Source organism: Stenotrophomonas maltophilia, from assembly GCF_002799245.1.
In the GTDB taxonomy this organism is placed as follows: Bacteria; Pseudomonadota; Gammaproteobacteria; order Xanthomonadales; family Xanthomonadaceae; genus Stenotrophomonas; species Stenotrophomonas maltophilia_S.
In genome coordinates this window covers 56739-104655 of sequence record NZ_NEQV01000010.1, presented here as the reverse complement: position 1 = coordinate 104655, position 47917 = coordinate 56739, and the positions used below count along the sequence as shown (strand labels likewise).

The 47917-nt window shown below is 66.5% G+C and carries 36 protein-coding genes and 2 pseudogenes (1 of these 38 running past the window's edge); 14 read left to right on the top strand and 24 right to left on the bottom strand.

The features are described from left to right. The 3 genes and pseudogenes from B9Y64_RS22655 to B9Y64_RS21680 all read left to right on the top strand — a co-directional run. Positions 1–105: pseudogene (locus B9Y64_RS22655) on the top strand (IS110 family transposase); the annotation flags it as partial. A gap of 145 nt (positions 106–250) precedes the next feature. Next, positions 251–463 (top strand): hypothetical protein, encoded by a 213-nt coding sequence (locus tag B9Y64_RS21685; RefSeq protein WP_014647705.1) that lies wholly within the window; start codon positions 251–253, stop codon positions 461–463. Beyond that, complete coding sequence (locus B9Y64_RS21680; protein ID WP_100442407.1) at positions 460–759, top strand: hypothetical protein; 300 nt, start codon at positions 460–462, stop codon at positions 757–759. The genes B9Y64_RS21685 and B9Y64_RS21680 overlap by 4 nt, the downstream gene beginning before the upstream one ends. Before the next feature lie 487 nt (positions 760–1246). Here B9Y64_RS21680 and lpdA read toward each other — a convergent pair whose 3' ends face one another. The 6 genes from lpdA to purB form a co-directional block, all read right to left on the bottom strand. Then, positions 1247–2683 carry a dihydrolipoyl dehydrogenase gene (gene lpdA, locus B9Y64_RS21675; protein WP_008264626.1) on the bottom strand — a complete coding sequence of 479 codons (1437 nt, stop codon included), beginning with the start codon at positions 2681–2683 and terminating at the stop codon, positions 1247–1249. 63 nt (positions 2684–2746) lie between these two features. Continuing rightward, complete coding sequence (sucB, locus tag B9Y64_RS21670; RefSeq protein ID WP_100442406.1) at positions 2747–3949, bottom strand: dihydrolipoyllysine-residue succinyltransferase; 1203 nt, start codon at positions 3947–3949, stop codon at positions 2747–2749. Between the two features lie 40 nt (positions 3950–3989). After that, positions 3990–6821 carry a 2-oxoglutarate dehydrogenase E1 component gene (locus tag B9Y64_RS21665; protein WP_100442405.1) on the bottom strand — a complete coding sequence of 944 codons (2832 nt, stop codon included), beginning with the start codon at positions 6819–6821 and terminating at the stop codon, positions 3990–3992. 186 nt (positions 6822–7007) lie between these two features. Then, a complete protein-coding gene (locus tag B9Y64_RS21660) occupies positions 7008–7904 on the bottom strand; it encodes a GNAT family N-acetyltransferase (RefSeq protein ID WP_100442404.1) in 897 nt (298 codons plus the stop codon). Positions 7905–7913: 9 nt separating this feature from the next. After that, complete coding sequence (locus B9Y64_RS21655) at positions 7914–9326, bottom strand: cupin domain-containing protein (RefSeq protein ID WP_100442403.1); 1413 nt, start codon at positions 9324–9326, stop codon at positions 7914–7916. An 819-nt stretch (positions 9327–10145) separates the two neighbouring features. Beyond that, positions 10146–11513: an adenylosuccinate lyase gene (gene purB, locus B9Y64_RS21650; protein WP_100442402.1), complete on the bottom strand. Its 1368-nt coding sequence runs from the start codon at positions 11511–11513 to the stop codon at positions 10146–10148. A 245-nt stretch (positions 11514–11758) separates the two neighbouring features. Between purB and B9Y64_RS21645 the strand changes: the two genes are divergently transcribed. Further along, positions 11759–13198: a class II fumarate hydratase gene (locus B9Y64_RS21645; protein WP_100442401.1), complete on the top strand. Its 1440-nt coding sequence runs from the start codon at positions 11759–11761 to the stop codon at positions 13196–13198. Between the two features lie 82 nt (positions 13199–13280). Here the strand turns inward: B9Y64_RS21645 and B9Y64_RS21640 are convergent, their stop codons facing one another. From B9Y64_RS21640 to B9Y64_RS21610, 7 genes are all read right to left on the bottom strand, one after another. After that, complete coding sequence (locus tag B9Y64_RS21640; protein WP_100442413.1) at positions 13281–13706, bottom strand: hypothetical protein; 426 nt, start codon at positions 13704–13706, stop codon at positions 13281–13283. A 106-nt stretch (positions 13707–13812) separates the two neighbouring features. Next, complete coding sequence (locus B9Y64_RS21635; protein ID WP_100442400.1) at positions 13813–14418, bottom strand: hypothetical protein; 606 nt, start codon at positions 14416–14418, stop codon at positions 13813–13815. 30 nt (positions 14419–14448) lie between these two features. Next, positions 14449–15336, bottom strand: a complete 888-nt coding sequence (locus tag B9Y64_RS21630; protein ID WP_100442399.1) for a GIN domain-containing protein — start codon at positions 15334–15336, stop codon at positions 14449–14451. Positions 15337–15361: 25 nt separating this feature from the next. Beyond that, the gene (locus tag B9Y64_RS21625; RefSeq protein WP_100442398.1) at positions 15362–16390 is read right to left on the bottom strand and encodes an ABC-2 transporter permease; all 1029 of its coding nucleotides are present in this window, start codon (positions 16388–16390) and stop codon (positions 15362–15364) included. Beyond that, positions 16387–17262, bottom strand: coding sequence for an ABC transporter ATP-binding protein (locus B9Y64_RS21620; RefSeq protein ID WP_100442397.1), 876 nt, complete (start codon positions 17260–17262; stop codon positions 16387–16389). The genes B9Y64_RS21625 and B9Y64_RS21620 overlap by 4 nt, the downstream gene beginning before the upstream one ends. Continuing rightward, entirely contained in the window at positions 17262–17621 is a 360-nt protein-coding gene (locus B9Y64_RS21615; RefSeq protein WP_006453095.1) for a GntR family transcriptional regulator, read from the bottom strand. Before B9Y64_RS21615 ends, B9Y64_RS21620 begins: the two co-directional genes overlap by 1 nt. Before the next feature lie 2 nt (positions 17622–17623). Then, positions 17624–17860, bottom strand: coding sequence for a hypothetical protein (locus B9Y64_RS21610; RefSeq protein WP_100442396.1), 237 nt, complete (start codon positions 17858–17860; stop codon positions 17624–17626). A 366-nt stretch (positions 17861–18226) separates the two neighbouring features. On the opposite strand from B9Y64_RS21610, the gene B9Y64_RS21605 reads away from it, so the two are divergent. The 6 genes from B9Y64_RS21605 (at position 18227) to B9Y64_RS21580 (ending at position 24308) form a co-directional block, all read left to right on the top strand. Continuing rightward, the gene (locus tag B9Y64_RS21605) at positions 18227–18814 is read left to right on the top strand and encodes a glutathione peroxidase (protein ID WP_100442395.1); all 588 of its coding nucleotides are present in this window, start codon (positions 18227–18229) and stop codon (positions 18812–18814) included. A gap of 96 nt (positions 18815–18910) precedes the next feature. After that, positions 18911–19888, top strand: coding sequence for an FKBP-type peptidyl-prolyl cis-trans isomerase N-terminal domain-containing protein (locus B9Y64_RS21600; RefSeq protein WP_014037761.1), 978 nt, complete (start codon positions 18911–18913; stop codon positions 19886–19888). Positions 19889–19911: 23 nt separating this feature from the next. After that, on the top strand, positions 19912–21261 hold the full coding sequence (locus B9Y64_RS21595; RefSeq protein WP_049443188.1) for a UDP-glucose dehydrogenase family protein: 1350 nt from the start codon (positions 19912–19914) through the stop codon (positions 21259–21261). Beyond that, on the top strand, positions 21254–21496 hold the full coding sequence (locus B9Y64_RS21590) for a SlyX family protein (RefSeq protein WP_005410256.1): 243 nt from the start codon (positions 21254–21256) through the stop codon (positions 21494–21496). The genes B9Y64_RS21595 and B9Y64_RS21590 overlap by 8 nt, the downstream gene beginning before the upstream one ends. Positions 21497–21506: 10 nt before the next feature. Then, positions 21507–22187: a DUF2058 domain-containing protein gene (locus B9Y64_RS21585; protein WP_100442394.1), complete on the top strand. Its 681-nt coding sequence runs from the start codon at positions 21507–21509 to the stop codon at positions 22185–22187. 48 nt (positions 22188–22235) lie between these two features. Next, positions 22236–24308 carry an acyltransferase family protein gene (locus B9Y64_RS21580; RefSeq protein ID WP_100442393.1) on the top strand — a complete coding sequence of 691 codons (2073 nt, stop codon included), beginning with the start codon at positions 22236–22238 and terminating at the stop codon, positions 24306–24308. Positions 24309–24320: 12 nt separating this feature from the next. On the opposite strand, the gene B9Y64_RS21575 is transcribed toward B9Y64_RS21580, so the two are convergent. From B9Y64_RS21575 to B9Y64_RS21560, 4 genes and pseudogenes are all read right to left on the bottom strand, one after another. Continuing rightward, complete coding sequence (locus B9Y64_RS21575; protein ID WP_100442392.1) at positions 24321–25505, bottom strand: MFS transporter; 1185 nt, start codon at positions 25503–25505, stop codon at positions 24321–24323. 85 nt (positions 25506–25590) lie between these two features. After that, positions 25591–28275 carry a methionine synthase gene (metH, locus tag B9Y64_RS21570; protein ID WP_100442391.1) on the bottom strand — a complete coding sequence of 895 codons (2685 nt, stop codon included), beginning with the start codon at positions 28273–28275 and terminating at the stop codon, positions 25591–25593. Positions 28276–28332: 57 nt separating this feature from the next. Continuing rightward, positions 28333–29424: a homocysteine S-methyltransferase family protein gene (locus B9Y64_RS21565; RefSeq protein WP_100442390.1), complete on the bottom strand. Its 1092-nt coding sequence runs from the start codon at positions 29422–29424 to the stop codon at positions 28333–28335. 145 nt (positions 29425–29569) lie between these two features. Then, positions 29570–30367, bottom strand: a pseudogene (locus B9Y64_RS21560) (ArsR/SmtB family transcription factor); the annotation flags it as partial. 153 nt (positions 30368–30520) lie between these two features. Between B9Y64_RS21560 and B9Y64_RS21555 the strand changes: the two are divergent. After that, positions 30521–31669, top strand: coding sequence for an acyl-CoA dehydrogenase family protein (locus B9Y64_RS21555; RefSeq protein ID WP_100442389.1), 1149 nt, complete (start codon positions 30521–30523; stop codon positions 31667–31669). A gap of 165 nt (positions 31670–31834) precedes the next feature. Here the strand turns inward: B9Y64_RS21555 and B9Y64_RS21550 are convergent, their stop codons facing one another. From B9Y64_RS21550 to B9Y64_RS21540, 3 genes are read right to left on the bottom strand one after another with little or no spacing between them, the layout of a single operon-like run. After that, on the bottom strand, positions 31835–35008 hold the full coding sequence (locus B9Y64_RS21550) for a multidrug efflux RND transporter permease subunit (protein WP_100442388.1): 3174 nt from the start codon (positions 35006–35008) through the stop codon (positions 31835–31837). A gap of 15 nt (positions 35009–35023) precedes the next feature. Then, positions 35024–36292: an efflux RND transporter periplasmic adaptor subunit gene (locus tag B9Y64_RS21545; RefSeq protein WP_100442387.1), complete on the bottom strand. Its 1269-nt coding sequence runs from the start codon at positions 36290–36292 to the stop codon at positions 35024–35026. Then, positions 36292–36948, bottom strand: coding sequence for a TetR/AcrR family transcriptional regulator (locus B9Y64_RS21540; protein ID WP_100442412.1), 657 nt, complete (start codon positions 36946–36948; stop codon positions 36292–36294). Before B9Y64_RS21540 ends, B9Y64_RS21545 begins: the two co-directional genes overlap by 1 nt. Positions 36949–37198: 250 nt before the next feature. On the opposite strand from B9Y64_RS21540, the gene B9Y64_RS21535 reads away from it, so the two are divergent. The 3 genes from B9Y64_RS21535 (at position 37199) to B9Y64_RS21525 (ending at position 44458) form a co-directional block, all read left to right on the top strand. Continuing rightward, the gene (locus B9Y64_RS21535; RefSeq protein WP_100442386.1) at positions 37199–42175 is read left to right on the top strand and encodes an NAD-glutamate dehydrogenase; all 4977 of its coding nucleotides are present in this window, start codon (positions 37199–37201) and stop codon (positions 42173–42175) included. 517 nt (positions 42176–42692) lie between these two features. Next, complete coding sequence (locus B9Y64_RS21530; protein ID WP_006376667.1) at positions 42693–43466, top strand: NAD kinase; 774 nt, start codon at positions 42693–42695, stop codon at positions 43464–43466. 47 nt (positions 43467–43513) lie between these two features. After that, positions 43514–44458 (top strand): 5'-nucleotidase, encoded by a 945-nt coding sequence (locus B9Y64_RS21525; protein ID WP_100442385.1) that lies wholly within the window; start codon positions 43514–43516, stop codon positions 44456–44458. A gap of 76 nt (positions 44459–44534) precedes the next feature. On the opposite strand, the gene B9Y64_RS21520 is transcribed toward B9Y64_RS21525, so the two are convergent. The 4 genes in view from B9Y64_RS21520 to sbcB are tightly spaced (at most 42 nt apart) and all read right to left on the bottom strand, a layout consistent with a single transcriptional unit that may run on beyond the window. Then, positions 44535–45086 (bottom strand): DUF2939 domain-containing protein, encoded by a 552-nt coding sequence (locus B9Y64_RS21520; RefSeq protein ID WP_100442384.1) that lies wholly within the window; start codon positions 45084–45086, stop codon positions 44535–44537. A 42-nt stretch (positions 45087–45128) separates the two neighbouring features. Next, positions 45129–46121 carry an aldo/keto reductase gene (locus tag B9Y64_RS21515; protein WP_100442383.1) on the bottom strand — a complete coding sequence of 331 codons (993 nt, stop codon included), beginning with the start codon at positions 46119–46121 and terminating at the stop codon, positions 45129–45131. Then, positions 46121–46807, bottom strand: a complete 687-nt coding sequence (locus B9Y64_RS21510) for a DUF2461 domain-containing protein (RefSeq protein WP_049463160.1) — start codon at positions 46805–46807, stop codon at positions 46121–46123. Before B9Y64_RS21510 ends, B9Y64_RS21515 begins: the two co-directional genes overlap by 1 nt. Further along, a protein-coding gene (gene sbcB / locus B9Y64_RS21505) for an exodeoxyribonuclease I (protein WP_100442382.1) crosses the window boundary here: on the bottom strand, positions 46804–47917 show its 3' portion. The gene runs 326 nt beyond the window's last position; the window shows 1114 of its 1440 coding nt (coding positions 327–1440); its start codon lies beyond the right edge, outside the window — the gene reads right to left on this strand; it ends in the stop codon at positions 46804–46806. The genes B9Y64_RS21510 and sbcB overlap by 4 nt, the downstream gene beginning before the upstream one ends.

The following is a 47917-nucleotide window of genomic DNA, read 5'->3' as shown; positions in this document are numbered from 1 at the left end:
CTGGCCAGAAAGCTGGCCAGGATTGCCTGGGGCGTCTTCAAGAGCGGCCGGGAGTTCGATCCGACCATGCTGAAAGTGGGTCAAGCCTGCTTCCAGCAGGCTTGATCTCGAACATAGGATCTCGGCTCTACACCGGCGCCGGATCGGTTTCATCGCCCCCAGCCCGGTTTCGTCGCAAACCGTTTGCCCGCGGCGGGGCGGGGCACCAAGGTGTGTGCAGGCGGCAAGGTGCCGCCACAAGGAGACCGTGATGAAGACCCTGTTCGCGCTCGGTGTGTGGTGCCTGCTGTTCGTGCTGTGCTGGCCGCTGGCGATCCTCGCTTTGATTGCCTGGCCGTTCGTCTGGCTGCTGAGCCTGCCGTTCCGCCTGGTCGGCATCACCTTCTCGGCGCTGTTCGCGTTCCTGCGCGCGCTGTTCATGCTGCCGGCGCGGTTGCTCGGTGGCCGCGCGGTGCCCGCATGAGGACCGTGTTGCTGATGGGCCTGGCTCTGTTGTCAGGCCCGGTACTGGCCGCACCGCCCGCGCCACCGTCGGCGTGGCTGGAGCGCCAGCAGACGGCGGCGGCTGACGAGGCGAATGCTGCCGCCTCGGTGCCCAAAGCCAAGGAGCGCTGCAGGGTGGTGAAGGAATGGAAGGTCGGCGAGGCCGTGGTGCAGCACCGCATCTGTGACGATCAACCTCCTGCAGGGCCGAGCCCACGCTCGGCTGCTCTTCATGGCGGAGCCGAGCGCGGGCTCGGCTCTACAGAAAGTAGATAGCGCGTCGTGCACCCACAGAAAACCCCGCCGAGGCGGGGTTTTTCGTATCCAGCCATCTGTAGAGCCGAGCCCATGCTCGGCTGCTCTTCATGGCGGAGCCGAGCACGGGCTCGGCTCTACAGAAAGTAGATAGCGCGTCGTGCACCCACAGAAAACCCCGCCGAGGCGGGGTTTTTCGTATCCAGCCATCTGTAGAGCCGAGCCCATGCTCGGCTGCTCTTCATGGCGGAGCCGAGCGCGGGCTCGGCTCTACAGAAAGTAGATAGCGCGTCGTGCACCCACAGAAAACCCCGCCGAGGCGGGGTTTTTCGTATCCAGCCATCTGTAGAGCCGAGCCCATGCTCGGCTGCTCTTCATGGCGGAGCCGAGCGCGGGCTCGGCTCTACAGAAAGTAGATAGCGCGTCGTGCACCCACAGAAAACCCCGCCGAGGCGGGGTTCTTTGTATCCAGCCATGCCGGCCAGCGGCCGGCACTGCCAGCGAAGGATCAGTTCGCCTTGTGGATGGCGCGCTTGCTGACCGCCATCGCCGCGTCGTGGATCACTTCCGACAGCGACGGGTGGGCGTGGCAGATGCGGGCCAGGTCATCGGCCGAGCCGCTGAACTCCATGGTCAGCACACCTTCGTGCACCAGCTCGGAGACGTTGGCGCCGACCAGGTGCATGCCGAGGATGCGATCGGTTTCGGCATGGGCCAGGATCTTCACGAAGCCTGCCGGCTCGATCATCGCCACGGCACGGCCGTTGGCGGCGAACGGGAAGCTGCCGGCCTTGTACGGAATGCCTTCGGCCTTCAGCTGGGCTTCGGTCTTGCCAACCCAGGCCAGTTCCGGCTCGGTGTAGATGACCCACGGGATGGTGTCGAAGTTGACGTGGCCCGGCAGGCCGGCGATCAGTTCAGCCACCGCGATGCCTTCTTCGAAGCCCTTGTGCGCCAGCATCGGGCCGCGCACGCAGTCGCCGACCGCCCACACGCCGTTGACGCCGGTGTGGCAGTGCGCATCGACTTCGATCTGGCCACGCTCGTTGATCTTGACGCCGGTGCCTTCAGCCAGCAGGCCCTTGGTGGCCGCACGACGGCCAACGGCCACCAGCAGCTTGTCCACGGTCAGGGTCTTTTCGCCTTCGCTGTCGGTGTAGGTGACAACGACTTCCTTCTTCTTGCCCTTGCCGGTGATCTCGGTCTTGGAGACCTTGGCGCCGAGGCGGATGTCCAGGCCCTGCTTCTTGAATTCCTTGGCAGCGGTCTTGGCCACTTCGGCGTCGGCCACGGCCAGGAACTCCGGCAGTGCTTCCAGGATGGTGACTTCAGCGCCCAGGCGCTTCCACACGCTGCCCAGCTCCAGGCCGATCACGCCGGCGCCGATCACCGCCAGGCGGTTCGGCACTTCGGTGAAGTCCAGGCCGCCGACGTTGTCGACGATGGTCTCGCCGTCGAACTTGGCGAACGGCAGCTCGATCGAATCCGAACCGGCCGCGATGATGACGTTGGTGCCCTTCAGCTCGACGATGGAACCATCATGCTGGGTGACCTTGACCACGTTGCCCGGCTGCAGTTCGCCAAAACCATAATAGGCGGCGACCTTGTTGGCCTTGAACAGCATGCCGATGCCGCCGGTGAACTGCTTGACGATCTTGTCCTTGCGGCCAACCATCGCCTCGACGTCGATCTTGGCATCCTTGAAGCTGATGCCGTGGTCGCCAAAGATGTGGCCCATGTTCCAGAACTGGCGCGAGGAATCCAGCAGCGCCTTGGACGGGATGCAGCCCACGCGCAGGCAGGTGCCGCCCAGCGCCGGCTTGCCGTCCTTGCCCAGCGCTGCGTCGATGCAGGCGGTCTTCAGGCCCAGCTGGGCCGCGCGGATGGCAGCGTGGTAACCGGCCGGGCCGGCACCGATGACGACGACGTCGAATTGTTCAGCCATTGAATTATTCCTTGATGCATTACCAGAACCCCTCCGCGCAGGCGCGGAGGGGCGGGAGGTTTCTTACAGGCCGAACAGCATGCGGCCCGGGTTTTCCAGCTGGTTCTTGATGTCCACCAGGAACTGCACCGAGTCCTTGCCGTCGATGATGCGGTGGTCGTAGGACAGCGCCAGGTACATCATCGGCGCGATCACGACCTGGCCGTTCTGGGCGATCGGACGCTCCTTGATGGCATGCATGCCCAGGATGGCGCTCTGCGGCGGGTTGATGATCGGGGTCGACAGCAGCGAACCGAAGGTGCCGCCGTTGGTCACGGTGAAGGTGCCGCCCTGCAGTTCTTCCAGGCTCAGCTTGCCGTCACGGGCCTTCTTGGCGTAGTCGGCGATGGTCTTCTCGATGTCGGCGAACGACATGCGCTCGACGTTGCGCAGCACCGGCGTGACCAGGCCCTTCTCGGTCGACACGGCGATCGAGATGTCCGAGTAGCCGTGGTAGATGATGTCGTCGCCGTCGATCGAGGCGTTGACCAGCGGGAAGCGCTGCAGCGCGTTGGCAGCGGCCTTCACGAAGAAGCTCATGAAGCCCAGCTTGATGCCGTGGGCCTTGACGAACTCGTCCTGCAGCTCCTTGCGCGCAGCCGAGACCTTGGACAGGTCGACTTCGTTGAAGGTGGTCAGCATGGCGGTGGAGTTCTTCGACTCCATCAGGCGCTCGGCGATGCGCTTGCGGATGCGGGTCATCGGCACGCGTTCTTCCGGACGTGCACCACCGGCCTTGCCGGCGCCGCCGTTGCGGGCGAAGTTGACGATGTCTTCCTTGGTCACCGCGCCGCGACGGCCGGTGCCATCGACGTCGGCCGGGTTCACGCCTTCAGTGATGGCAGTGAAGCGGGCGCCCGGCGGCAGCGCGTCGGCGGCCGACTTGGCAGCCGGGGCCGGAGCAGCGGCTGCTGCCGGAGCAGCAGCAGCCGGGGCCGCAGCGGCCGCCGGAGCGGCTTCAGCGGCCGGGGCCGGGGCCGCAGCGACGGCGCCTTCCTCGATGATCGCCACGACCTGGCTGGAGGTCACGGTCGAACCTTCGGCGAACTTGATTTCCTTGATCACGCCGTCGACCGGCGACGGCACTTCCAGGACGACCTTGTCGGTTTCCAGGTCAAGCAGGTTTTCGTCGCGCTTGACGGCGTCGCCCACCTTCTTGTGCCAGGTGGCGATGGTGCCGTCGGCGACGGATTCGGGCAGTACCGGGGCTTTGACTTCGGTGGCCATTGCGGGAGCTTCCTGGTTTGTCTTCTAAATAGGGGGAGGATTATTCAGCGAACGTGTCGTTGAACGGGTTGACCAGTGCATCGGCGACCAGCTGCTGCTGTTCGCGGACGTGGTCAGCCATGTGACCGGCAGCCGGCGAAGCCGAACGTGCGCGACCGGCGTAGTGCAGGTTCTGGCCATCGGCCAGGCAGAACTGCAGGTGGTGGCGGATCTGGTACCACGCACCCTGGTTCTGCGGTTCTTCCTGCGTCCACACCACGTCGGTGGCCTTGCCGTACTTCTTCAGTTCGGCAGCCAGCAGCGCACGCGGGAACGGGTACAGCTGCTCCACGCGGATGATCGCCACGTCGTCCTGGCCACGCTTGGTCTGGTCTTCCAGCAGGTCGTAGTAGACCTTGCCCGAGCACAGCACCACGCGCTTGACCTTCTTGGCGTCCGCATTGGCGTCGCCGATCAGGTGCTGGAACTCGCCGTTGGCCAGCTCGTCCAGGGTCGATACGGCCAGCTTGTGGCGCAGCAGCGACTTCGGCGACATCACCACCAGCGGCTTGCGGGTGGTCAGGTGCTGCTGGCGGCGCAGCATGTGGAAAGCCTGCGCCGGGGTCGACGGCACCACCACCAGCATGTTCTCCAGCGCGCACAGCTGCAGGAAGCGCTCCAGGCGCGCCGAGCTGTGTTCCGGGCCTTGCCCTTCGTAGCCATGCGGCAGCAGCAGGGTCAGGCCGGAAATGCGGCCCCACTTCGCTTCGCCGGCGGCGATGAACTGGTCGATCACCACCTGGGCACCGTTGGCGAAGTCGCCGAACTGGCCTTCCCAGATGCACAGCGTGTTCGGATCGGTGGTGGAGAAGCCGTACTCATAGGCCATCACCGCTTCTTCGCTCAGCAGCGAATCGATGACGGTGGCCTTCTCCGGCGAATCCACCAGCTGCCGCAGCGGCATGTAGTAGTTGTCGGTCTTCTGGTCGTGCAGGATCGCGTGGCGGTGCGTGAACGTGCCGCGGCCCACGTCCTGGCCGACCAGGCGCAGGGCACTGCCTTCGTCCAGCAGGGTGGCGTAGGCCAGGTTCTCGGCAAAGCCCCAGTCGCCCGGGATCTCACCGGCCGCCATCTTGCGGCGGTCGTCGTAGACCTTGGCCACGCGCGAGTGCAGCTGCACTTCGTCCGGCACGGTGTTGATCAGCTTGGCCAGCTCGACCAGCTTGTTCATCTCGACCTTGGTCGAGACCGGATCGGACAGCTTGCCTTCCAGCAGCTTCGGCCAATCGACGAACAGCGGGCTGCTCGGCGGAGTCTTCTCGACCTTGGCCAGCTCGGTGGTCACTTCACCGGCGTCCAGCTTCTCGCGGTAGGCATCGACCATCGCCTTGCCGGCGCCGGCGGCGATCACGCCCGCCTTTTCCAGCTGCTCGGCGTACATCTCGCGGGTGGTGGCGTGCTTGCGGATCACCTGGTACATCAGCGGCTGGGTGATCGCCGGCTCGTCGGCCTCGTTGTGGCCCCAACGGCGGTAGCACATCAGGTCGATGACCACGTCCTTGGCGAACGTCTGGCGGAACTCGAAGGCCAGCTGTGCAGCGAACACCACGGCTTCCGGATCATCGCCGTTCACGTGCAGCACCGGGGCGGCGATCATCTTCGCCACGTCGGTGGCATAGCGCGTGGAGCGCGTATCCAGCGGGTTGGAGGTGGTGAAACCGACCTGGTTGTTGACCACGATGTGCACGGTGCCGCCGACGGCGAAGCCGCGGGCCTGCGACATCTGGAACAGTTCCATGACCACGCCCTGGCCGGAGAAGGCCGCGTCGCCGTGGATCAGGATCGGCATGACCTGCTTGCGCGCGGTGTCCTTGCGGCGCTCCTGGCGCGAACGCACGGAACCGGCCACGACCGGGTCGGCGATTTCCAGGTGCGACGGGTTGAACGCCAGCGCCAGGTGCACCGGGCCGCCGTCGGTGGCGACGTCGGCGGAGAAGCCCATGTGGTACTTCACGTCACCGGCCGAAGCGTGCTCGTCGTGCTCGAACTTGCCTTCGAACTCGTCGAACAGCTTGCGCGGGTTCTTGCCCAGGGTGTTGACCAGCACGTTCAGGCGGCCGCGGTGGGCCATGCCGATCACCACGTCCTTGACGCCATCCTTGCCGGCGCTGCGGATGATGGTGTCCATCATCGGGATCAGCGAATCGCCGCCTTCCAGCGAGAAGCGCTTCTGGCCGACGTACTTGGTGTGCAGGTAGCGCTCCAGGCCTTCGGCCGCGGTCAGGCGCTCCAGGGTGCGGCGCTGGGTGTCAGCGTCCAGCTGGTAGTTGCCACCGGCCGCTTCCAGCTTCTTGTAGATCCACTGGCGCTGCTCGACCTCGGAGATGTGCATGAACTCCGCACCGATCGAGCCGGTGTAGGTCGCCTTCAGGCGTGCCAGCAGGTCGCGCAGCTTCATGCGCGGCTGGCCACCGATGCCGCCGGTGCTGAACTCGCTGTTGAGGTCGCCATCGGACAGGCTGTGGAACGGCAGGCCCAGGTCCGGGGTGTTGACCGGCGCGGCCAGGCCCAGCGGATCGAGGCGGGCGTCCAGGTGGCCCCGCGAGCGGTAGGCAGTGATCAGACGACCGACATTGCGCTCACGCTCGTCGCCCGCACCGCTACCGGTGCCGGCCTTCAGCGCATCCTTGGCCGCGTCCGCGATGTGGGAGATGACGGCCGAGTGCGGAATGTCACCTGCTTCGCGGCCCTTGAAGCCGTCGAAGTAGGTTTTCCATTTGGGATCGACACTATCCGGGGAGACCAGGTACTGCTCGTACAGGTCCTCGACATAGGAGGCGTTGCCGCCGGCGAGTTGCGAAGATTGCGCAAACTGCTTCAGTTGATTGTCCACGATGGAGGGTGTTGATTCGCTTTGTGGGGTATGGCTTCAGAAGGACCCGGCAGGAAGATGAATAGCCCTGCGCAGGCGCGTTCAAACAGCCAAATTGTACCCCCAACCGGACACGAAGGGGCACCACCACAGGCAGCCGGCGTCCGCCGGTGCCGGTTCCAGACAGGTTGGGTCAGCTGTGCCGGCTCAGATGCCGAGTGCACGCAGTTCGCTGCAATCGCGCGAACGGTCCCAGACACGCTGCAATTGCTGCTCGAACGGCTGCGAACGTGCTGGCAGCGCGATGCCGGCCTCGCCGTCGAGGCGATGGCCGATCAGACGAAAGTAGAAGTCGCCCGCGTCATTGAGCAGGCAGGCCGAGGCCAGTGCGCGGTCGACCGGATCGCTGACCTCGCGGAACTGGATCACGCTTGGCAGGCGCTGGGCCAGCGCCAGCAGCGGCGCGCCGGCAGCGGCGATCGCGGCGGCGTCGTGCACGATCACCCGCAGGTGCTTGTCGTGACGGGCAGTGACGAAGCGGCGCAGGGCTGCCTGCACCGGTGGTGCATCAAGCAGCCCGGGGTCCAGCTGGCGGCTGTGCAGCCACAGCTGGCGGCGGGCGCGGTGGACGATGGCGGTGGTGATGGCCACCGCTTCGGCGCGGCTGTCGATCGCGCTGGCCGCGCCCAGCCGGCGGTGCATCTGCTGGTGGCCGATGCCGGCCTCCTCGAACACCTCGCCCTCGGGCAGGAAGCCCTGGCGTGCATAGAAATCGCGGGCGGGCAGCTGGGCGTGCAGGTGCAGTTCGGCGAGGCCGAGCCGGCGCCCGGCCTCGACCAGCGCCTCCAGCAGGGCCTCGCCGACCCCGCCGCTGCGATGACTGGCCAGCACCGCCATGCGGCCGATGCGGCCGTCCGGGGCGAGGCGGCCGGTGCCGACCGGCTGGCCGCTGTCATCCAGCGCCAGCACATGGGCGCTGACCGGGTCCAGCGCATCGCGTTCCAGCTCGGCGGCGATGCCCTGTTCCTGCACGAACACGCGTTGGCGCACTTCGTGGATGGCAACGTGGGCGTCGGCGTGGCTGACCTGCTGGACCCGGATCATGGCGATGGCTCAGGCCCGGCCGGCGCTGTCGTCTTCTTCGTCGTCCTCGAAGTTGACGATGACCTCGATACCGTCGTCGTGCACGGTCACGGAGTGGACATCGTCGGAGACGGCGTCGGCATCGATCGCATCCACGCGGTCACGGCCTTCGACGACCTCGCCGAGCACCACGGCATCCTCGCCGTCTGCCTCGTCTTCGGCCCCGTACACCTCATTCGGGTCGATCAGCTGGAACACACCACCGACCAGCAGCTGCTGGACCACGGCACGGCCCTTGTCGGACAGGCCGCGATAGGCGGCGGCATCGAGCTGTTCGGCGCCGGCCAGGCGCTGGGCGTCCTTCACCGGCAGCGCGAAGTCCTGGCCACTGACGTACAGGCTGGCGCCGCGCTTGGCCCGGCGCCAGGCCAGGCGCGCCCACGGGTGGCGCTGCAGCAGCAGGCCGCAGGCCAGCGCCTGGACCACCTCCTCCTGGGCCGGCGCGGCCTGGTGGGCCATCACTTCGCCGGCAGCGCGGTAGGTGGTGATGAAGCGGCCGAACCAGTCGCCCAGCTTGTCCGGGTCGTTCATGCGGATGGCGTTGAGCGCGGTGATCACCCGCGCCATCGCCACCGTGTCGATCTCGTTCGGATCGGCCGGCACTTTCAGGTCGGCATCCTGATAGCGGATGTTCTCGTCGGCATCGGCGATCAGGGTGTCCAGGTAGTCGCTGATCAGCTCGGCCGAAGACGGCGCGCGCATGCCGAACGAGAAGGTCAGGCACGGATCTTCGGCGACGCCGTGGTGCGGCACGTTCGGCGGCAGGTACAGCATGTCGCCCGGCGCCAGCACCCAGTCGTGGGTGGGCTTGAACACCTTCAGCAGCTTCAGCTCCACGTCCGGGCGGAAGCCCAGCGGCGGCTGCCTGCCCTTGATCGATTCGCTGGCATCGATCTGCCAGCGGCGATGGCCATGGGCCTGCAGCAGGAATACGTCGTACTGGTCGACATGGGCGCCGACCGAACCGCCGGTGGCGGCGAAGCTGATCATCACGTCATCCATGCGCCAGCGCGGCAGGAAGCTGAAGTGCTCGATCAGGGCGCGTACGTCCGGGTCCCACTTGTCCACGTCCTGCACCAGCAGGGTCCAGTCGTGGTCGGGCAGGGCGGGGAACACGTCTTCCTGGAACGGGCCGGTGCGTACGCGCCAGCCATCCTGGCTCTTGTCATGCTCGATCAGTCGCGCCAGCACGCCTTCCTCGCAGGCCAGCCCGGCCAGGTCTTCCGGCTGCACCGGGGTCTGGAAGTCCGGGAAGGCGTTGCGGATCAGCAGCGGGCGCTTCTGCCAGAAGTCGCGCAGGAAGGTGGCCGGCGCCATGCCCAGCGGCTGGCCGGGGCGGGCGGTGACTTCGATCAGGGGGGCGGAGGACTTGCGGGCGGCCATGGGGGAATCCTTGCAGCGGAAAGCGGGAGGGGCGGCGCGGCGGGCCGCCAAGGTCTCCATTGTCCGTCGTTCGTGGGGATTGCGCACGTGCGGTGGTTTGTCGCGGGGTTCCGGCCAACGGCGGAGCCCCTCGTGGCGGGGTCTGGGTGGGTCGCTGAAAGCAAAAGCCGGGTTTGGCCGGGCGGGTGGGCTGCGCGGGGGACGCTGCAAGTACGTCCCTGTAAGCTTGGCCGCCGCATCCATGCGGCGGACACCCCCGCGCAGCCCACCCGCCCGGCCACTGACAGTTTCCTGCGGGGGCCGCCACGGAATGGAAGAAGAAAAGCAAGGCAACAGCGGGTCGCGCGCTGCGCTTGCTCATGTAGAGCCGAGCCCATGCTCGGCTGCTTCCCACAGCAAGCCGAGCACGGGCTCGGCTCTACAAAAGACCCACAAACAAAGAGGGACGCGGCGAAGCCGCGTCCCTCTTTCAAATTCCGTCCCGACAACCCAACGCTCTTCGATCCGTCACCGGACAACTGTCAGAGGTGGGTCGGGATGGGCCAGCGGGACGGTTGGCGCCATGGATGGCGCCATCGAGCCCCCATGGGTGAGGGCGCTTTGCTTGCGAAGCACGGCTTCGCAAGCGCCCGAACGCACAGCCGCCAGCGGCTGGGCCGGACCGCGGAGCGGGGTTTACGGCGTGTCCCGCTGGCCCATCCCGACCCGCCCAGCCCGCAGCAACCCAGAGCCTGGATCGCTGTTGCTGTTGCTGTTGCAGTTGCAGTTGCAGTTGCCTGCCGCAGGCAGCGCCCGCGGCCGCCGCCGCAAGGAAACCCCTTAAATCTTCTTCGCCAGTGACTCGGCCAGGCCGGTGTAGCTGCCCGGGGTCATCTCCAGCAGGCGCTGCTTCGCATCCGCCGGCAGCTCCAGCCCCTGCACGAACGCACGCATCGACTCGGCGGTGATGCCCTGGCCACGGGTCAGTGCCTTCAGCTGCTCGTACGGGTTCGGCAGGCCGTGGCGACGCATCACCGTCTGCACGGCTTCGGCCAGCACTTCCCAGGCCGCGTCCAGATCGGCGTCCAGGCGCTGCGGGTTCACTTCCAGCTTGCCCAGGCCCTTGGCCAGCGAGTCCAGCGCCACCTGGCTGTGGCCGAACGCGGTGCCCAGCGCACGCAGCACGGTGGAATCGGTCAGGTCACGCTGCCAGCGGCTGATCGGCAGCTTCGCGCTGAAGTGCTCGAACAGGGCGTTGGCGATGCCGAAGTTGCCTTCCGCATTCTCGAAATCGATCGGGTTGACCTTGTGCGGCATCGTCGACGAGCCGACTTCGCCTTCCTTCAGGCGCTGCTTGAAGTAGCCCAGCGAAACGTAGCCCCAGATGTCACGGGCCAGGTCGATCAGGATGATGTTGGCGCGGCGTGCTGCATCGCCGATCTCGGCGATGTTGTCGTGCGGCTCGATCTGCGTGGTGTACGGGTTGAACACCAGGCCCAGGCCGGTCACGAAGCGCTCGGCGAAGGCCGGCCAGTCCACGTCCGGGTAGCTGGCGATGTGGGCGTTGTAGTTGCCGACCGCGCCGTTGATCTTGCCGGTCAGTTCGACTGCGGCGATCTGCCTGCGCTGGCGCTCCAGGCGGGCGACCACGTTGGCCAGTTCCTTGCCCAGGGTGGTCGGCGAGGCGGTCTGGCCGTGGGTGCGCGACAGCATCGGCTGGCCGGCCTGGGCGTGGGCCAGGGTGCGCAGGGCGGTGGCGATGCCGTCCAGGGTCGGCAGCAGCACCTCGCGGCGCGCCTGCTCCAGCATCAGGCCGTAGCTGAGGTTGTTGATGTCTTCGCTGGTGCAGGCGAAATGCACGAACTCCAGCGCCGGGGCCAGCTCGGCGTCGTCCTTCAGCTGTTCCTTGATGAAGTACTCCACCGCCTTGACGTCATGGTTGGTGGTGCGCTCGATGTCCTTCACGCGCGCGGCCTGGGCCGGGCTGAAGCTGGCGGCCAGCGCGCGCAGGCGGGCGATGGCCGCGTCGGAGAACGGGGCCAGCTCGACGATGCCCGGCTCGGCCGCCAGGGCCAGCAGCCATTCCACCTCGACCGTGATGCGGGCCTTGATCAGGCCGTACTCGGAGAAGATCGGGCGCAGGGCGTCGACCTTGCCGGCATAGCGGCCATCGAGCGGGGACAGGGCGAGCAGGGCGGAATCGGACATGTCGGCAGGGCTGGGACGAGCGGCGGGGCCGATATTCTACGACGTGCCGGCCGGGCGTGCCCTGTAGCCGGGCCCACGCTCGGCTCTACACCACAACGGCCCTGCGGATGAAACGATCTGGCCCGTCCTCGTCATCCCACGCTGCGGGCAAGGGAGTATCGTTGGCGCAGCCGCCAGCCCGGGAAGCGACCTCCTGCCAGCCGCCGCTTCCCTTTCCCCAACTGAAGTAGTGCGGAGTAGATGCAATGAGCAAAGCTGCAACCAAGGGTGCCACGCCGGGATTCCGGATCGAACATGACAGCATGGGTGAGCTGCAGGTGCCTGCCGACGCCCTGTGGGGCGCGCAGACCCAGCGTGCCGTGCAGAATTTCCCGGTGTCGGGCCAGCGCATGCCGCGTGGTTTCATCCGTGCCCTGGGCCTGGTCAAGGGCGCTGCCGCTGGCGTCAACGCCGAGCTGGGCCATCTGCCGAAGACCGTGGCCAAGGCCATCCAGACCGCTGCCGCCGAAGTGGCCGCCGGCAACTGGGACGCGCAGTTCCCGATCGATGTCTACCAGACCGGCTCGGGTACGTCGTCGAACATGAATGCCAACGAGGTCATCGCCACCCTGGCCAATCGTGCCGGCAAGGCCGGCAAGACCGCAGTGCACCCCAATGACCACGTCAACCAGGGGCAGAGCTCCAATGATGTGATTCCGACCGCGTTGCGCGTGTCGGCGGTATTGGCCGCGCATGAGCAGCTGCTGCCGGCGCTGGTCCACCTGCGCAGGACCCTCGACAAGAAGGGCCGCAGCCTGCGCAAGGTGGTCAAGACCGGCCGTACCCATCTGATGGATGCGATGCCGCTGACCTTCGAGCAGGAGTTCGGCGCGTGGTCGGCACAGCTGGCCTCGGCGCAGGAGCGCATCGAAGACAGCCTCAAGCGCGTGCGTCGCCTGCCTCTGGGCGGCACCGCCATCGGTACTGGCATCAACGCCGATCCGCGTTTTGGCGCACAGGTTGCCAAGGCGCTGAAACAGCAGACCGGTTTCAAGTTCGACAGCGCCGAGAACAAGTTTGAAGGCCTGGCCGCGCAGGATGATGCGGTGGAACTGTCGGGCCAGCTCAATGCACTGGCCGTGGCGCTGATCAAGATCGCCAATGACCTTCGCTGGATGAACGCCGGCCCGCTGGCCGGGCTGGGCGAGATCGAACTGCCGGCGCTGCAGCCGGGCAGCTCGATCATGCCGGGCAAGGTCAATCCGGTGATTCCGGAAGCGACCGTGATGGCCTGCGCGCAGGTGATCGGCCACCACACGGCGATCACCGTGGCCGGGCAGACCGGCAACTTCCAGCTCAATGTCACCCTGCCGCTGATCGCGGTGAACCTGCTTGATGGCATCGGCCTGCTGGCCAATGTGTCCAGGCTGCTGGCCGACAGCGCGATTGCCGGGCTGAAGGTGCGCGAGGACCGTGTAGCCGAGGCGCTGGCGCGCAATCCGATCCTGGTCACCGCGCTGAACCCGATCATCGGCTATGAGAAGGCGGCCGCCATCGCCAAGCGTGCCTACAAGGAACAGCGCCCGGTGCTGGATGTCGCGCTGGAGGACAGTGGCCTGGACGAAGCCGAGCTGCGCCGACTGCTGGATCCGGCCGCGCTGACCGCGGGTGGCATCCAGGCCGGGGGCGGTGGCGCCGGCGGTTGATCTGTCATCCGTAATCTGTAGAGCCGGGCCCGTGCTCGGCTCTACAACAGGGAGACGCCGCCCCTTGGGGCGGCGTTTCTTTTCAGCGACGGTCGGCGACGATGTTGCCGAAGGTGTCGGTGTAGTCCTTGAATTCCGGGATGCGCTGGATCAGGTCCGCCGGAATCACCTCCATGCCCTCCGGCGGCTGGATCTTCACCGGCTGCATGTTCGGGTCGGCCGGCGCGGCGACCAGGGTGTTCTGGCGCAGCACCTGCAGCTTGCCGAACATCGTCTGCAGCATCTGCTTCTGCGCCTCGTCCAGCGGGATCTGGATCTCGTCCACCTTCATCGTGCCATCGCCGAGGATGATGATGTTCGGTGCTGGCGGGCGACGCACGGTGACCATGCCTTCGCTGACGGAGATCTTGGGCTTGCCGCGCTCGGCGCGGTGGTTGCGGTAATCCTTGTCACAGCCGACCAGGCCCAGGCAGAGCAGGGCGGCCAGCAGCAGGAACAACTTCTTCATGGCATTCGGTTCGGGGGCATCCGGGGCCGCCATTGTAAGCCGGTCGGCGCAATGCGGCCGGCAGCGGGACGCCGCTGCCGGCCGGGTGCGCTGATCTGTCACAGGCCTAGCGCTGGACCACGGTGTCCTTGCCGCAGTCGTCGACGTCACTCTGGTCCATCGTTGCGTAAGGCTTGAACGCCGGCAGCTCGCGCGCCAGTGCCTGCTGGCTGGCCAGCATTGCAGGCAGGCGGTTGCAGATGCGCTTGGCCTGGGCCTCGATCTTCTCGGCCTCGGCGTTGATCCGCTTCTCGATGCCTTCGCTGTCGCCGCTGAAGATGCCCTTCAGTGCCTCTCCGGCAGCGCTGGCGCCGAGCTTGGCGCCGGCCAGGCCGACATCCATGCCGTCCATCGCGATGGCGACAACGTGGCCACGGTATTCCTGCAGCCGTCGTCGCTGGGCCTCGTTGGCCGGTACGTCCTTGCCATCGATCAACAGGTGCCCGTCCGGCGTGATCTCCGCACGCGGCTGCTTGTCGGCGGAGATCTTGATGTTGCCCTGGGTGATGTCCTTGCGGGCATCGACCATGGCCTCCTTGACGGTCTGGCCGACGCCGCTGGTGGCCTCGGCGACGCTCTTGCCGACGGTCTTGTCGGGCGCGGAAGAAGTGCCGCCGCAGGCGATCAGCGGCAGGCACAGCAGGGTGGCAGGCAGCACGCGCAGCAGGTTCATGGCAGTTCCCTCGAATCGGTCTGGTGGCGGTTACTTGTTGCGGGGCAGGGTGACCGAGCCGCTGACGTTGCGGTGGCCGACATCGCCGCTGCCGCTGTGGTCGACGGTCAGGCTGCCGCGCACGCCATCGACCTGGATGTCCCCCGAGCCATGGCTGCGCACGTGCACATTGCCGCCGATGTCGGTCAGATCAACATCGCCCGAGCCGACCACGCCGACCTCGACGTTGCCCTGCACGCGCTTGAACCCGATGTCGCCGGAACCAACGGTGTCCAGCCGTGCGTTGCCGCGGACATCGCTGATCTTCAGGTCACCCGAACCGACGGTACCGGTGACCGCATCGCCACCGATGTTGCGCGCCTTGACGTCGCCGGAGCCCAGCGACAGCAGGTTCAACGAGCCGCCGCCATCAATGTCCAGGTCGCCCGAACCCACCGCTGCGTGGATGCTGCCGCGGGTGCCACGAACGATGGCATCACCGGAACCGACGTCCACGCTCAGCGATTGTGCGTTGTCCACGCTGGCATCGCCGGAGCCGACCTTCAGCTGCAGTGGCAGGTTGTCCGGCACGCTGCCACGGATGTCCAGCCAGGCATAACTGTTGCCCAGGCTGATGCCGCTGTGCCGGCCCTCGCGGCGCAGGCTGACGACCAGTTTGTCGCCTTCCCTGCGCTGGTCCAGTACCAGCTGGTCCAGCCATTCCTGGCTGGAGGCGCAGGCGCGGCCATCGAGCTGGCCACCGCCCTTGCTGGCAACGACCTTCAGGTCGTGCTGGTTCACCTCGAGCACCACCGCCTTGGCGCCGGCCACGTCCAGCTTCAGCGTGCGGGCGGCGGTGAACTTGCAGTTCGGAGCATCGGCGGCCAGCGCCGACAGCGGCAACAGCAACAACGCGGAACAGGCGAGCAGGGAACGCATGGGTGGTGCCTCCGGGTGGATGGAATCAGATTTCGCCGGCGCGCTTGCGCAGGCGGATGGCAAGGACGATGAACACGACGCCGACGGCGGCACCGATCCACAGTTCCGGCATCGCCAGCGACTTCAGCTGCGAGGCCGGTGACATCAGGCTGACCACCGATTCGAGATCGCGGCGCGAGCCTTCATCGGCGCTGAGGCGATACACCAGGTCCGTGCCCGGCACGCCGCCCAGCAGCAGCCGGCCGACGATGTTCTGCCAGAACCAGCCCGTGGTCAGGCCGATCAGCGGCATCACCTTGGTGGTGCTGACGATGACGCCGGCGAACAGCGGCAGCATCACTGCCCACAGGAACGGCTTGGTGCGGGCCCAGGCCGAGCACAGCAGCAGCCAGCCGGCGGTGGGCAGGGCCCACAGGGCGTAGACCGGGATCCAGGCCAGGTGACCGGCGGCCAGGGTCAGCGGGCTGGCCGGGCCCCAGATCAGGGTCATCGGGCTGCCGCCGTGCATCAGCGCGACGATGCTGATCACCAGCATGAAGCCGAACATGGTGATGATGCCGGCGATCACCGCGATCAGCGGGGCCACGATCAGCGCGCTGATCACCTTGGACAGCACGGTCTGGGTGTCCGACAGCGGCAGCGACTTCCAGAACAGGATGCTGCGGTCGCGGCGGTCGTCGTACAGGGCGCCCAGGCAGTAGAAGAACACCACGAAGGCCAGTACCAGGAACGGCCAGGCCGAGCTGAGCACCAGGGTCAGGTCGAGGCCGTTGCCGAGGTCGGTCAGGTCCTTGGGACTGATGTCGCGGGTCAGCAGGGCCAGGTCCAGGCCGTTGATGTTCACGTCTTCGCCGTCGATGTGCAGGCCGCCATCACGCGCGGCCCGGTGCAGGGCGAACAGGCCGAAGGCGATGCCGACGGTGCTCATCACCAGCGAGATCAGGCCGGCGATCAGCGGCGCGTACAGGAAACCGCCACGGTTCTCCCAGTACTCGCGCTTGAGCAGCCAGCGCAGGGTGCCCATCGGGCTGACGGGGTGGTTGACGGCATTCATGCGTAGGTCCCCTTCATGATGGCGACGAACAGGTCGGCCAGGCCCGGGCTGCGGGTCTCGCCAAGGGTGGAGAGCTGGGTGCGCGGCACGCCATCGAACAGCATCACGGTCTTGCCGAATGCCAGGCTGCGCTCGTCGATCGGCTTCAGCGCACGCGCGGTCTCCAGCTGGTCGGCATTGACCAGCAGCTCGGTGTAGCGCTGGCCGACGTCGTCCATTTCCGCGTCGAGCACGATGCGGCCATCACGGATGAACATGACGTCGCTGAGGATGTGCTCGATCTCCTCCACCTGGTGGGTGGTGACGATGATGGTCTTCTGTTCGTCGAAATAGTCTTCCAGCAGGCGCTGGTAGAACTCCTTGCGGTACAGGATGTCCAGGCCCAGGGTGGGCTCGTCCAGCACCAGGATGCGGGCGTCGATGGCCATCACCAGCGCCAGGTGCAGCTGCACGATCATGCCTTTGGACAATTCGCGCACGCGTTGCTTGGGCTGCAGCTTGGTGTTGGCCAGGAAGCGCTCGCAGCGGGCGCGGTCGAAGCGCGGATGGACGCCGGCGACGAAATCGATGGCTTCGCGCACCTTCAGCCAGCGCGGCAGCACGGCGACGTCGGCGATGAAGCAGATGTCGTTCATCAGCTCGTCGCGGTGCAGCCGCGGGTCACGGCCCAGCACGCTCAACTCGCCTTCCACCGAGGTCAGGCCCAGGATGGCCTTCAATGCGGTGGTCTTGCCGGCGCCATTGGGCCCGATCAGGCCGACGATGCGCCCGCTCGGAATGCTGAAGCTGGCATTGTCGAGGGCCACCGTGGTCTTGTAGGCCTTGCGCAGGCCTCGGGCGGAGATGACGGGTTCGCTTGCAGTGCTATTCATCAGACTTTCCCCTGGGGCAGCAATTCGTCGAGGCTCAGGCCCAGGCGCTGGATGCGCTCCAGCACCGCCGGCCATTCTTCGTTGAGGAAGCGGTCGCGCTCGCTGCTGCGCAGCTGCGTGGCCGCCTGCTCGGTCATGAACATGCCCAGGCCGCGGCGCTTCTCGACCAGGCCTTCATCGGCCAGTTCCTGGTAGGCGCGCGAAACGGTGATGGGGTTGAGCTGGTAGTCGGCGGCCACCTGGCGCACCGAAGGCAGGGCATCGCCCGGCTTGAGGATTCCGTCGAGCATCATGGCGATCACGCGCTCCTTCAACTGACGGTAGATGGGAGCGCCGTCGCTCCACTGGATGTCGCTCATATTCAGCTCCGTGGGGTCAGCGGCTGGGCGAACGAGAAATACGGCATGGACAGGGAGCTGTGCAGCCGACGCGGGGGAGTGGGGGAGGGATCGGCGTTCCCGGCCGGTGAAACGGTTGCGTCCTGCGCACTGTCGGGGGAGGCGGGGGCGGTTGGCGTGGCCAGCCAGGCCAGCACGATCAGGGTCGAAACAGCAGCGGCCGCGGGTGCGGTGAGGTTGCGACGGATCCGGGCGTTCATGGCTTCCCCCTGTCTCAGGTGACTGGTGTTGTATGCAACTATAACACCGGCACGCCTACGTGCAACCCCTTGCCGTCCCCAACTGATGGCAGGGGTAGTCAAATCGCTGAAATATCCCATTATCCATTTGATTTACAAGGGAAATAGAATTGAAGTGCGGGCTGATCCCGTTCCGCCTTCCATTCAGTGTTGTCCATGCTATGTCATTGCAGCGCCATTGCTGGTGGGCCTTGCACGGAAACGCCACGCCGCGCAAAGCCGCCAGCGCCCGTTGCAACGAAGGGGGCGGGGGGCCGGTGCTATAGTTCGGCCGATTCCCGGCCGCTACCGGCCGGCCCTGTGAATGGCTACTGCGGACTGCTCTCGATGCCCCTGCCGACCGTTATCCCGTGCCGCCTGCGCGGCCTGTCCCTGCTGACCCTGCTGGTGGCCGGCCTGGCCGGTTCCGCCCAGGTGCTGGCGGCCGACCTGCTGGACCTGGAATACCGCCCGCTGGCCAGCAAGCAGCAGGTCAACCTGCAGCAGCGCTACCACGGGCAGGTGCTGCTGGTGGTCAATACCGCAAGCAAGTGCGGCTATACCCCTCAGTACGAAGGCCTGGAGGCGCTGCAGAAGCGTTATGCCGGCCGCGGCTTTGCCGTGCTCGGTTTCCCGTCCAACGATTTCAAGGGCCAGGAGCCGGGTGACGAGAAGCAGATCCAGGATTTCTGCACGCTCACCTACGGCGTCAAGTTCCCGATGTTCGAGAAGGTGCATGTGGTCGGCGCGGAGGCCACGCCGCTGTACCAGCGGCTGACCGCAGCCACCGGCGTGGCGCCGGGCTGGAACTTCCACAAGTACCTGGTCGGTCGCGATGGCAAGGTCATCGCCCAGTTCGCCAGCAAGGTGACGCCGGACGATCCGCAGCTGACCGCGGCGATCGACAAGGCGCTGGCCGCCGCCGCCACGCATTGATATCCGGCGCGGATGCCTCGACATCGACGGCATGCGTGCGACAATGCTTCTTTTCGCGCCGACGTCGGCGCCCAGACACTTCCAGGAATGCAGCGAATGAAGATGGGAATGCGCGGCGCCGCGGCGTCGGTTCTGATTCTGGCGATGGGCACTTCGGGTGTCGCTTTGTCGCAACAACCGGCTGCCCCCGCGGCCGCCAAGGAGACCGCAACCTTGAATTCCCCCAAGCAGAAGCTCGGCTACGCCATCGGCCTTGATGTCGCCAAGTCGTTCACCCCGATCGCCGATGAGATCGATGTGGCCGCGCTGCGCACCGCCGTGGAGCGTTCGTTCGAAGGCCTGCAGCCGCAGATCACCCAGGAACAGGCCAAGGCCACCGATGCCGCGCTGCGCCAGGTCGTGATGGCCCGCAGTGGCCAGCAGGTGCCGGGCATGGCTCCGGGTTCGCAGCCGCCGAAGGTTGATCGCGTCAAAGTGTCGCAGATGATCGGCTCGTACTCGGTCGGCCCGTCGCTGGCACAGCTGAAGGACGACATCGATGTCGCCTCGCTGTTTGACGCGATCAGCACCGGCCTGAGCAAGGGTCAGCCGAAGATGACGGAAGCTGACGCGACCGCCACCATCCAGGCCTTCATGGGCAGCAAGCAGGCCGAAATGCAGGCCAAGGCTGCCGCCGCCGCGCAGACCAACCGCGAGGAAGGCAACGCGTTCCTGGCCAAGAACAAGACCCAGCCGGGCGTGGTGACCACCCCGTCGGGCCTGCAGTACCAGATCATCCGCCCGGGCAGCGGCGAGCGTCCGCTGCCGAGCAGCAAGGTGCGCGTGAACTACGAAGGCAAGCTGCTCAACGGCACCGTGTTCGACAGCTCCTACGGTCGCCAGCCGGCCGAGTTCGGCCTGGACCAGGTGATCAAGGGCTGGACCGAAGGCGTCGCGCTGATGCCGGTCGGTTCGAAGTACCGCTTCTGGATCCCGGGCGAGCTCGCGTACGGTGAGAACGGTACCCCGGGTGGCCCGATCGGCCCGAACGCGACTCTGACGTTTGACGTCGAGCTGCTGGGCGTCCTGCCGTAAGCCACCACGGAGCCTGCACGGACATGCGCGTTGCGATTTTCGGTACCGGTTATGTAGGGCTGGTGACCGGTACCTGCCTGGCCGACGTCGGCCACCAGGTGGTCTGCGTCGATATCGACCAGGCCAAGGTCGATGGCCTCAACCAGGGCATCATCCCGATCTATGAGCCGGGCCTGGAGCCGATGGTGAAGGCCAACCACGCCGCGTCGCGGCTGGCGTTCACCACCGATGCCGCGGCCGCGATCGGCCACGGCCAGGTCGTGTTCATCGCCGTCGGCACGCCGCCGGACGAGGATGGCAGCGCTGATCTGCAGTACGTGCTGGCTGTGGCCCGCACCATCGGCCGGCACATGAGCGTGCCGACCGTGGTGGTCAACAAGTCGACGGTGCCGGTGGGCACCGCCGACAAGGTACGCGCCGCCATTGCCGCAGAGCTGGCTGCACGTGGCGCGGACATCGCCTTCGATGTGGTGTCCAACCCGGAATTCCTGAAGGAAGGCGACGCCGTTGCCGACTGCATGCGCCCGGATCGCATCATCATCGGCGCGACCAGCGCCGAGTCGGTGGCGGTGATGCGGCGCCTGTACGCGCCGTTCAACCGCAACCACGACCGCGTGGTGGAAATGGACGTGCGCTCGGCGGAGCTGACCAAGTACGCCGCCAACGCGATGCTGGCGACCAAGATCTCGTTCATGAACGAAATCGCCAACATCGCCGAGCGTGTCGGTGCCGACGTCGAGCAGGTCCGCCAGGGCATCGGCTCGGATCCGCGCATCGGCTGGCATTTCATCTACCCGGGCGCCGGTTACGGCGGCTCGTGCTTCCCCAAGGATGTGCAGGCGCTGGCCCGCACCGCGCAGCAGGCCGGCCTGGAGCCGAAGCTGTTGAACGCAGTGGAAGCGGTCAACGATGCGCAGAAGGGCCATCTGTTCGCCCTGATCCAGCGTCATTACGACAAGGGTGAAGACGAAGGCGTGCGTGGCAAGACCTTTGCCGTGTGGGGCCTGGCATTCAAGCCGAACACCGACGACATGCGCGAAGCCTCCAGCCGTCGCCTGCTGGCGCAGCTGTGGGAAGGCGGTGCGACGGTGCGTGCCTACGATCCGGAAGCGATGCACGAGTCGCAGCGCATCTTCGGTGAACGCGATGACCTGGTGTTCTGCAGCAACGCCAACGAGGCGCTGCAGGGGGCCGATGCACTGGTCGTGGTGACCGAGTGGAAGCAGTTCCGCAGCCCCGATTTCCAGAAGCTGCGCGAGCAGTTGAAGGACGCGGTGGTGTTTGACGGCCGCAACCTGTACGAACCGGCGGATGTGGAAGCGGCGGGCCTGGCGTATTACGGCATTGGCCGGGGGCGCTCGCTGCATGTCTGATCTGCTGCCCACCGAACGCGAGCAGGCGCTGGAAGCGCGCCTGGTCGAGCTGGAAATGCGCGTGTCCTTCCAGGAACAGGCGCTGGCCGAACTGAGCGATGCACTGGCCGATGCCCGCATGCAGGGCATGCGCAACGCCGACGTGCTGCGCGTGCTGCTGGAAGACCTGGGCAAGGTCCGCAACGCGCTGAATTCTTCCGATCCGGCGAGCGAACCGCCGCCGCCGCACTACTGATCCGAATCCTATGAGCGATACCCTCCGCGACCAGCTGATGGGCCTGGGCTTCAAGCCCGCGCCCAAGCCCGAGCGCAAGAATGATGGCCCCCGCCGTGATGGCCGCCCGCAGGGCAAGGGTGGCAACGGCAATGGAAAGCCGCAGGGCGCCGGCAGGGGCGAGCACAAGCCCGGCGAGCGTCGTGGGCATGGCCACGGTGGCCCGGGCAAGCCCGGCCAGTCGCGTGGCCCGGGCCAGCAGGGCCCGCGCAAGCCGCGCAGCGCTGAAGAGATGGACCTGGCCAAGGCCTATGCCATCCGCGCGCAACGGGAAAAGGAAGAGCGCATCGAGACCGAGCGCCTGAAGCAGGAAGAAGCGCGTGTGCGCCGCGAGGCCAAGGCCAAGCTGGAAGAACTGCTGAAGGACAAGGGCCTGAATGCCGAAGCGGCGGACATTGCCCGCCACTTCCCGTACGGCGGCAAGATCAAGCGCATCTATGTGACCGCCGAACAGCTGACCGCGCTCAACGCCGGCGAGCTGGGTGTGGTCCAGCTCAATGGCCGCTACCTGCTGGTGACCGCCGAAGTGCTGGCGCAGTCCGAAGCGGTGTTCGCCGCGTCGGTGGCACTGAAGGTCGACCCGAATGCGCCGGCCGAGGAAGATCCGTACGCGGACCCGCAATACCAGGTGCCGGACGACCTGGTCTGGTAAACGCGTGACCGCCGCGGGCGCGCTGCCGTCGCGGCCGTGGGGGAAGGGATGACCGCTGATCCAAGCCGCGGCTACGTGCCGCACATTGATGGCCTGCGCGCGATCGCGGTGCTGGCCGTCATCGTGTTCCACCTGGACCCGGCGTGGTTGCCGGGCGGGTTCACCGGCGTGGATGTGTTCTTCGTCATCTCCGGCTTCGTGGTCAGCGCGTCGGTGCACCGGCTGCCGCCGCTGTCGCTGGGGCAGTCGATGCTGCGCTTCTATGCGCGTCGCATCCGTCGCATCGCGCCAGCGCTGCTGGCCTGCCTGTTGCTGACCGCCGTGGCGAGCGTGCTGTTCATTCCCGAGTCGTGGCTCAGCGAAGCCAGCGACAAGACCGGGCTGATGGCGTTCTTCGGCTTCAGCAACTGGGTGCTGGCGGCGATCGGCAACGATTACTTCGCCCCCAGGGCCGAGTTCAATCCCTACACCCATACCTGGTCGCTGGGTGTGGAAGAGCAGTTCTACCTGTTGTTCCCGCTGCTGTTCCTGGCCTGGGCGCGCGGCGCACGCGGGCGCTGGATCAGCCTGGGCCTGTTCGCCCTGGTCAGCATGGCATCGCTGCTGCACGCCGCCCTGCTGGGCCTGCGGGAGGCGCCGCCGTCGTGGGCGTTCTACGCCACCAGCACCCGCCTCTGGCAATTGGGGGTGGGCGTGCTGCTGTTCCAGCTGCTGCACGTTCGCCAATCGCTGGACCCGGCAACCGGGCAGGCACTGAAGCGCGCTGCGCCGGTGTTCTCCCTGATCGCCATGGTGGCGCTGGCCCTGCTGGGCTGGGCCTTGTGGTCCGCGCGCGCAGGGCGTTCGCCGTGGCCTGACGGCCTGCTGCCGGCCTTCGCCACTGCAGGCCTGCTATGGGCATTGCACCACCATCCGCAGGCATGGGTGGCGCGGCTGCTGGCCAGCGCTCCGATGCGCCGAATCGGCCTGCTGTCGTACTCGCTGTATCTGTGGCACTGGCCGGTGTTCGTGCTGATGCGCTGGACCGTGGGCCTGCAGACACCATTGCAGATGACCGCTGCGATGGCGCTGGTGCTGCTGCTGTCGTGGCTGTCGTGGCGCTGGGTGGAACAGCCGTTCCGCGGCACATTGGCGCAGCACCTGCGCCCTGGTCGTTGGGTGCTGGCCGGCGCGGTCGTGCTGCTGTGCGCAGCCGGCATCCAGACGTTGCTCTATCTGCAGGCGCCGCGGCTGTCGTTGAGTACGGTCAGCCGGCATCCGGCCGATTGGTACCCCAATGGCAAGAGCGTGGCCGCTGACTATCCCGATTGCGCACTGATCGCCGCCAAGCATCGCTTCGAAGGCGGCAGTGCGCGGACCTATGCCCGTGGACAGTGTGACCGTTCACTGCCGGCCGGTGCGCCGAAGCGGGTGTTCGTTGCCGGTGATTCGCATGCGATGGCCTACATCGAGCTTCTGCAGCGGCTGGCGCTGGAAACCGGCTCGGAGGTTTCACTCTATGGCCGTGGGGGATGCCCGCAGGTGAGCCTGCAGAAGTGGCGCGGTGCGGGTGCCGGTTGTACCGATTTCGATGCGGCGGTGTTTGCCGATATCGCGCGGCGCGCGCAGCCGGGTGATGCCGTGGTACTGGTGTCGCTGCGGATTCCGCGCCTGTCCGACCAGTTCGTGTTGTTTGATGCGCAGGCGCAGTTGGCGGGCGAGTTGACCACGGAAGCTGCGGCGGGGCGCGAGGCGGAAGTGCTTGAGGCGGTCGCGCAGTGGCGGCCACTGGCCGAGCGTGGCGTGCGCATCGTGCTGGAGGCCCCCAAGCCGGTGCTGCCTGCGCCACCCTATCGCTGCTCGGATCGCTTCAATGCGGGCAACGAGGTCTGCCGCAACGGCCTGGACAGCACGCGCGAGGCGATGGAGACGCTGCGTGCGCCGATGCTGGGCAGCCTGCGGCAGGTGGTCGATGGGCTGCCGGGCGGCGTGCTGTGGGACCCGATGCCGGTGCTTTGCGACGGCGCGCTGTGTCCCGCGCAGCGCGATGGCCATCCGCTGTTCTTCGATGGTGATCATCTCAGCGCGCATGGCAATCGCGTGCTGCTGCCTTCGCTGCAGCAGGTGTTGCTGCAGCGCTGAATCGGGGTTCTGTCAGTGTGCGCTGCGGATCCGGCGTGCGCGTATCAACGGCAGGCTCAGCGCGAAGAAACAGAGCAGGGCACCCATCAGGGCGAAGCCGCTGCCGGCCAGGAACGCAGTGCGGCCGTCGTCGATCTTCCATAGTTGGCCTGCAATGAGTGCGCCCAGCACACCGCCGACACCGGACGAGAATCCGTACAGCAGCCCCTGGCCATGCCCGTTGAGGCGACCGGGGAAGTAGGTCGCCAGCATCTGCATCGCTGCCGCGAAGAACGCCGCAAAGCCCAGCGCATGCGCGGTCTGCGCCAGCAACATCACCGGCAGGTTCTGCGGGAACAGTGCGGTCACCGCCCAGCGCAGGCAGGAACTGACCAGCGCGATGAGCAGCATCCAGCTCGCGTCGTAGCGGCGGAAGAAGCGGCCGATGGTGAAGAACACGCCCACTTCGAAGACCACGCCGATGGTCCACAGCAGGCCCAGGGTGGAGGTGCGGTAGCCGTGATGGTCCATGTAGATCGAGAAGAACGTGTAGTACGGGCCGAATGACAGCTGCTCCATGAAGGCGGCCAGGAAGAACGCCAGCACCGGCGGCCGACGCACGATCTGCCAGAAGCCGCTGGCGTCGCCCGCGGTCTTGCCGATGTCGCGCGCGTAGCGGTTGCTGAAGGCCGAGGCGACCAGCAGCACGAACAGTGGCAGCATCATCCACGGCAGCCGCCCTGCGTGGCTGGTGGAGTCATCGCCTTCGATCAGCCATCCGAACAGGGTGACGATGGCGATGAAACCGAGGGAACCCCAGACCCGGATCAGCCCGTAGCGATGGCTGTCGTTGCCCAGGTGGGTGAGCGTGATCGACTCGAACTGCGGCATCACCGCGTTGTAGAAGAAGCAGAAGACCACCATCGCCGGGTACATCCACGGCTGCGGCAGTGGCAGCAGGAACGCGGCGAAGCTGAGCAGTGTCAGCACGCAGCCAACGCGCAGCAGTCGGATCGGTCGCGGTGATGCGGCCGCCAGCGAGGTCCAGGTGCTGGGCGCGATCACGCGGGTGGCATACCACAGCCCCATCATCACACTGATGGCGGTCACGCTCATGCCGCGAGCGGCCAGGAACAGGCTCCAGTATGGGGTGAACGCGCCCAGCGCCGCGTAATAGAACAGGTAGAAGCTGGAAAGACGGGCAACGGGAACGGTCATCGCCAGATGATGAGGCAAAAAGGGGACGGAGGGGATTAAGTCGCAAATGCATAAACGACTTAATCCCCTCCGTCCCCTTTTTGTGTCATTCGGGGTCGTAGTCGAGGTTGGAGGCCAGCCAGCGTTCGGCCTGGGCGCGGTCCACGCCCTTGCGCCGGGCGTAGTCGCTGACCTGTTCGCGGCTGAGCCGGCCGACCACGAAGTACTGGCTCTGCGGATGGCTGAAGTAGTAACCCGAGACAGCAGCCGTGGGCAGCATCGCGAAGCTCTCGGTCAACTCCATGCCTGCGTTCGCTTCGGCCTGCAGCAGGTCGAACAGGCGGCGTTTCTCGCTGTGCTCCGGGCAGGCGGGATAGCCCGGTGCGGGGCGGATGCCGCGATACTGCTCGTCGATCAGGGCTTCGTTGTCCAGCGTCTCGGCGCGCTCATGGCCCCAGAATTCGGTACGCACACGCTGGTGCAGGCGCTCGGCCAGCGCCTCGGCGAAACGGTCGGCCAGTGCCTTCAGCAGGATCGCGTTGTAGTCGTCATGGTCAGCCTCGAAGCGTGCGACATGCGTGTCGATGCCGATGCCGGCGGTGACCGCGAACGCGCCGATCCAGTCCTGGCGCCCGCTGTCGGCCGGCGCGATGAAGTCGGCCAGGCAGAAATCCGGGCGCTCGGCCGGCTTGTCCACCTGCTGGCGCAGGAAGTGCAGGGTGGTCTCGCCCTGCGGGTGCTGCACGCGGACATCGTCGCCGATGCTGTTGGCCGGCCACAGGCCGAACACGGCCTTGGCCGTCAGCCACTTCTCGCCGACGATGCGGTCGAGCATCGCGCGGGCATCGCGGTACAGCTCGCTGGCCTGGATGCCGACGATCTCGTCGGTGAGGATGGCCGGGAATTTGCCGGCCAGCTCCCAGGCCTGGAAGAACGGCGTCCAGTCGATGTAGTCGATCAGTTCGGCCAGCGGGTAGTCGTCGAATACGTGCAGGCCGGGCTGGTTCGGCGCCGGCGGCGTGTAGCTGTCCCAGCCGCCCTGGAATTTCTGCCCGCGCGCATGTTCCAGCGTGACCAGCCGCTTGGCGTCGCCACGATTGCGGTGGCGTGCACGGATTTCGGCATAGTCGGCTTCGTTGGCAGCGACGAAGGCCTCGCGCAGGTCGCGCGAGATCAGCGACTGGGCCACGCCTACCGCGCGCGAGGCATCCTTCACCCACACCGTGGGCGCCTTGTAATGCGGGTCGATCTTCAGCGCGGTATGCGCGCGCGAGGTGGTCGCGCCGCCGATCAGCAGAGGCAGGTCGAAGCCCTGGCGCTCCATCTCGCGGGCGACGTGGCTCATCTCCTCCAGCGACGGGGTGATCAGTCCGGACAGGCCGATCAGGTCGGCGCTGTGCTCGCGGGCGGCATCGAGGATCTTCTGTGCCGGCACCATCACGCCGAGGTCGACCACTTCGAAGTTGTTGCAGGCCAGGACGACGCCGACGATGTTCTTGCCGATGTCATGCACATCGCCCTTCACCGTGGCCATGATGATCTTGCCGTTGCTCTTTGCGGTGTCACCGCTGCGTGCCTTTTCCGCTTCGATGTAGGGCAGCAGGTAGGCCACGGCTTTCTTCATCACGCGCGCGGACTTCACCACCTGCGGCAGGAACATCTTGCCGGCGCCGAACAGGTCGCCGACGATGTTCATGCCATCCATCAGCGGCCCTTCGATCACGTCCAGCGGGCGGCTGGAGGCCTGCCGCGCCAGCTCGGTATCTTCCTCGACATAGGCGTCCAGGCCGTGAACCAGTGCATGTGCCAGGCGCTGCGCGACCGGCTTCTCGCGCCAGGCAAGGTCTTCGGTCTTCGCCGCGCCCTTCCTGCCCTTGTAGCGTTCGGCGATCTCCAGCAGGCGCTCGGTGGCATCGCTGCGGCGGTTGAGGATCACGTCCTCGACACGTTCGCGCAGCTCCGGCTCCAGCTCGTCGTAGATCGGCATGGCGCCGGCGTTGACGATGCCCATGTCCATGCCCGCGGCAATGGCGTGGTAGAGGAATACCGAGTGGATGGCCTGGCGCACCGTTTCGTTGCCGCGGAACGAGAACGAGACGTTGGAGACACCGCCGGAGACATGGCAATGCGGCAGAGTCTGCTTGATGATGCGGGTGGCTTCGATGAAGTCCACCGCGTAGTTGTCGTGCTCTTCGATGCCGGTGGCGACGGCGAAGATGTTCGGGTCGAAGATGATGTCCTGCGGCGGGAAGCCGATTTCGTCGACCAGGATGCGGTAGGCGCGGGTACAGATCTCGACCTTGCGCGCACAGGTATCGGCCTGCCCGCTTTCGTCGAAGGCCATCACCACCGCGGCGGCGCCGTAGCGCAGAACCTTGCGTGCATGTTCGCGGAACAGTGCTTCGCCTTCCTTCAGCGAGATCGAGTTGACCACGCTCTTGCCCTGCAGGCACTTCAGCCCGGCCTCGATCACGCTCCACTTGGAGGAGTCGACCATCACCGGAATGCGGGCGATGTCCGGCTCGGACATGATCAAGTTGAGGTAGCGGGTCATCGCCGCCTCCGAGTCGATCAGGCCCTCGTCCATGTTGACGTCGAGGATCTGCGCGCCGCTGGCCACCTGCTGGCGGGCCACGTCCACCGCTTCTTCGTAGCGGCCTTCCTTGATGAGCTTGCGGAACTGCGCGCTGCCGGTGACGTTGGTGCGTTCGCCGACGTTGATGAACAGCAGGTCCGGGGTGATGACCAGCGGTTCCAGGCCGGACAGGCGGGTAGGGCGGACAGGCGTCATGGCAGGCGGCGGCTCAGCGGCAATAGGGCGGGAAGTGCGGGACGCTGGCGGCGATGTTCACGCGGCCTGCTCCTGCGTGGTGGGCAGGGCGCGCGGCGGCAACCCGGCCACGGCGCGGGCGATCGCGCGGATATGATCGGGCGTGGAGCCGCAGCAGCCGCCGACCAGGTTCAACAGGCCATCCTCGGCGAAGCCGCGCAGGGTGGCGGCCATCTCTTCAGGCGTTTCGTCGTACTCGCCAAAGGCATTGGGCAGGCCCGCGTTGGGATGCGCGCTGACATGGCAGTCGGCGACCTGCGAAAGGGTCTCCACATGCGGGCGCATCGCATCGGCGCCCAGTGCGCAGTTCAGCCCGATCGACAGCGGCCGCGCGTGCGCCAGCGAGGCATGGAACGCTTCGGCGGTCTGCCCGGACAGGGTGCGCCCGGAGGCATCGGTGATGGTGCCGGAGATCATCACCGGCAGGCGTGCGCCACGCGCGTCGAACGCTTCTTCCAGCGCGTACAGCGCGGCCTTGGCATTGAGCGTATCGAAGATGGTCTCGACCATGAGGGTGTCGGCGCCACCGTCGATCAGGCCCTCGATGGCTTCGCGATAGGTGTCGCGCAGCTCGTCGAAGCTGGTGTTGCGGAAGCCCGGATCGTTGACGTCGGGACTGATCGAGGCGGTACGGCTGGTGGGGCCGATCACCCCTATCACGAACCGCGGCCTGCCCGGCGTGGTCGCGGCCACAGCATCGCAGCAGGCGCGTGCAACGGCGGCGCCGGCCTTGTTCAACTCGTAGACCAGGTGCTCGAGGTGGTAGTCGGCCTGGCTGACCGAGGTGGCGTTGAAGGTGTTGGTCTCGACCAGATCCGCGCCGGCGTCCAGGTAGGCGGTATGGATGTCGGCGATGATCTGCGGCCGGGTCAGCAGCAGCAGATCGTTGTTGCCCTTCAGGTCATGGCCTTCAGGCGCACCGTGGTCGCAGCCGGGACCATGTGCATGGTCATAGCCACCGGCGAAACGTTCACCGCGGTAGTCGTTTTCCTGCAGGCCATGGCGCTGGATCATCGTGCCCATCGCGCCGTCGATGATCAGGATCCGCTCGCGCAGGGCGTCGAGCAGGGCGTTGGCACGATCAGGTTGCAACCAGGGCAGGGCGGGCATGGCGGTCTCGGGCTCAGGGCTTGTTGGCGATCAGCGAAATCACTTCGAAGTGCGGCGGACGCTTCTCGCGGGTGACCGTCTCCAGGCTGGACACCTGCAGGCCGGCCTTGTCGACGAACTTGCGCAGCTCCTTGTCGCTGAAGCCGAGGTTGACGTGACCGTAGGCCTCCACTGCTGCCTTGTGCTCATGGCGGGCCAGGCTGCACAGCAGCAGGCGGCCGCCCGGGCGCAGCACGCGTGCAGCTTCGGTCACCGCCTGCGCTGGCTTGCTGGCGTAGGTCAGCGCGTGCATCAGCACCACCAGGTCGAAGCTGCCGTCCTTGAACGGCAGGGCATGCATGTCGCCCTCGCGTACTTCCACGTTGGGCAGCCGCCGCAGGCGCTCGCTGGCGGCGGCGACCACGCGCGCGCTGGTATCGATGCAGATGTAGCGCTTGGCGTGGGGGGCAACCAGTTCGGCCAGCACGCCGTCACCGGAGGCGATGTCGAGCACGTCGCCGGTCTCCAGCAGCGGCAACGCGGTGCGCGCGAGGGCCTCCCAGGTACGGCCTGGAGAGTAGTGGCGTTCCATGTCGCCGGCCACGCTGTCGGCCCAGTTCTGGTCGGAAGCGCGGTGGGCCAGCACGGCGGCGACGCGTTCAGCGTCCTGGCGCAGCAGCGGGTCATCGCTTCCGTTGCTCAAGGCATGCCACAATGCACGCTGCGCCGGGTCCAGCTGGGCCTCGTCGAAGCGGTAATAGGCCGATACGCCGGCACGGCGATCGCGGACCAGGCCGGCTTCCTTCAGGCGCGCCAGGTGGGTGGACACGCGCGGCTGCGCCAGCCGGGTGATCGCCGACAGTTCGGCCACGGTCAGTTCCTCCTGCTCCAGCAGCGCCAGCAGGCGCACGCGAGTGGCATCGGCGAACACCTTCAGGCGGGTCGACCAGTCTTCCAGATCCATAAACATCTACCTATCGCGATATAGAGATATATTTGCCGAGAAGGCCTGCCGCGGTCAAGTCGCCAGCGTACGGAAACAGCCGGGCCCCGGTACAATCGGAGCACCTGGGCGCGCCGTATGCGGCCCATAACTTCATGTACCCGGGAGGGTGTTGTGGATTTCAGCTTTACCGAAGAGCAGTTGATGCTGCAGGACGTTGCGCGGCGCATCGCGCAGGAAAAGATCGCCCCCAGCGCGGAGCACCATGACCGCACCGGCGAGTTCCCGCTGGACAACATCCGCCTGCTGGGCGAGAACGGCCTGATGGGCATCGAAGTGCCGACCGAATACGGCGGTGCGGGCATGGACCCGGTTGCGTACGTGCTGGCGATGGTGGAGGTCGCCGCCGCCGACGCAGCCCACTCGACCATCATGTCGGTCAACAACTCGCTGTTCTGCAACGGCATCCTCACCCATGGTACCGAGCAGCAGAAGCAGACCTACGTGCGTGCCATCGCCGAAGGCACGGCCATCGGCGCATTCGCGCTGACCGAGCCGCAGTCCGGTTCCGATGCCACCGCCATGCGCTGCCGCGCGGTGAAGCAGGCCGACGGCACCTTCGTCATCAATGGCAAGAAGAGCTGGATCACCTCCGGCCCGGTGGCCAGGTACATCGTGCTGTTCGCGATGAGCGAGCCGGACAAGGGCGCGCGCGGCATCACCGCCTTCATCATCGATACCGACAAGGCCGGTTTCGGTCGTGGCAAGACCGAGCCCAAGCTGGGCATCCGTGCCTCGGCCACCTGCGAGATCGAGTTCAACGATTACGTGGCGCAGGCCGAAGACGTGCTGGGCCAGGAAGGCGAGGGCTTCAAGATCGCCATGAGCGTGCTCGATGCCGGCCGCATCGGCATCGCCTCGCAGGCCATCGGCATCGCCCGTGCCGCCTATGAAGCGACCCTGGACTATGCGAAGGAGCGCAAGGCCTTCGGTGCCGCCATCGGTACCTTCCAGATGACCCAGGCCAAGATTGCCGACATGAAGTGCAAGCTGGATGCAGCACTGCTGCTGACCCTGCGTGCCGCATGGGTGAAGGGCCAGGGCAAGCGCTTCAGCACTGAAGCGGCCGTGGCCAAGCTGACCGCTTCGGAAGCGGCGATGTGGATCACCCACCAGGCCGTGCAGATCCACGGTGGCATGGGCTATTCCAAGGAAATGCCGCTGGAGCGCTACTTCCGTGATGCCAAGATCACCGAGATCTACGAAGGTACTTCGGAGATCCAGCGCCTGGTGATCGCCCGCAACGAAACCGGGCTGCGGTAGACACCAACCTCGGTTGGCAGGGTTTGGAGAGCGCCAACCAAGGTTGGCGACTACCGGCCATGCCGTTGCCTGGGTAGATGCCAACCTTGCTTGGCATGGATTCAAAAGCGGCAAAAAAAGGCCCCGGATCACTCCGGGGCCTTTTCATTTCACCTCACCGCCGGATCAACGATCCGGGCGGTGGGCGGATTCCGCGTCGCGCTGGCGTTCCATGAACTCCTTGGACGGTTCATCCAGCTTGTCGCCCAGCATGCGGCGCACGACCACGAAGAACACCGGGATCATCAGCAGGCCGAGCAGGGTGGCGAACAGCATGCCGCCGATCACGCCGGTACCGATGGCATGGCGGGAGTTGGCGCCAGCGCCGGTGGAGATCGCCATCGGGATCACGCCCATGATGAACGCGAACGACGTCATCAGGATCGGGCGGAAGCGCAGGCGGGCCGCCTCGATGGTGGCATCACGCAGGTTCTTGCCTGCTGCGCGCTGCTCCACCGCGAACTCCACGATCAGGATCGCGTTCTTCGCCGCCAGGCCGATCACGGTGATCAGGCCGATCTTGAAGAACAGATCGTTGGGCAGGCCGCGCAGCATCGACAGGCCGAGTGCACCCAGCACGCCCAGTGGCACGACCAGCAGCACCGCTACCGGGATCGACCAGCTTTCATACAGGGCTGCCAGGCACAGGAACACCACCACGATGGACAGCACCAGCAGCAGCGTGGCGGCATTGCCGGCCAGGATTTCCTGGTAGGACATGCCGGACCAGTCGTAGCCGAAGCCGGCCGGCAGGTCGTCGCTGACGATGCTCTCCATGGTCTGCATCGCTTCGCCCGAGCTGGTACCCGGGGCCTGCGAGCCGACGATGTTGATCGCCGAGTAGCCGTTGTAGCGGCTCAGCGACGGTGGTGCCGACACCCACTCGGACTTGACCACCGTGTTGAGCGGGATCATCGCGCTGGTGCCATCGGCGTTGGTGGTCAGGCTGGACGGGCTGTAGAAGCTCTTCAGCGACTCCTGGCCGGTGCGGTACGGGCCATCGGCCTGCATGGTCACGCGCTTGATGCGGCCTTCGTAGAAGAAGTCGTTGACGTACACCGGGGCCAGCATCAGCTGGATGGTGCTGTACACGTCCGACACCGACATGCCCATCGACTGCGCCTGCACGCGGTCCACGTGCAACTGCAGCTGCGGGGCGTTTTCCAGTCCGTTCGGACGCACGCCGACCAGAGCTTCGGGCTTCTGCGCGGCCTTGCCCAGCAGGATGTTGCGCGCCTGGGTCAGCTGCTCGTAGCCGGCACCACTGCGGTCCTGCAACCACATGTCGAAGCCACCGAACTGGCCGAGGCCCTGCACGGTGGGCAGGTTGACCACGAAGATCTGCGCTTCCTTGATGCCGTAGAACGCGCCGTTCATGTTCTGGATGAACTCGGGCGCGGTGAACTTGCGTTCCTCCCATGGCTTCAGGCGGATGAAGCCCATGCCCACGTTCTCGCCGGAACCGACGAAGCTGAAGCCGGCCACCTGCAGCATGCCTTCAAAGCCATCCTGCTTTTCCAGGATGCCACGCATCTGGCCGAACACTTCGTTGGTCTGGCCCTTGGTCGAACCCGGCGGCAGCTGCACGATCGCCAGCGCATAGCCCTGGTCTTCTTCCGGCAGGAAGCTGCCCGGCATGCGGGTGAACAGGAAGCCGCACAGCGCGGTGAGCACCACGAACAGGATCATCCAGCGCGGCGCATGGCGCACCGCCGAGGTGATGTGGCCCACGTAGGTGTGGCTGATCTTGTCGTAGTACTTGTTGAAGGTGCGGTAGACGATGTTCGGGTTGTCGTTGTGCGTCGGCTTGAGGAAGGTCGCGCACAGCGCCGGGGTGAAGCCCAGTGCCAGGAACGCCGAGAACGCCATCGAAATGGCGATGGTCAGCGCGAACTGCTTGTAGATCTCACCGGCCGCGCCACCCTGCAGTGCAGACGGGATGAACACCGCGGCCAGCACGACGGTGATCGCCACCACCGCGCCGGTGATCTGGGTCATCGCCTTCTGCGTGGCCGGCTTCGGCGCCAGCCCTTCCTCGGTCATGATGCGTTCGACGTTCTCGATCACCACGATCGCGTCGTCCACCACGATGCCGATCGCCAACACCATCGCGAACAGGGTCAGCTGGTTGATCGTGAAGCCGATCATCCACATGCCCAGGAAGGTGCCGAGCAGGGCCACCGGGATGACCAGGGTCGGGATCAGGGTGGCGCGGAAGTTCTGCAGGAAGATCAGCATCACCAGGAACACCAGGAACACTGCTTCAAACAGTGTCTTGACCACTTCCTGGATCGAGATCTTGACGAAGGTGGTGCTGTCGTACGGCGAGAACCAGGTCACGCCGGAGGGGAAGCTGGGCTGCAGCTCGTCCATCTTGGCGCGCACCGCATCGGCCACGTTCAGGGCGTTGGCGCCCGGCAGCAGCTGGATGGCGAAGGCACCGGTCGGCTTGCCGTTGTACTGGGTATCGAAGCCGTAGTTGTTGGCACCGAACGCAACGCGGGCGATGTCCTTCAGCAGCACGCGCGAGCCGTCAGGATTGGCCCGCAGGATGATGTCCTCGAACTCCTGCGGCGAGCTGAAGCGGCCTTCGGCCGAGACCGTGGCGGTGAAGTGCTGGCCTTCCGGCGACGGGTCCGAACCGAGCGCACCGGCAGCGAACTGCACGTTCTGCGCCCGCACCGCAGCCAGTACCTGGCTGGCCGACAGGCCGTAGCCCTGCATCTTTTCCGGGTTCAGCCAGATGTTCATGGCGTACTCGGAACCGAACTGCTGGGTGCTGCCGACGCCGGGAATACGCGAGACCTGGTCGAGCACGCGCGAACCGACGATGTCGTTCAGGGCATCACGGTTGATGGCCGGCGTATCGGACTGCAGCGCGATCACCATCAGGAAGCCCGCGTTGGCCTTGGCCACCACCACGCCCTGCTGGGTCACTTCCGAAGGCAGTCGTGGCGTAGCCAGCGAGACCTTGTTCTGCACCTGCACCTGGGCGATGTCCGGATCGGTACCGGTCTCGAAGGTCAGGGTGATCTGCGCACGGCCGTTGGAGGCGGACGAGGAGCTGAAGTACAGCAGGTGATCGATACCGGTCAGCTGCTGCTCGATCACCTGGGTGACCGATTTTTCCGTGGTATCGGCGCTGGCGCCCGGGTAGGTCGCCGAGACGGTGACCTGCGGCGGGGCGATGTTGGGATAGGACTCCACACCCAGGTTGAGGATCGCGATCACGCCGCTGAGCGAGATCAGGATCGCAACCACCCAGGCGAAGACTGGATGCTCGATGAAAAATTTAGGCATGACGGAAGGGTCCCGTTACTGCTTGTCTGAATCGGTGGCGGCCGGCTTGGCCGCATCGGCCTGCTCGGGCTTGGCCGCGTCGGCCGGTGCCTTGCCTGCGGCCGGCGCTGCCGCCGCCGGTGCAGCGCCGCCTGCAGCGGGCTTGCCGTTGGCGTCCTGGCCCGGGGTCCACGGCTTGGCCACCGCCGGTGCACCTTCCTTGACCTTCTGCACGCCGGCCACGATCACCTTGTCGCCCGGCGCCAGGCCGTCGCTGACCAGCCAGCTGGAACCCTGCGCGCCATCGGTCTTCACGTTCTTGCGCACGACCTTGCCGTCGGCACCGACCACCATCACGTAGCCGCCGGTGGTATCGCGCAGCAGGGCCTGCTGCGGCACCAGGTAGGCGTTGTTGCGTTCGCCCAGGTTGGCCTGGAAGCTGACGAAGGCACCCGGCAGCAGGATCTGCTGCGGGTTCGGCAGCAGCGCGCGCAGCGACACCGCACCGGTGGCCGGGTCGACCGTGGTCGAGGAGAAGTCCAGCGTGCCCGGCTCACCGTAGGTGCTGCCGTCGGCCAGCTTGACGTTGACCGTGGCCTTGCCGTCGCCGGACAGCGCCAGCGCGCCCTTGGCCTGCTGCGCGCGCAGCTGGGTCAGCTCATCCACGCTCAGCGAGAAGTTGACGTACAGAGGGTCGAGCTGGTCGACGGTGGTCAGCAGGGTCACATCGCCCTGGCCCACCAGCGCACCTTCGGTGACCTGCTGCTTGTTGGCCACGCCGCTGATCGGCGCGGTCACTTCGGTGTAGCCCAGGCTGATGCGCGAGGAGGTCACCGATGCCTCGGCCTGCTTGACTGCGGCCAGCGCGGTGCGCTCGGCCGATTCGGCGTTGTCCAGGTCGGCCTTGGAGACGAACTGCTGCGGCGCCAGCGAACGCGCGCGGTCGGCAGCGACCTTGGCGTTGGCGTAGGTCGCACGGGCCGAGGCGAGCTGGGCTTCGGAGGCGTTGAGCGAGGCTCGCAGCGGTGCCGGGTCGATCAGGAACAGGGTCTGGCCCTGCTTGACCTGCGAGCCTTCCTGGTAGACGCGCTTGAGCAGCACGCCGGGCACGCGTGCGCGGACGTCGGCGCTGCGGAACGGCGACAGCCGCCCGACCAGCTCGCGCTGCAGCGGCAGGGTCTGCGGCTTGGCGTCGATCACGCCCACCTCCGGCGGCGGGGGCATCTGCTGTTCCGGCTTCTTGCAGGCAGCCAGAGCGACAGCAACGGCGCACGTCAAGGCAAGGGTGCGGAGTGGGGCGGTCATCAGGAGGAACTCCGGGGTTGGTTTGTAGACGGGGCCGGCGACGGATCTGGCGCGAAGGCGCGCAGGAAGCTGTCGACGGAGAATTCTGCCCAGCGCCGACGCAGCAGCGCGTCATCACGATGGGGGGTATGGAAACGCTGTTTGTCGAAATCCTGACCGGCGATCATGCTTAATAGAAGCTCGGCCATGAAGTGCGGGTTGTCATGCCGCAGCAGACCGCGCCTGCAAACGGTTTCAATCCATTCAGCAAGATGAAGTGTCAATGCGCCGGCGCCATGCCGGTAAAGCGTGCGGGCTTCTTCCGGAAAATGGGCCGCGTCTGCGGCTATCAGCCGGCAGGCCTGGCCGACGTGCGGTTGGTTGAAGTGCTCCAGGAAGTCGGTGGCGAACTGCAGAAGGCTCTCACGCAGGTCGTCACTGCGGAGTGCACGCAGCATCGCTCCAGTGGCGTTTGCGACATGTCTTTGCATGACCCGGCGCAGCAGTTCCTGCTTGCTGCCATAGCGGGAGTACAGGGTCTGCTTGGAGCAGCCGGCCTGCTGGGCGACGGCGTCCATGCTCATCTGCATGCCCTGGTTGGCCAGCAGGACGCGCACGGCATCAAACACGCGCTCATCGCGCGCGTCGAGGGCAACGGGGAGGTAGGCCGGGTTCACGCGGTGGACTATACCGTCCAGTTCAGGATTGTGGAATCGCATCGGCGTCGCCGCGTGTGTCTTCCGGTAACACGCTTTGCCGATCCTGTCGGCAGTGCTGAAGTGGGCGCCAGCACCATACCGGTGCGAACTGAATAGGCGTCTAAACCGCAGCAAACCCGAATCTGCTTATTCCGTCCTGCAGCAAGGCCTTTTCGTGCGGTAGGGCTACAATTTCATTTTCCCAACTGAGCAAGCGCATCGCTCTGCCATGAAACCGCAAAAAACCGCAGCCAAGACCGTGAAAAACAAGACCAAACCAGCAGAGTCGGAGGTCGCAGTGACCGCTGGTTTCTCCCTGGAGCCGGTGTACACGGCATTGCGCAAGCGCTACCCCGCGGCCGCACAGGCCGAAGCGGTGGCTTTCGCCACCGACTTCTACAAGCGCATGGAGTCGGACGAGTTCCCGCACCACAGCGCTGAAGAGTGGGCCGCTCTCGCGGCTGAGACGCTGGAATTCGCCCGTGCCCGCAAGGCCGGCAAGGCCAACGTCCGCGTGTTCAATCCGACCGCGAAGGCCAACGGTTGGGAATCGCCGCACACCGTGCTGCAGATCGTCAATGACGACATGCCGTTCCTGGTCGATACCGTCACCATGTCGCTGGCCGAGCAGGGCGTGGGTGTCCACGTGCTGGGCCACCCGGTGCTGCGCTTCACCCGCGACAAGGCCGGCAAGCTGGTCAAGGTCGGCGAAGGTGATACCGAGTCGGTGATGCTGCTGGAAATCGACCGCCAGCCGGCCGAAGCCATGGCCGCCATCGAACAGGCCATCAACAAGGCGCTGGACGAAGTGCGTGCGATCGTGCGCGACTGGCAGCCGATGAAGGACAAGGCGCTGGCGCTGGCCGACGACCTGGGCAGCCGCCAGCTGCCGGTCGACGACGCGTCGCGCAAGGAAGCGCAGGAGTTCCTGCGCTGGGCCGCCGACAACCACTTCACCTTCTTCGGCTACCGCGAGTACCGCGTCGAGAAGCAGGGCAAGGAAGAGGTTCTGGCGCCGCTGAACGACACCGGCCTGGGCCTGATGCGCGGCAAGGACAAGTCTGCCGCCCGTCCGGTCAAGACCCTGGCCGCGCAGGGCCTGAATGCCACGTCCGGCTTGAAGGACGCGCTGATCCTGACCAAGACCAATGCCCGTTCGCGCGTGCACCGCGCCGGCTACATGGATTACATCGGCGTGCTGGAATTCGACGCCAAGGGCAAGATCATCGGCGAGCAGCGCTTCCTCGGCCTGTTCACCTCCAGTGCCTACAACCGTCGCCCGTGGGAAATCCCGCTGGTGCGCCAGCGCCACGAGCATGTGATGAAGCAGTCGGGCCTGGCCCCGGCCAGCCACAGTGGCAAGGCCCTGCGCCATATCCTGGAAACCCTGCCGCGCGAAGAACTGTTCCAGTCCAGCGAGGACGAACTGTTCCGCACCGCGATGGGCGTGCTGGGCCTGCAGGAGCGCGTGCGCAGCCGCCTGTTCCTGCGCCGCGACAAGTACAGCCGTTTCATCTCCGCGCTGGTCTACCTGCCGCGTGAGCGCTTCAATACCGACGTGCGCCTGCGCATCGAAGCGATGCTGAAGGAAGCGCTGCACGGCGAGTACGTCGACAGCTCGGTGGTGCTGGGCGAGTCGCCGCTGGCCCAGGTGCACCTGATCGTGCGCCCGAAGCCGGGTGAGATGCTCGACGTGGATACCGCCGAACTGGAGCAGAAGCTGGCCCAGGTGCTGCGCAACTGGCAGGACGACCTGCGCGAAGCGCTGGTGACCCGCCACGGCGAGACCGAAGGCCTGCGCATCGCCGCCCGCATCGGCAAGGCGCTGCCGGCCGGCTACATCGAAGACAACAGCACTGCTGTTGCCGCCAACGATGTCAGCCAGCTCGACGCCCTGACCGGCCCGGATGACCTGCGCCTGAGCCTGCAGGCGGTGCCGCGCGAAAGCGGCGACGGCCTGCGCCTGAAGCTGTATCGCCAACTGGACGACATTCCGCTGTCGGACGCGCTGCCGATGATGGAAAACATGGGCCTGCGCGTGATCGCCGAGCGTCCGTACCGCCTGTCGGTCGACAACGCCCCGGTGTACGTGCAGGACTTCGAGGTCGAATCGACCGCCGGCGCGATCGATGCCGCCCGTGTCGATGAAGCCTTCGGCGAGACCTTCGCCCGCGTCTGGCACGGCGATGCCGAGAACGACGGCTTCAACCGCCTGGTGCTGGCCGCCGGCCTGCACTGGCGCCAGGTCGCCATGCTGCGCGGCTACTGCAAGTACCTGCTGCAGACCGGCGTGCCGTTCTCGCAGGCCTACGTGGAAGGCACCTTCGCCCGTTACCCGCTGCTGGCCCGCCTGCTGGTCGAGCTGTTCGAAGCCCGCTTCGATCCGGCCACCGGCCACGAAGGCAAGGACGACATCGCTGCCGGCCAGGCCCAGCTGAAGGCCCACTTCGATGTGCTGGCGGCGGGTGACGACGCCACCCTGAAGGTGCTCAAGACCGTGGTCGATGCGCGCAAGGGTGACCGTGACGCGCAGATGCAGGCCGCGCGCGATGCGCTGCTGAAGCTGATGGACCGCGTGTCGAGCCTGGACGAGGACCGCATCCTGCGCTCGTTCATGGGCGTGATCGACGCTACCCTGCGTACCAGCTACTACCAGACCGATGCCAACGGCCAGCACGGCCATGTCATCAGCTTCAAGTTCGATTCGGCGCTGGTGCCGGACCTGCCGAAGCCGCGTCCGTACCGCGAAATCTTCGTCTACGGCCCGCGCGTGGAAGGTACCCACCTGCGCTTCGGCGCGGTTGCCCGTGGCGGCCTGCGCTGGTCGGATCGTCGTGAAGACTTCCGTACCGAAGTGCTCGGCCTGGTCAAGGCACAGATGGTCAAGAACACCGTCATCGTGCCGGTCGGCGCGAAGGGTGGCTTCTTCGCCAAGACCCCGCCGGTGAACGGCGACCGCGACGCGGTCTTCGCCAACGGCGTGGCCTGCTACAAGCTGTTCATCCAGGGCCTGCTGGACATCACCGACAACATCGTCAACAACAAGATCGTGCCGCCGGTGGATGTCGTGCGCCACGACATGGACGATCCGTACCTGGTGGTGGCCGCCGACAAGGGCACCGCGACCTTCTCCGACATCGCCAACGGCCTGGCCATCGCGCACGGCTTCTGGATGGGCGATGCGTTCGCCTCCGGTGGTTCGGTTGGTTACGACCACAAGGGCATGGGCATCACCGCACGCGGTGCGTGGGAATCGGTCAAGCGCCACTTCCGTGCGCTGGGCCGTGACAGCCAGAGCCAGGACTTCACCGCGGTCGGCGTCGGCGACATGTCCGGCGACGTGTTCGGCAACGGCATGCTGCTGTCGCGCCACATCCGCCTGGTGGCCGCGTTCGACCACCGCCACATCTTCCTGGACCCGAACCCGGATTCGGCCACCACGTTCGTCGAGCGTGAGCGCCTGTTCACCGTGCCGCGTTCGAGCTGGGCAGACTACGATGCCATGCTGATCAGCAAGGGCGGCGGCATCTTCCCGCGTACCCTGAAGTCGATCGAGATCACCCCGCAGGTGCGTGAAGCGCTGGGCCTGGACGAGAACGTCAAGGCGCTGTCGCCGAACGATCTGATGAGCGCGATCCTGAAGGCGCCGGTCGACCTGCTGTGGAATGGCGGCATCGGTACCTACGTCAAGGCCGCCAGCGAGCAGCACAGCGATGTCGGCGACCGCGCCAACAACGCCCTGCGCGTGAACGGTGGCGAGCTGCGCTGCAAGGTGGTGGGCGAGGGCGGCAACCTGGGCATGACCCAGCTGGGCCGCATCGAAGCTGCCCAGGCCGGTGTGCTGCTCAACACCGACTTCATCGACAACTCGGCCGGTGTCGACACCTCCGACCATGAAGTCAACATCAAGATCCTGCTCAATGATGTGGTGCGGGCCAAGAAGCTGACCGTCGAGCAGCGCAACAAGCTGCTGGCCTCGATGACCGATGAAGTCGCCGAGCTGGTGCTCAACGACAACTACCGCCAGAACCAGGCGCTGAGCCTGATGGAGCGGATGGCGGTCAAGCGCCTGGGTTCCAAGCAGCACTTCATCCGTACCCTGGAACAGCAGGGCCTGCTTGATCGCCAGATCGAGTTCCTGCCGTCCGACGCCGAGCTGTCCCAGCGCAAGGCACGCGGCCAGGGCCTGACCCGTCCGGAACTGTCGGTGCTGCTGTCCTACTCCAAGCTGGTGGCGTTCGCCCAGCTGCTGGACTCGGACATCCCGGAAGATCCGTACCTGTCCAAGGAACTGCAGCGCTACTTCCCGACCCCGCTGCAGAAGAAGTACGCCGACGCGATGGAGCGTCACCGCCTGAAGCGCGAAATCATCGCCACGGCCGTGACCAACCAGACCATCAACCGCATGGGCGCCACCTTCCTGATGCGCATGCAGGAAGACACCGGCCGCTCCATCGCCGAGGTCGCCAAGGCCTACACCATCAGCCGCGAAACGCTGGATGCACGCGCGCTGTGGGCGCAGATCGATGCCCTCGACGGCAAGGTGCCGGAGTCGGTGCAGATCGATGCACTGGAAGTGATCTGGAAGCTGCAGCGTTCGTTCGTGCGCTGGCTGCTGTCGCGCCCGGGCGCGATGCCGGGCATCACTGAAGCGGTCAACCGCTACCAGGGCCCGTTCAACGACATCCGCGTTGCTTCGGGTGTGCTGCCGGATTCGCAGCGTCCGACCTACGAAGCCCTGGTGGCCGAGTGGAAGGAAAAGGGCCTGCCGTCCGCACTGGCGCAGCAGCTGGCCGAGCTGCACTTCCTGGAGCCGGCGTTCGACATCATCGAACTGGCCCGTACCCGCAAGCTGAAGCCGGTCGACGTGTCCAAGGTCCACTTCCGCCTGGGCGATGCCCTGCAGCTGCCGTGGCTGTTCGAGCAGGTCGATGCGCTGGAGGTCAATGGCCGCTGGCACGCCGTGGCACGTGGCGTGCTGCGTGATGAGCTGGCTGCCAACCACCGCAACCTGGCCGGCCAGGTGCTGGGCACCAAGGGTGGCAGTGCTGAAGCCAAGGTGGCGGCCTGGATGGGCCGTGATGACAACAGCCTGCGCTTCACCCTGGCAATGCTGGCCGAACTGGCCGAGCAGAAGACCCTGGACTACCCGACCGTCTCGGTCGCGGTCCAGCGCCTGGGCCAGCTGGCCGCGCATGGTGCGTAAGCGCATTCGCGCTCACGCCCCACGGTTTGCTCTGCAAACCGTGGGCCCCATGCCAACCGTGCTCCCAGACCCCCGCGCCGTTGGCGCGCCCCCCTGACTCAGGGGGGCTCCTGATCTGCAGCAGTTGGAGGAACGGCCCCGCGAAAGCGGGGCCGTTCTGCATTGCCTGGTAGTGCCGGCCGCTGGCCGGCAACCGCATGAACCGCAACCGGCTCTGGCCGCGCATGGTGCGTAAGCGCATTCGCGCTGACGCCCCACGGTTTGCTCTGCAAACCGTGGGCCCCATGCCAACCGTGCTCCCAGACCCCCGCGCCGTTGGCGCGCCCCCCTGACTCAGGGGGGGCTCCTGATCTGCAGCAGTTGGAGGAACGGCCCCGCGAAAGCGGGGCCGTTCTGCATTGCCTGGTAGTGCCGGCCGCTGGCCGGCAACCGCATGAACCGCAACCGGGTGCAGCTGACGGCCAGCGGCCGGCACTACCGGGTATGCTCTTGCTGGCACACCCACCCGGATCCACCGATGAGCGACACCCCCCGCATCGCTTTCCTGGCCAGCACCACCGAACCCGCGCAGATGGCCCGCGCGGCGATGGTTTCGCGTTATGGCGATCACGCGCCGGAGCAGGCCGACGTGCTGTGCCCGCTGGGGGGCGACGGCTTCATGCTGCAGACCCTGCATCGGCATGGGCACCTGGGCAAGCCGGTGTTCGGCATGAAGCTGGGCACGGTCGGCTTCCTGATGAACCAGTACCGTGGCGACGATGACGTGCAGGCCCGCATCGCGCGCGCCGAACCGGCCAACCTGCGCCCGCTGGAAATGGTGGCGCTGACCGAGTCCGGCACCAGTACCGGGTCACTGGCCTACAACGATGTCTCGTTGCTGCGGCAGACCCGGCAGGCGGCGCATATCGGCATCGACCTCAACGGCCAGGAGCGCGTGGCCGAGCTGATCGGTGACGGCGTGCTGGTGGCCACCCCGGCCGGCAGCACCGCCTACAACTATTCCGCGCACGGCCCGGTGCTGCCGCTGGGCTCGCATACCATCGCGCTGACGCCATTGGCACCTTATCGGCCGCGTCGCTGGCGCGGCGCGATCCTCAAGGCCGACACCGAAGTGCGCTTCCGCGTGCTTGATCCGTACAAGCGCCCGGTCAGCGTCACCGCTGATTCGCACGAAACCCGCGATGTGGTCGAGGTGACCATCCGCGAGTCGAAGGACCGCCGCGTGACCCTGCTGTTCGACCCGGAGCACAACCTGGAAGACCGGATCCTGAGCGAACAGTTCGTTTTTTGAGGACAATGGGCGGCCGGCCCCGCCGACCGCTTGAAGGACCCCCACCGATGGGCGACAACTCCCCCCGTTTGCTGACCGTCGCGGTGACCTCGCGCGCGCTGTTCGATCTCGAAGAAAGCCACGCGCTGTTCGAGAGCGATGGCGTGGCGGCCTATGCCGAATTCCAGCGCCAGCATGAGGACGACATCCTCGGGCCCGGCGTGGCCTTTCCCGTGGTGCGCAAGCTGTTGGCGCTGAACCAGGGCGCCAGCCCGGAGAACCCGCGGGTCGAGGTGATCCTGCTGTCGCGCAATTCGGCCGATACCGGCCTGCGCATCTTCAATTCGATCCAGCACTACGGCCTGGGCATCATCCGCGCGACGTTCACCGCCGGCGAACCGACCTGGCCGTACGTGAAGCCGTTCGGCACCGACCTGTTCCTGTCGGCCAACCCGGAATCGGTGCGCAGCGCGCTGCGCCATGGCATTGCGGCGGCGACCATCCTGCCCAAGCCGCCGGGCGAGACCGCCGCGGCAGCGGCCGACCAGATCGATACCGGTCGCCCGGCCGGCCAGCTGCGCATTGCCTTCGACGGGGACGCGGTGATCTTCGGCGACGAGAGTGAACGCATTTCGCGCGAGCAGGGCGTGGAAGCCTTTGGCCGCCATGAACGCGAGCGCGCCCGCGAGCCGCTCAGCGGCGGCCCGTTCCGCGGCTTCCTGTCGGCCCTGCACACGCTGCAGGAAGTGTTCCCGGCCGGCGAGAGCGCGCCGATCCGCACCGCGCTGGTCACCGCGCGGTCGGCGCCGGCGCATGAGCGGGTGATCCGCACCCTGCGTGAGTGGGGCGTGCGCCTGGACGAAGCGCTGTTCCTCGGTGGCCGCCACAAGGGACCGTTCCTGCGGGCGTTCGGCGCCGACATCTTCTTCGATGATTCACAGCACAACATCGACAGCGCCCGCGAGCATGTGGCGGCCGGCCACGTACCGCACGGCGTCGCCAACGAGGGGTAGGGCCTGGTAGCTGCCAACCTTGGTTGGCATCGCGGTGAAACCGCGCCCACCAAGGTGGGCGACTACCGGAGCGTGGCTACGGGCTGCCGGACATCCCCAGCTGCAGGTCCACCACCTTCCAGCGCAGGCCCTGCGGTTCCAGCACCACCTTCAATGGCGGCTGGCCGGGGCCGCGATCGACATCGATCACGAAGCGGTCGAACGCCTCGAAATGGTGCTCGGCATGCTTCAGGGGCCGCGCCGGTTCGGTCGCGCCGAAGGCATCGCCGCCCTGCAGTTCATTGCGGCCACGCTTCCACAACACATGGCCCTGCAGCACCGCGCCGATTCCGGTCGGGGTCACCATGGTCTCCACCGCGGCACCGCCGAGCTGGTCGCCGAGGCCATACAGCAGGGCACCGAACGGGCTGGCAGCCACATCCGGGCCAGTCTGGCGTACCAGGTAATCATTGAGCTGCGCGCGCAGGCTGCTGCGCACGCGCGGGAAATCGACGTAACGCTCCAGGCGGGCGGTGTCGCGCTGTTCGATGGCCTTGGACAGGCCATTGACGGTCATGTACGGGCCGCCGAACCACCAGGCCGCCACGGCCAGGACCAGCAGCACAACGAGTGCGGTCGCTTTCTTCATGCCGCCCAGACTGCCGCATTGGCGGCAGCGCCGGGTGAAGACTCAATGACTGGGTGAGCCACGGCCGTCACCGAAGGCATCGACCAGCCGTTGCCGTTCGGCCGGGGTCAGCGCTTCCAGCTGCGTCGCCAGCACCTCGTCCAGGCTGCGGGTGCGGGTGGTGCCGAGAATTCCGCTGGCCACGCCGGGATGGCCCAGCGTATAGGCGAAGGCGGTCTGGGCCGGGCGCTGGCTGTGGATCGCGGCCACCGCGCGCCGCATCCGGCGGGCACTGTGCATCAGCTGGCGGCTGCTGGGCTTCAGCCACGCGCGTGCCAGGTACCAACCATCGGCCAGCCGTGGCAGGCGCGGACGCGCGGGCAGCAGGTGGCCCTGTGCCAGCACGGTGCCGGCCAGCACGCCAATGCCCGCTGCGTGCAGCTGGTCGATCAGCGGCTCGCGGTCCTGCTGCAGGGCGTTGTAGTCCAGCAGCACCACATCGAAGGCGTCGGGATGGGCGATCATCCAGCGCAGGGTGGAGGCCGAATGGGTGTTGATGCCGGTGTGCCGGATCAACCCACGCTCGCGCAGGCGCTGCAGCGCGGCCAGCAGGTCGTCGTTGATGTCGTGTTCGCTGGCGCCATGCAGCTGGTAGATGTCAAGGTGGTCCAGGCCGAGGTTGCGCAACGAGGCCTCGCAGCTGGCGGTGATGGCCTCGGGCGAGAAATTGCGTTGCTCGGTGCCGCTGATGCCAGCCTGCCCGGTCAGCGTGCCGCCTTTGCTGGAGATCACCAGTGAATCGCGCGGGTAGCGCTTCAGCAACGGGCGCAGGATGCGGCCCAGGCGCGGCTCGGCATGGAAGCCGGAATAGTTGTGGCCGGTATCGAGCAGGTTCACTCCATGGGCGAGCGCATGTTCGACCACCGCAGCCGACTCATGCTCCGGGAAGCGGCGATGGCCCCAGAAGCCGGAGCAGCCCAGTCCGATCGGTGAAACGGCCAGGCCGGTGCGGCCGAGCACGCGCCGCTGGCGGGCCAGCGGAAGATGCTGCGACATCAGAACTCCAGATCCAGCGCGGCGCACAGGTAGTCGACGAACGGGCCGAGCGCGGCCAGGTCCTTGCCCAGCGTGGACAGCAGGCGCGGGCCGGTCATGGTGGCGTCGTCCAGCGAGCGCCACATCACCCAGTTGCGGTGCTTGAGGTCGTCGATGAACTCGAAGTCTGCCGGGAAGCCGCGCGGTGGCCGCACCAGCTTTTCGCTCTCCTCGAAATCGAAGCGCTTGCGCAGGGCCGGCGCATGCGCGGCAGCCTTCCAGCTGCCCGGGTTGTCGAGGATGAAGTGGCGTACGCGGCGTTGGGTTTCCGGTTCCGGATGCCACAGGCCGGCACCGACGAAGCTCTCGCCCGGCTGCAGGTGCACGTAGAACGAAGGTGCGGCCACTTCACGGCGGCGCTCATGGAACAGGCGTGCGCCCTGCCAGGTCTTGTACGGTGACTTGTCGTTGGAGAAGCGCGCGTCGCGATGGATGCGGAACAGCGAGCCGCCGACGCCACGCGTATCTGCGCGGAAATGCTCGCTGACCTCGGCCAGTGCCGGCTGCAGGTCGCCCAGCAGGCGAAGGAACGGCTGCCGTACGTGGTCTTCATACTGCTGGCGGTGGTCGTTGAACCAGGCCTTGTCGTTATGCCGCGCCAGGCTGCGCAGGAACTTGAAACTGGCGTCAGAGAAGTAGGTGCTCACAGCGTCTCCTGCAGGTGCTGGCCCCAGTCGCGCAGCGATTGCAGCAGGGCCTGGCGCCGCGCGTCGTCGGGCGCCTCGGCAGCCAGTGCATCGAGCTGCTGCTGGAACTGGGACAGGTTGAGTTCGCCCAGGCCGCCGTCTCCCAGCAACCGTTGGCGGCGGTAATCCTGCCAGCGCTGGTGTTCAGCCGGCGCGAGGCTGTCGGGATGGTTGCGCGCGCGGTAGCGGAACAGCAGCTCCGGCAGGCGCGGGTCGCGGAAGCGGCCCTCCAGCGCGGCCAACTGCTCGGGTGCGGTGGTGCGTGCCAGCGCAAGCAGTGGCTTGTCGCCATTGCCGAGGAAGCCGTCGTACAGCGATGCATCGACATCGGCCACGGTGGTGGCGCGGGGCTGGTTGTAGACCTGGCGAGCCTTCTCGGCCAGCTGCGGGGCGAACGCGCGCAGCCGTTCCACCTTGGCCTCGATCGCGGCCACGTCCAGGCCGAGGCGTTCGTGGTCATCGGCGCGCAGGTGGTTCCAGGCGATCAGCGCCGGCACCTTGTTCAGATGCACTTCCTTCAGCGGCACCCGCGCCACGCCTTCGGGCAGTTCGCTGGCGCGCATGTACAGGCGCTGTGCGATCACGTCGGCCGGCAGTTCCAGCAGATCGTCGATCTCGCCTTCCAGATCGAACACGATCACCCGGTTGTTGATGGTCGGATGCACGGCCAGCGGCAGTACGGGGGCCGCGCACAGGCGACTGGCCGGATAGCGCATGGAGATGTGCAGCACCGGCTTCATCGCGGCCACGTCCAGCAGGCCGCCGACGAAGCGCTTGTCACGCAGCTTCAGCGCGTACTCCCACAGGCGCGGCTGCGACCGCTTGAACAGGCGTGCCATCCCGATGGTGGCGCGCACGTCTGAAAGTGCTTCGTGCGCATCGCCTTCGCGCACGTTGTTGGCCTCGGCCAGGTGCTCGAGCTTGAACGAGGTGGCGCCGTCCTCGCGCAGCGGCCACTGGATGCCATCCGGGCGCATTGCGCGCATCAGGCGCAGCATGTCCAGCAGGTCCCAGCGCGAGTTTCCGTTGCGCCATTCGCGTTCGTAGGGGTCGTGGAAGTTGCGGAACAGG

Coding starts and splice junctions, on each gene's coding strand:
- B9Y64_RS21685 (WP_014647705.1), top strand. CDS start 251: ATGAAGACCCTGTTCGCGCTCGGTGTGTGGTGCCTGCTGTTCGTGCTG.
- B9Y64_RS21680 (WP_100442407.1), top strand. CDS start 460: ATGAGGACCGTGTTGCTGATGGGCCTGGCTCTGTTGTCAGGCCCGGTA.
- lpdA (WP_008264626.1), bottom strand. CDS start 2,683: ATGGCTGAACAATTCGACGTCGTCGTCATCGGTGCCGGCCCGGCCGGT.
- sucB (WP_100442406.1), bottom strand. CDS start 3,949: ATGGCCACCGAAGTCAAAGCCCCGGTACTGCCCGAATCCGTCGCCGAC.
- B9Y64_RS21660 (WP_100442404.1), bottom strand. CDS start 7,904: ATGATCCGGGTCCAGCAGGTCAGCCACGCCGACGCCCACGTTGCCATC.
- B9Y64_RS21655 (WP_100442403.1), bottom strand. CDS start 9,326: ATGGCCGCCCGCAAGTCCTCCGCCCCCCTGATCGAAGTCACCGCCCGC.
- purB (WP_100442402.1), bottom strand. CDS start 11,513: ATGTCCGATTCCGCCCTGCTCGCCCTGTCCCCGCTCGATGGCCGCTAT.
- B9Y64_RS21645 (WP_100442401.1), top strand. CDS start 11,759: ATGAGCAAAGCTGCAACCAAGGGTGCCACGCCGGGATTCCGGATCGAA.
- B9Y64_RS21640 (WP_100442413.1), bottom strand. CDS start 13,706: ATGAAGAAGTTGTTCCTGCTGCTGGCCGCCCTGCTCTGCCTGGGCCTG.
- B9Y64_RS21635 (WP_100442400.1), bottom strand. CDS start 14,418: ATGAACCTGCTGCGCGTGCTGCCTGCCACCCTGCTGTGCCTGCCGCTG.
- B9Y64_RS21630 (WP_100442399.1), bottom strand. CDS start 15,336: ATGCGTTCCCTGCTCGCCTGTTCCGCGTTGTTGCTGTTGCCGCTGTCG.
- B9Y64_RS21625 (WP_100442398.1), bottom strand. CDS start 16,390: ATGAATGCCGTCAACCACCCCGTCAGCCCGATGGGCACCCTGCGCTGG.
- B9Y64_RS21620 (WP_100442397.1), bottom strand. CDS start 17,262: ATGAATAGCACTGCAAGCGAACCCGTCATCTCCGCCCGAGGCCTGCGC.
- B9Y64_RS21615 (WP_006453095.1), bottom strand. CDS start 17,621: ATGAGCGACATCCAGTGGAGCGACGGCGCTCCCATCTACCGTCAGTTG.
- B9Y64_RS21610 (WP_100442396.1), bottom strand. CDS start 17,860: ATGAACGCCCGGATCCGTCGCAACCTCACCGCACCCGCGGCCGCTGCT.
- B9Y64_RS21605 (WP_100442395.1), top strand. CDS start 18,227: ATGCCCCTGCCGACCGTTATCCCGTGCCGCCTGCGCGGCCTGTCCCTG.
- B9Y64_RS21600 (WP_014037761.1), top strand. CDS start 18,911: ATGAAGATGGGAATGCGCGGCGCCGCGGCGTCGGTTCTGATTCTGGCG.
- B9Y64_RS21595 (WP_049443188.1), top strand. CDS start 19,912: ATGCGCGTTGCGATTTTCGGTACCGGTTATGTAGGGCTGGTGACCGGT.
- B9Y64_RS21590 (WP_005410256.1), top strand. CDS start 21,254: ATGTCTGATCTGCTGCCCACCGAACGCGAGCAGGCGCTGGAAGCGCGC.
- B9Y64_RS21585 (WP_100442394.1), top strand. CDS start 21,507: ATGAGCGATACCCTCCGCGACCAGCTGATGGGCCTGGGCTTCAAGCCC.
- B9Y64_RS21580 (WP_100442393.1), top strand. CDS start 22,236: ATGACCGCTGATCCAAGCCGCGGCTACGTGCCGCACATTGATGGCCTG.
- B9Y64_RS21575 (WP_100442392.1), bottom strand. CDS start 25,505: ATGACCGTTCCCGTTGCCCGTCTTTCCAGCTTCTACCTGTTCTATTAC.
- metH (WP_100442391.1), bottom strand. CDS start 28,275: ATGACGCCTGTCCGCCCTACCCGCCTGTCCGGCCTGGAACCGCTGGTC.
- B9Y64_RS21565 (WP_100442390.1), bottom strand. CDS start 29,424: ATGCCCGCCCTGCCCTGGTTGCAACCTGATCGTGCCAACGCCCTGCTC.
- B9Y64_RS21550 (WP_100442388.1), bottom strand. CDS start 35,008: ATGCCTAAATTTTTCATCGAGCATCCAGTCTTCGCCTGGGTGGTTGCG.
- B9Y64_RS21545 (WP_100442387.1), bottom strand. CDS start 36,292: ATGACCGCCCCACTCCGCACCCTTGCCTTGACGTGCGCCGTTGCTGTC.
- B9Y64_RS21535 (WP_100442386.1), top strand. CDS start 37,199: ATGAAACCGCAAAAAACCGCAGCCAAGACCGTGAAAAACAAGACCAAA.
- B9Y64_RS21530 (WP_006376667.1), top strand. CDS start 42,693: ATGAGCGACACCCCCCGCATCGCTTTCCTGGCCAGCACCACCGAACCC.
- B9Y64_RS21525 (WP_100442385.1), top strand. CDS start 43,514: ATGGGCGACAACTCCCCCCGTTTGCTGACCGTCGCGGTGACCTCGCGC.
- B9Y64_RS21520 (WP_100442384.1), bottom strand. CDS start 45,086: ATGAAGAAAGCGACCGCACTCGTTGTGCTGCTGGTCCTGGCCGTGGCG.
- B9Y64_RS21515 (WP_100442383.1), bottom strand. CDS start 46,121: ATGTCGCAGCATCTTCCGCTGGCCCGCCAGCGGCGCGTGCTCGGCCGC.